Below are 55,319 nucleotides of genomic sequence, written 5' to 3'. Positions count from 1 at the left end.
GGGAGGGCCTGAACTACGAGGACGCGATCATCCTGTCCCAGCGCATGGTCTCGGAGGACGTCCTCACCTCGATCCACATCGAGGAGCACGAGGTCGACGCCCGCGACACCAAGCTGGGCGCCGAGGAGATCACGCGCGACATCCCCAACGTGTCCGAGGAGGTGCTCTCGCAGCTCGACGAGCGCGGCATCATCCACATCGGCGCCGAGGTGGAGGCCGGCGACATCCTGGTCGGCCGCGTGACCCCGAAGGGCGAGACCGAGCTGACCCCGGAGGAGCGCCTGCTGCGCGCGATCTTCGGCGAGAAGTCCCGCGAGGTCCGCGACACGTCCCTGAAGGTGCCGCACGGCGAGTCCGGCACCGTCATCGGCGTGCGCATCTTCGACCGCGACGAGGACGACGACCTGCCCCCGGGCGTGAACCAGCTGGTGCGCGTCTACGTGGCGCAGAAGCGCAAGATCACCGACGGCGACAAGATGGCCGGCCGCCACGGCAACAAGGGCGTCATCTCGAAGATCCTGCCGCTCGAGGACATGCCGTTCCTGGCGGACGGCACCCCGGTGGACATCGTGCTGAACCCGCTCGGCGTCCCCGGCCGCATGAACCTCGGCCAGGTCATGGAGCTGCACCTGGGCTGGGCCGCCTCGCGCGGCTGGGACATCCAGGGCGAGCCGGAGTGGATCAAGGACCTGCCGAACTTCCCGCGGCAGTCCGGTCCGGTCAACGTGGCCACCCCGGTGTTCGACGGCGCCGAGGCGTACGAGATCACGGGCCTGCTCGGCCACGTGAACGTGACCCGCGACGGCGACCGTCTCATGAGCGACAGCGGCAAGGCGCAGCTGTTCGACGGCCGCACCGGCGAGCCGTTCCCGGACCCGGTGTCCGTGGGCTACATGTACATGCTCAAGCTGCACCACCTGGTGGACGACAAGATCCACGCCCGTTCCACGGGCCCGTACTCGATGATCACGCAGCAGCCGCTGGGCGGTAAGGCCCAGTTCGGCGGCCAGCGCTTCGGCGAGATGGAGGTGTGGGCGCTCGAGGCGTACGGCGCGGCGTTCACCCTCCAGGAGCTGCTGACCATCAAGTCCGACGACATCCACGGCCGCGTGAAGGTCTACGAGGCCATCGTCAAGGGCGAGAACATCCCGGAGCCGGGTGTTCCCGAGTCCTTCAAGGTGCTCATCAAGGAGATGCAGTCCCTCTGCCTGAACGTGGAGGTCCTCTCCGCCGACGGCCAGGCCATCGAGATGCGCGACGCGGAGGACGAGGTCTACCGCGCCGCCGAGGAGCTGGGCATCGACCTCTCCCACGCCGAGCCCAGCTCGGTGGAGGAAGTCTGAGCCGGGCCCGATCCCGCATCCACAAGACGTCACCTGAGAACCACTGAACCAAGGGAGTTCACCGGAGCATGAGCGTGAACAGCATGTCCACTGACAACTCTTTCGGCCTGATGCGCATCGGCCTGGCCACGGCGGAGGACATCCGCCGCTGGTCCTACGGCGAGGTCAAGAAGCCGGAGACCATCAACTACCGCACCCTGAAGCCGGAGAAGGACGGACTCTTCTGCGAGAAGATCTTCGGCCCCACCCGTGACTGGGAGTGCGCGTGCGGCAAGTACAAGCGCGTGCGCTTCAAGGGCATCATCTGCGAGCGCTGCGGCGTCGAGGTGACCCGCTCGAAGGTGCGCCGCGACCGCATGGGCCACATCGAGCTGGCTGCGCCGGTCACCCACATCTGGTACTTCAAGGGCGTGCCCTCGCGCCTGGGCTACCTGCTGGACCTGGCGCCGAAGGACCTCGAGAAGGTCATCTACTTCGCGGCGTACATGATCACCTCGGTGGACGAGGAGGCCCGGCACCGCGACCTGGCCAACCTCCAGGCCGAGTACGACCAGGAGACCCGTGTCCTGGCCGACCAGCGTGACTCCGACATCGCCGCGGTGGCCGCCGACCTCGAGAAGGACCTGGCCAAGCTGGAGTCCGAGGGCGCCAAGGCCGCCGAGAAGAAGAAGGCCCGCGACGCCGCGGACAAGACCATGGCGCAGATCCGCAAGCGCGCGGACGCGGACCTGGACCGCAAGGAGCAGGTCTGGGACCGCTTCAAGAACCTCAAGGTCGCCGACCTCGAGGGCGACGAGGGTCTGTACCGCGCCATGCGGGACAAGTACGGCCAGTACTTCGAGGGCTCGATGGGCGCGGAGGCGATCCAGCGTCGCCTGCAGACCTTCGACCTCGAGGCCGAGTCCGAGATGCTGCGTGAGACCATCAAGACGGGCAAGGGCCAGCGCAAGACCCGCGCCTTGAAGCGCCTGAAGGTCGTCAACGCGTTCCTGACCACGGACAACTCGCCCGAGGGCATGGTCCTGGACGCCGTCCCGGTGATCCCGCCGGAGCTGCGTCCGATGGTGCAGCTGGACGGCGGCCGCTTCGCGACCTCCGACCTCAACGACCTGTACCGTCGCGTGATCAACCGCAACAACCGCCTGAAGCGGCTGCTCGACCTCGGCGCGCCCGAGATCATCGTCAACAACGAGAAGCGCATGCTGCAGGAGGCCGTGGACTCGCTGTTCGACAACGGCCGCCGCGGCCGGCCGGTGACCGGCCCGGGCAACCGCCCGCTCAAGTCACTCTCCGACATGCTCAAGGGCAAGCAGGGCCGGTTCCGTCAGAACCTGCTCGGCAAGCGCGTGGACTACTCGGGCCGCTCGGTCATCGTGGTGGGTCCCCAGCTCAAGCTGCACCAGTGCGGCCTGCCGAAGCAGATGGCGCTGGAGCTGTTCAAGCCGTTCGTGATGAAGCGTCTCGTGGACCTGAACCACGCGCAGAACATCAAGTCCGCCAAGCGCATGGTGGAGCGCTTCCGTCCGCAGGTCTGGGACGTGCTCGAGGAGGTCATCACCGAGCACCCGGTCCTGCTGAACCGCGCCCCCACCCTGCACCGTCTGGGCATCCAGGCCTTCGAGCCGCAGCTCGTGGAAGGCAAGGCCCTGCAGCTGCACCCGCTGGTCTGCTCCGCGTTCAACGCGGACTTCGACGGCGACCAGATGGCGGTCCACCTGCCCCTGTCGCCGGAGGCCCAGGCCGAGGCGCGCCTGCTCATGCTCTCGAGCCACAACATCCTGAAGCCCTCGGACGGCCGTGCGGTCGCCGTGCCGGCCCAGGACATGATCATCGGACTGAACCACCTCACCACGGTGCGTCCGGACGAGGTCGGCGCGGGCAACCTGTACGCGACCGTCGGCGAGGCCATCATGGCGTTCGACGGCGGCGACCTGCACCTGAACGCGCCCGCGCGGATCGGCGTCGAGGGCTTCGTGCCGTCGGCGGACGTGCCGGCCCCCGAGGGCTGGTCCGAGGGCGAGATCGCCCTCATCGAGACCACCCTGGGCAAGGTGCTGTTCAACGAGCTGCTGCCGGACGACTACCCGTGGCTGGACAAGCAGGCGACCAAGGGCACCCTCGGTCAGCTGGTCAACGACCTGGCCGAGCGCTACCCGATGGTCGTCACCGCGCAGACGCTGGACAACCTCAAGGACGCCGGCTTCCACTGGGGCACCTGGTCGGGTGTGACCGTGGCGATCTCGGACATCACCTCCGACTTCGACAAGGCCGCCATCATGGAGGGCTACGAGGAGCAGGCCCAGCGCGTGCAGCAGCAGTACGACAAGGGCCTGATCGCGGACGACGAGCGTCGCTCCGAGCTGATCGACATCTGGAACAAGGCCACCGACGAGGTCGCCGCGGCCATGAAGGACGGCCTGCCGGAGCTCAACACCATCAACCGCATGGTGTCCTCCGGTGCGCGAGGCAACTGGCTCCAGGTGCGCCAGATCGCGGGCATCCGCGGCCTCGTGGCCAACCCGAAGGGTGAGATCATCCCGCGTCCGATCAAGTCCTCGTACCGCGAGGGCCTGTCCGTGCTCGAGTACTTCTCCGCCACCCACGGCGCCCGCAAGGGCCTCGCGGACACCGCGCTGAAGACCGCGAACTCGGGCTACCTGACCCGTCGTCTCGTCGATGTGTCCCAGGACGTCATCGTCCGCGAGGACGACTGCGGCACCGAGCGCGGCCTGTCCGTCACGATCGCCGCCCCGAACGCCGACGGCGAGCTGGTGGCCCACGAGCAGGTCGAGAACTCGGCCTTCGCCCGCACGCTGGCCCAGGACGTCACGGGCGAGGACGGCACGGTGCTGGCCTCGGCCGGTGCGGACGTGGGCGACGTGCTGATCGGCGAGCTGGTGGCCGCCGGCGTCACGGAGATCAAGGTCCGCTCGGTCCTGACCTGCGAGTCCGCCGTGGGCACCTGCGCGAAGTGCTACGGCCGCTCCATGGCCACCGGCCAGCTGGTGGACATCGGCGAGGCCGTCGGCATCATCGCGGCCCAGTCGATCGGTGAGCCGGGCACCCAGCTCACCATGCGCACGTTCCACACCGGCGGTGTGGCCTCGGCCGACGACATCACGCAGGGTCTGCCCCGCATCCAGGAGCTCTTCGAGGCCCGCACCCCGAAGGGCGTGGCCCCGATCTCCGAGGTCGCCGGCCGCGTGACCATCGAGGACACCGAGGCGTCCGTGCGCCTGCTGCTCACGCCGGACGACGGCTCCGAGGAGATCGCCTACCCGGTGCTGCGCCGTGCGCGCATCCTCGTGGCCGACGGCGAGCACGTGCCGGTGGGCACGCAGCTCGTGGCCGGCGCCGTGGACCCGAAGCAGGTCCTGCGCGTGCTCGGCCCGCGGGCCGCGCAGCGGTTCCTCGTGGACGAGGTGCAGAACGTGTACCAGTCCCAGGGCGTGGGCATCCACGACAAGCACGTGGAGGTCATCGTCCGGCAGATGCTGCGTCGCATCACCGTCATCGAGTCCGGTGACACCGACCTGCTGCCGGGCGAGCTCACGGACCGGGCGCGCTTCGTGGCCGCCAACCGCGCCGCCGTCGCTGAGGGCCGCCAGCCGGCCTCCGGCCGCGACGAGCTGATGGGCATCACGAAGGCCTCGCTGGCCACGGACTCGTGGCTGTCGGCCGCGTCCTTCCAGGAGACGACCCGCGTCCTGACGCAGGCGGCCATGGAGGGCAAGTCCGACCCGCTGCTGGGCCTGAAGGAGAACGTGATCATCGGCAAGCTGATCCCGGCCGGCACGGGCCTGGACCGCTACACGAAGACCGTCGTGGAGCCGACGGAGGAGGCGAAGGCCAACCTGTTCGCCTCGCCGGCCGGCTTCGCGGACTTCGACTACCCGGGTCTGGACCAGTCGCTCGGCGAGAACGACTTCCACGCCGTCTCGTTGGACGACTACGACCGCGGGGGCGACTTCCGCGCCTGATCCCCGTCCCCCAGGGGGCCCGCCGTTCCGCCGCTCACGCGGGGGAGCGGCGGGCCCCTTGGCGTGCGGGGCCGGCTCGTCGACGGCGCCGGGGCGTGCTATGCTGTCAAGGATTGTTTTTCGTGTGGCAAATTGGACGCTGTCCGGGTCGCGGGGTCATTGCGCGGCAGATGCCACACTTTTGCACGCCTGCGGACGTCTGCTCGTTGCGAGCCCCCACAGGGAGAGGCAGAGCAGAGGAACGAGCAGCCGGCGCCCCGGGCGCCGGTCGATCACGTCAGCGATCACCGAAACACAGGAAGGCTGAAGAGTGCCTACGATTCAGCAGCTGGTCCGCAAGGGCCGCTCACCCAAGGTCGTCAATACGAAGGCCCCTGCCCTGCAGGGGAACCCCATGCGTCGTGGCGTGTGCACCCGTGTGTACACCACCACGCCCAAGAAGCCGAACTCGGCGCTGCGCAAGGTCGCCCGTGTGCGCCTGAACGGCGGCATCGAGGTCACGGCCTACATCCCCGGCGAGGGCCACAACCTGCAGGAGCATTCGATCGTGCTCGTCCGCGGCGGTCGTGTGAAGGACCTGCCCGGCGTGCGCTACAAGATCGTGCGCGGCGCCCTCGACACCCAGGGCGTGAAGAACCGCGGCCAGGCCCGCTCCCGCTACGGCGCCAAGAAGGAGAAGAAGTAATGCCTCGTAAGGGTCCTGCGCCGAAGCGCCCCCTCGTCGTCGATCCCGTCTACGGCTCCCCGCTGGTCACGCAGCTGATCAACAAGGTGCTCGTCGACGGCAAGAAGTCCACCGCCGAGCGCATCGTGTACGGCGCGCTCGAGGGCGCCCGTGCCAAGAACGGCGCCGATCCCGTGGCCACCCTCAAGAAGGCCATGGACAACATCAAGCCGGCCCTCGAGGTGCGCTCCCGCCGCGTCGGCGGCGCCACCTACCAGGTGCCCGTCGAGGTCAAGCCGGGCCGCTCCACGGCCCTGGCCCTGCGCTGGCTGGTCGGCTTCTCCAAGGCCCGCCGTGAGAAGACCATGACCGAGCGTCTGATGAACGAGATCCTGGACGCCTCGAACGGCCTGGGCGGCGCCGTGAAGCGTCGCGAGGACACCCACAAGATGGCCGAGGCCAACAAGGCCTTCGCCCACTACCGCTGGTGATCCGTGTGGCCCGGGGCGCGCGATCCGCGCCTCGGGCCGCAGGTGCGTCCTCTCGGACGGGCCACCCACCGCATCCACCTCACGAGCCCCCCCATTCCACCCGACCAAGGGAGACACCGTGGCACAGGACGTGCTGACCGACCTGCACAAGGTCCGCAACATCGGCATCATGGCCCACATCGATGCCGGCAAGACCACCACCACCGAGCGCATCCTGTTCTACACGGGTGTCAACCACAAGCTGGGCGAGACCCACGACGGCGGCGCGACGACGGACTGGATGGAGCAGGAGAAGGAGCGCGGCATCACCATCACCTCCGCCGCGGTGACCTGCTTCTGGAACGACCACCAGATCAACATCATCGACACCCCCGGCCACGTGGACTTCACGGTCGAGGTGGAGCGCTCGCTGCGCGTGCTCGACGGCGCCGTCGCCGTGTTCGACGGCAAGGAGGGCGTGGAGCCCCAGTCGGAGACCGTGTGGCGCCAGGCGGACAAGTACAACGTCCCGCGCATCTGCTTCGTCAACAAGATGGACAAGCTGGGCGCGGACTTCTACTTCACCGTCGACACCATCGTGAAGCGCCTCGGCGCGCGTCCGCTCGTGATGCAGCTGCCGATCGGCGCCGAGAACGACTTCGTGGGCGTCGTCGACCTGCTCTCCATGAAGGCCTTCGTGTGGCCGGGTGACGCCAAGGGCGACGTCACCATGGGCGCCTCCTATGAGACCCGCGAGATCCCCGCCGAGCTCCAGGAGAAGGCCGAGGAGTACCGCAACGAGCTCGTCGAGGCCGTCGCCGAGACCTCCGAGGAGCTCATGGAGAAGTACCTCGAGGGCGAGGAGCTCACCGTCGAGGAGATCCAGGCCGGCGTGCGCCAGCTGACCGTGAACGCCGAGGCCTACCCGGTGTTCTGCGGCTCCGCGTTCAAGAACCGTGGCGTGCAGCCGATGCTGGACGCCGTGGTCGCCTACCTGCCGAACCCGCTGGACGCCGGCTCCGTCAAGGGCCACGCCGTGAACGACGAGGAGGAGGTGCTGGAGCGCGAGGCGTCGAAGGAGGCCCCGTTCTCGGCGCTCGCCTTCAAGATCGCCACGCACCCCTTCTTCGGCACGCTGACCTTCATCCGCGTGTACTCCGGCCGCCTGGAGTCCGGTGCGCAGATCCTCAACGCCACCAAGGGCAAGAAGGAGCGCATCGGCAAGCTGTTCCAGATGCACGCCAACAAGGAGAACCCGGTGGACGAGGTGGTCGCCGGCCACATCTACGCCGTGATCGGCCTCAAGGACACCACCACGGGCGACACCCTGTGCGATCCCGCGAACCCGATCATCCTCGAGTCGATGACCTTCCCGGAGCCCGTGATCTCCGTGGCCATCGAGCCGAAGACCAAGGGTGACCAGGAGAAGCTCTCCACCGCCATCCAGAAGCTCGTCGCCGAGGACCCCACGTTCCGCGTGAACCTCAACGAGGAGACCGGCCAGACCGAGATCGGCGGCATGGGCGAGCTCCACCTGGACGTGTTCGTGGACCGTATGAAGCGCGAGTTCAAGGTCGAGGCCAACGTGGGCAAGCCCCAGGTCGCGTACCGCGAGACCATCAAGCGCAAGGTCGACAAGGTCGACTACACGCACAAGAAGCAGACCGGCGGCTCCGGCCAGTTCGCCAAGGTGCAGCTGTCCTTCGAGCCCCTGGACACCGCCGAGGGCGAGGTCTACGAGTTCGAGAACGCCGTCACCGGCGGTCGCGTGCCCCGCGAGTACATCCCCTCGGTGGACGCGGGCATCCAGGACGCCATGCAGTTCGGCGTGCTGGCCGGCTACCCGATGGTCGGCGTGAAGGCCACCCTGCTCGACGGCGCGTACCACGACGTCGACTCCTCGGAGATGGCGTTCAAGATCGCCGGCTCCCAGGCCTTCAAGGAGGGTGTCCGCAAGGCCAACCCGATCATCCTCGAGCCGCTGATGGCCGTGGAGGTCCGCACCCCCGAGGAGTTCATGGGCGACGTCATCGGCGACCTGAACTCCCGCCGCGGCCAGATCCAGTCCATGGAGGACGCCACCGGCGTGAAGGTGGTCAACGCCCTCGTGCCGCTGTCGGAGATGTTCGGCTACATCGGCGACCTGCGCTCCAAGACGCAGGGCCGCGCGGTGTACTCGATGACCTTCCACTCCTACGCCGAGGTCCCCAAGGCCGTGGCGGACGAGATCATCCAGAAGTCCCAGGGCGAGTGACCGCAGGTCACCTGCTCTGAACGACCTGCCCCGGGTCGGCCGCCGCAGCCGCGGCCGGCCCGGGGCGACCGGACCGCCCTCCCCGGCGCGGCGGTCCGCGATCAGGACGGGTCAGGTCCGGTCCGCTTCCGGCGGTCCCGACGGCCTGGAACCGGACTGGCCCTCGTGAGGCCGGGATTTCCCCAACCCCGCACCATCCGAGTAGACTCAGTCAAGTTGTCAGCACGTCGCAGGCGGCTGAGCAGTCTTCTTGACGATGAACCAGTTCTTAGGAGGAACTAGTGGCAAAGGCAAAGTTCGAGCGGACGAAGCCGCACGTCAACATCGGCACCATCGGCCACGTTGACCACGGCAAGACCACGCTGACCGCCGCCATCTCGAAGGTCCTGTACGACAAGTACCCGGACCTGAACGAGGCCCGTGACTTCGCGACGATCGACTCCGCCCCCGAGGAGCGTCAGCGCGGCATCACCATCAACATCTCCCACGTGGAGTACCAGACCGAGAAGCGTCACTACGCCCACGTGGACGCCCCCGGTCACGCCGACTACATCAAGAACATGATCACCGGCGCCGCTCAGATGGACGGCGCGATCCTCGTGGTCGCCGCCACCGACGGCCCGATGGCCCAGACCCGTGAGCACGTGCTCCTGGCCCGCCAGGTCGGCGTGCCGGCCCTGCTCGTGGCCCTGAACAAGTCGGACATGGTCGAGGACGAGGAGCTCCTCGAGCTCGTCGAGATGGAGGTCCGCGAGCTGCTGTCCTCCCAGGACTTCGACGGCGACGAGGCCCCGGTCATCCGCACCTCCGGTCTGAAGGCCCTCGAGGGCGACCCCCAGTGGGTCAAGTCCGTCGAGGACCTCATGGAGGCCGTGGACGAGTTCATCCCGGACCCGGTCCGCGACAAGGACAAGCCGTTCCTGATGCCGATCGAGGACGTCTTCACCATCACCGGTCGTGGCACCGTGGTGACCGGTCGCGCCGAGCGCGGCACCCTGAAGATCAACTCCGAGGTCGAGATCGTCGGCATCCGCGACGTGCAGAAGACCACCGTCACCGGCATCGAGATGTTCCACAAGCAGCTCGACGAGGCCTGGGCCGGCGAGAACTGCGGTCTGCTGCTGCGCGGCCTGAAGCGCGACGACGTCGAGCGCGGCCAGGTCGTGGTGGAGCCGGGCTCCATCACCCCGCACACCAACTTCGAGGCGAACGTCTACATCCTGTCCAAGGACGAGGGTGGGCGTCACAACCCGTTCTACTCGAACTACCGCCCGCAGTTCTACTTCCGCACCACCGACGTCACCGGCGTCATCACGCTGCCCGAGGGCACCGAGATGGTCATGCCCGGCGACACCACCGAGATGTCGGTCGAGCTCATCCAGCCGATCGCCATGGAGGAGGGCCTCGGCTTCGCCATCCGCGAGGGTGGCCGCACCGTGGGCTCCGGCCGCGTCACCAAGATCACCAAGTGATCTGACGCATCCCGTCTCGTGGCTCCGTTGAGCCGCTGACGCGCGACGCCCCCGTCTCCGGGTCTGCCGGAGGCGGGGGCGTCGCCGTGTCTGACGACGGCGCGGCGGCGGCGGCTAGGCTGGGGAGCATGCCTGAACTGCTCATCCTCATCGTGGTGCTCGCCGTGGCCGTCGTGGCCGTGCGCTGGGCGCTGCGGACCTTCCGTCCCGAGATCGACCGTGCCCGACGCATCCGGCGCGCGAACCGCGGCGGGGAGCTGGAGCGGTGAGCCTGCCCGGCCCGCGCCGCCTCTTCGCCGTCACGGCGATGGCCGAGATGTTCACCTGGGCCGGTCTGCTGATCGCCATGGGCCTCAAGTACGGCGGAGTCACGGAGCGGGTGGTGCCGATCGCCGGCGGCGTCCACGGCTTCGTGTTCCTCTGCTACCTCGTGGTGACGGTCGCCGTGTGGATCGACGGGCGGTGGCCCGTGGCCCGCGGACTCCTCGGCCTCGGTTCGACGATCGTCCCGTTCATGACGGTCCCGTTCGAGCGGGCCCAGCGGCGGCGCGGCGAGCCGGCGTCGCGGTGGCAGGTCGTGGACCGCGCGCCGGGGGAGCGGGGGCCCCTCGAACGGCTTCTCGTCGTGGTGCTGCGCCATCCGGTGGTCAGCGCGCTCCTGGCGGTCGCCGTGGTCGCCGTCGTCTTCACCCTGCTGCTCAACGCCGGCCCGCCCACCGAGTGGGGCCGCTGAGCCCTGGGGCCGTCGGGCCCGGCCCGCCGATTGGCGGACCGGGCCCGGTTCTGTCTATACTGATTCGGTTGCTCAAGCGCCATTGCGCTGTCGTCGTGTGTCTCGCGGCGGCAGCTCGGCCCAGATGTGACGTCACCACTCCGACCCACCGCAGGCGTGTGCCCTCCCAGGAATGCGACACGCCCGACCGCGTGGACCGGAGTCCGGCGGCGGCGAGGAACCCGGTCCGACCGGATTCGCCCCGCGCGGGTGGAGGACAAGAAGGCGGGCATGATCCGCCGCACAGGGACAGGAACAGCACACCCGACGAGAGAGGCGTGACGCCATGGCGGGACAGAAGATCCGCATCCGGCTGAAGTCGTACGACCACGAGGTCATCGACGTCTCGGCCCGCAAGATCGTTGACACGGTCACGCGCGCAGGCGCGACGGTGGTGGGCCCCGTGCCGCTGCCGACGGAGAAGAACGTGTACTGCGTTATCCGTTCTCCCCACAAGTACAAGGACAGCCGCGAGCATTTCGAGATGCGCACCCACAAGCGGCTCATCGACATCATCGACCCGACCCCGAAGGCCGTCGACTCGCTCATGCGACTGGACCTGCCCGCGGACGTCAACATCGAGATCAAGCTCTGAGAGGGAGGTGCTGAGAGACTATGACCAACACCCAGAACATCAAGGGCCTGCTGGGCACGAAGCTCGGCATGACCCAGGTCTGGGATGAGGACAACAAGCTCATCCCTGTGACCGTGGTCAAGGCAGACCCGAACGTCGTCACCCAACTGCGCTCCGAGGAGACCGACGGCTACACCGCCGTGCAGATCGCCTACGGCCAGATCGATCCCCGCCGCGTGACCAAGCCCCTGGCCGGTCACTTCGAGAAGGCCGGCGTGACCCCGCGTCGCCACCTCGTCGAGCTGCGCACCGCCGACGCCGCCGAGTACTCGCTCGGCCAGGACGTGACCGTGGAGGTCTTCGAGGCCGGCCAGAAGGTCGACGTCGTGGGCACCACCAAGGGCAAGGGCTTCGCCGGCGCCATGAAGCGCCACGGCTTCGCCGGTGTGGGCGCCTCGCACGGCCAGCACAAGAACCACCGCAAGCCCGGCTCCGTGGGCGGCGCGTCCACCCCCGGCCGCGTGTTCAAGGGCCAGCGCATGCCCGGTCGCATGGGCGCCGTGCGCCAGACCACCATGAACCTGACCCTCCACGGCATCGACGTGGAGAACAACCTCCTGCTGATCAAGGGCGCGGTGCCCGGCTCCAAGGGCCAGGTCGTGCTCGTCCGCAGCGCCGTGAAGGGAGCCTGAGACCATGGCTGAGAACTCCGTGAAGACCGTCCAGGTCGATCTGCCCGCCGAGCTCTTCGACGTGCAGTCCAACGTGCCGCTCATGCACCAGGTCGTCGTCGCCCAGCTCGCCGCCGCCCGTCAGGGCACGCACAAGACGAAGCGCCGCGGCGAGGTGTCCGGTGCCGGTCGCAAGCCGTTCAAGCAGAAGGGCACCGGCCGCGCCCGTCAGGGCTCCATCCGCGCCCCGCACATGACCGGTGGTGGCGTCGTCCACGGCCCGACCCCGCGTGACTACTCGCAGCGCACCCCCAAGAAGATGAAGGCCGCCGCCCTGCGCGGTGCCCTGTCGGACCGCGCCCGCAACGGCCGCGTCCACGTCATCGAGGCCCTCGTGTCCGGGACCACCCCGTCCACCAAGGCCGCCAAGGCGGGCCTCGCGTCCCTGAACACCGGCCGCAAGAACGTGCTGCTGGTGATCGACCGGGCCGACGACGTCGCCGCCCTGTCCGCCCGCAACCTGCCCGCGGTCCACACCCTGTACGCCGACCAGCTGAACACCTACGACGTGCTCGTCTCCGACGACGTCGTGTTCACCCAGGCGGCCTACGAGGCGTACGTGGCCCAGGCTTCCGGCGCCAAGAAGGAGGATGCCCAGTGAGCGGCTCCATCAACAAGGATCCCCGCGACGTGATCATCGCTCCCGTCGTGTCGGAGAAGAGCTACGGTCTGATCGATGAGGGCAAGTACACCTTCCTGGTCGACCCGCGCTCCAACAAGTCCGAGATCAAGCAGGCGGTGGAGCGCATCTTCAACGTCGACGTGGCCTCGGTCAACACCCTGAACCGTTCCGGCAAGCGCCGTCGCACCCGCTTCGGGTGGGGCCAGCGCAAGTCCACCAAGCGTGCCATCGTCACGCTCAAGGACGGGACCATCGACATCTTCGGAGGTCCGCTCGCCTGATCGGCGTGCGGAGACCACTTAATCGAGGAACTGACACATGGCTATCCGTAAGTACAAGCCGACCACCCCGGGCCTGCGTGGCTCGTCCGTGGCCGACTTCGCAGAGATCACCCGGTCCACGCCGGAGAAGTCCCTTCTCCGTCCGCTGCACAAGACCGGCGGCCGCAACAACACCGGTCGCATCACCACCCGTCACAAGGGCGGCGGCCACAAGCGCCAGTACCGCCTGGTCGACTTCCGTCGCCACGACAAGGACGGCGTGCCCGCCACCGTCGCGCACATCGAGTACGACCCGAACCGCACCGCCCGCATCGCGCTGCTGCACTACGCGGACGGCGCCAAGCGCTACATCCTGGCCCCGGCCAAGCTGAAGCAGGGCGACGTGGTCGAGGCCGGCCCGAACGCCGACATCAAGCCCGGCAACAACCTGCCGATGCGCAACATCCCCGTGGGCACCACCATCCACGCGGTGGAGCTGCGCCCCGGCGGCGGCGCCAAGATGGCCCGCTCCGCCGGCGCGTCCGTGCAGCTGGTCGCCCGCGAGGGCAAGTACGCCCAGCTGCGCCTGCCCTCCGGGGAGATCCGCAACGTCGACGTGCGCTGCCGCGCCACGATCGGCGAGGTCGGCAACGCCGAGCAGTCGAACATCAACTGGGGCAAGGCCGGCCGCATGCGCTGGAAGGGCGTCCGCCCGACCGTCCGCGGTGTCGTCATGAACCCGGTCGACCACCCGCACGGCGGTGGCGAGGGCAAGACCTCCGGCGGTCGTCACCCCGTCAACCGGAACGGCAAGCCCGAGGGCCGCACGCGTCGTCCGAACAAGGAAAGCGACAAGCTCATCGTGCGTCGCCGTCGTACCGGCAAGAACAAGCGATAAGGGAGCAGGGAAGACATGCCTCGCAGCCTGAAGAAGGGCCCCTTCGTCGATCAGCACCTCTACCTGAAGGTTCTGGCCGAGAACGAGAAGGGCAGCAAGAACGTCATCAAGACCTGGTCCCGCCGGTCGATGATCATCCCGGACATGCTGGGTCACACCATCGCGGTCCACGACGGACGCAAGCACGTCCCGGTGTTCGTCACCGAGTCCATGGTGGGTCACAAGCTGGGCGAGTTCGCCCCGACCCGGACCTACCGCGGCCACGTGAAGGACGACAAGAAGGGCAAGCGTCGCTGAGCCTGAGGGCACAGCATGCTTGACCTTCTCGAGAATCGAAAGAGAGAAGCAATGGAAGCCAAGGCAATTGCGCGCCACCTGCGCGTGACGCCGATGAAGGCCCGGCGCGTCGTCGACCTGGTCCGTGGCAAGCAGGCCACCGAAGCACTGGCCATCCTGAAGTTCGCCCAGCAGGGTGCTTCGGAGCCGGTGTACAAGCTGGTGACCTCCGCGGTGGCGAACGCCCGTGTCAAGGCGGACCGCGAGGGCCAGGCCTTCGACGAGGACGCCCTCTACATCACCGAGGCCTTCGTGGACGAGGGCCCGACCATGAAGCGGTTCCAGCCCCGTGCTCAGGGCCGCGCGTACCGCATCAACAAGCGCACGAGCCACGTGACCGTGGTCGTGGCGTCCAAGGACGAGAAGGGTGGGAACTGACAATGGGACAGAAGATCAACCCCAACGGGTTCCGCCTCGGCATCACCACCGACCACGTCTCGCACTGGTTCGCGGACTCCCACAAGGAGGGCCAGCGCTACGCTGACTTCCTCAAGGAGGACGTCAAGATCCGCGAGCTGATGACCACCGGCATGGAGCGCGCCGGCATCTCCAAGGTGGAGATCGAGCGCACCCGTGACCGCGTGCGCGTGGACATCCACACCGCGCGTCCGGGCATCGTGATCGGCCGCCGCGGCGCCGAGGCCGACCGCATCCGCGGTGAGCTCGAGAAGCTCACCGGCAAGCAGATCCAGCTGAACATCCTCGAGGTCAAGAACCCCGAGACCGATGCCCAGCTGGTGGCGCAGGGTGTGGCCGAGCAGCTCGCCTCCCGCGTGGCGTTCCGCCGTGCGATGAAGAAGGCGATCCAGTCCGCCATGCGCGCCGGCGCGCAGGGCATCCGCATCCAGTGCTCCGGCCGCCTCGGCGGCGCCGAGATGAGCCGCTCGGAGTTCTACCGCGAGGGTCGCGTGCCGCTGCACACCCTCCGCGCGAACATCGACTTCGGCAAGTTCGAGGCCAAGACCACCTTCGGCCGCATCGGCGTGAAGGTCTGGATCTACAAGGGCGACCTGACCGCCAAGGAGCTCGCGGCCAAGGAGGCCGCGCAGCCCTCCGGCCGTGGCCGTGGCGGCGAGCGCCGTGGCGGCGGCGAGCGTCGTCGTCGCAACGATCGCGCCGAGCGTGCTCCCCGCCAGGAGAACGCCGGCGCCGGCGCCGAGACCCCGGCCGCCGCTCCCGCTGAAGGAGGCAACGCCTGATGCTGATCCCCCGTCGCGTCAAGCACCGCAAGCAGCACCACCCCAAGCGTTCCGGCGCCGCCAAGGGCGGCACCACCGTGACGTTCGGCGAGTGGGGCATCCAGGCGCTCACGCCGGCCTATGTGACCAACCGTCAGATCGAGGCCGCCCGTATCGCCATGACCCGCTACATCAAGCGTGGCGGCAAGGTCTGGATCAACATCTACCCGGACCGTCCGATCACCAAGAAGCCCGCCGAGACCCGCATGGGCTCCGGCAAGGGCTCGCCGGAGTGGTGGGTCGCCAACGTCAAGCCCGGACGCGTGCTCTTCGAGCTGTCGGGTGTCACGGAGGACGTCGCCCGTGAGGCGCTCCGCCTGGCCATCCACAAGCTGCCGCTGAAGGCCCGTATCATCCGTCGAGAGGGTGGTGAGTGATCCCATGGCGATCGGCACCAAGGATCTGAACGTCGAGTCCCTGGACGGGATGGACAACGCCCGCCTGCTGGAGGCCCTGAAGTCCTCCAAGGAGGAGCTGTTCAACCTGCGCTTCCAGGCCGCCACCGGCCAGCTGGACAACGCCAGTCGGCTGAAGTCCGTCAAGCGTGACATCGCGCGCATCTACACGATCCTGCGCGAGCGCGAGCTGGGCATCCGCGGCGATGTCGCCGCCGAGGCGCAGGCCGAGAAGAACGAGGAGGCTGCCAAGTGACCGAGCAGACCCCGGCCGTCTCCGAGGAGCGCGGCTACCGCAAGGCCCTCCGTGGCATCGTCGTGTCCGACAAGATGGACAAGACCATCGTCGTCGAGGTCCAGGACCGCAAGAAGCACTCGCTCTACGGCAAGGTGATGAAGACCTCGAAGCGCGTGAAGGCGCACGACGAGGACAACACCGCCGGCGTGGGCGACCGCGTCCGCATCGCCGAGACCCGCCCGCTGTCCGCCTCCAAGCGGTGGCGCCTGGTGGAGGTCGTCGAGCGCGCCAAGTGATCGACCCGGCCCCCTGAGGGCCGGCGACGCAGAGGGCCGCCCCGTGCACTGGCACGGGGCGGCCTTGTGCGTTAGACTTTGATATTCGTGCGCCCTCTCGTTGGCAGGACCATCCATCCTGTGTGCCGAGGGCCGCGCACACCGATCCCGGATCCGCCTCGGCCCTGCCCTGCGCGCCCCTCCGCTCTCGACCTCCCCGACGCTGTCTGAACACGCGTCGTCGGGGGACGACGGCGGGCGGCCCGCCTCGGGGGAGGGGTAAGCGTCCCGGGATGCCCGTTCAACCGTTCCGCAAGGCTCGCCCATCGTGGGGGAGAACCGGCGCGACGCTAGGAGAGACAAGTGATCCAGCAGGAGTCGCGGCTCAAGGTCGCCGACAACACCGGTGCGAAGGAAATCCTGACCATCCGTGTTCTCGGCGGTTCCGGACGCCGCTACGCAGGCATCGGCGACACCATCGTCGCCACCGTGAAGGACGCCATCCCCGGCGGCAACGTCAAGAAGGGCGACGTCGTCAAGGCCGTGGTGGTCCGCACCCGCAAGCAGTCCCGCCGTCCCGACGGCTCGTACATCAAGTTCGACGAGAACGCGGCGGTCATCCTGAAGACCGACGGCGAGCCCCGTGGCACGCGCATCTTCGGCCCCGTGGGTCGCGAGCTGCGTGACAAGAAGTTCATGAAGATCGTGTCGCTCGCCCCGGAGGTGATCTGACCTCATGGCCAAGATCAAGAAGGACGACCTCGTCCAGGTCATCAGTGGCAAGGACAAGGGCAAGCAGGGCAAGGTCCTGCGCGTGTTCCCGACGGATGAGCGCGTGCTCGTCGAGGGCGTGAACCGCGTGACCAAGCACCTGCGCGCCGGCCAGGACAACAACGGTTCCACCGAGGGCGGCCTGCAGGTCGTCGAGGCCCCGATCCACATCTCGAACGTGGCCGTGGTGGACCCGGAGACCAAGAAGCCGACCCGTGTGGGCTACCGCTTCGAGACCGTCGAGAAGGACGGCGTGAGCAAGACCGTGAAGGTCCGCTTCGCCAAGGCCTCGGGGAAGGAGCTGTGATGACCGAGGTGCAGCAGACCGAGAAGGTCACCCCGCGTCTGAAGACCAAGTACCGCGAGGAGATCCGCGACGCCCTGCAGGAGCAGTTCCAGTACGGGAACGTCATGCAGGTGCCGGGCCTTGTGAAGGTCGTCGTCAACATGGGCGTCGGCGAGGCCGCCAAGGACTCCAAGATCATCGACGGCGCGGTCACCGACCTCACCGCCATCACCGGCCAGAAGCCGATGATCACCAAGGCCCGCAAGTCCATCGCGCAGTTCAAGCTGCGTGAGGGCATGCCCATCGGCACCCACGCCACCCTCCGTGGCGATCGCATGTGGGAGTTCCTGGACCGCCTGGTCACGCTCGCGCTGCCGCGCATCCGTGACTTCCGCGGCCTGTCCGACCGCCAGTTCGACGGCAACGGCAACTACACCTTCGGCCTGTCCGAGCAGACCGTGTTCCACGAGATCGATCAGGACAAGATCGACCGCGTGCGCGGCATGGACATCACCGTGGTGACGACCGCCAAGAACGACGACGAGGGCCGCGCGCTGCTGAAGGCGCTGGGCTTCCCGTTCAAGACCGACCAGTAAGACCTCCACGCCACAGGTCCTCCACCGGTGAACCGATGGCGGAAACCACGGCGAGAAAGGGCGTGAAGCCCACATGACCATGACCGATCCCGTCGCAGACATGCTGACCCGTCTGCGCAACGCAAACTCGGCCTACCACGACACCGTGTCCATGCCGTCCTCGAAGCTGAAGACTCGCGTCGCCGAGATCCTCAAGGCCGAGGGCTACATCCAGGACTGGCGCGAGGAGGAGGCCGAGGTCGGCAAGAAGCTGACCATCGACCTGAAGTTCGGCCCGCAGCGTGAGCGTGCGATCGCCGGCCTGCGCCGCATCTCCAAGCCGGGCCTGCGCGTGTACGCGAAGTCCACGAACCTGCCCCACGTGCTGGGCGGCCTCGGCATCGCCATCCTGTCCACCTCCTCTGGTCTCCTCACGAACCAGCAGGCCGCCAAGAAGGGCGTGGGCGGAGAAGTCCTCGCCTACGTCTGGTGACGGGCAAGACGGAAGAAAGGCTGAACTGACATGTCTCGAATCGGACGTCTCCCGATCACCATCCCCGCCGGCGTCGATGTGACCATCGACGGCGACCGCGTCTCCGTGAAGGGCCCCAAGGGCCAGCTCGAGCACTCGCTGCCCACGCCCATCACGGCCACCCTCGAGGAGGGGCAGGTCACCGTGGCCCGCCCCGACGACGAGCGTGAGTCCCGCTCCCTGCACGGTCTGACCCGCACCCTCATCAGCAACATGGTCGAGGGCGTGACCAACGGCTTCTCCAAGCAGCTCGAGGTCGTCGGCACCGGCTACCGCGTGCAGGCCAAGGGCCAGGACCTCGAGTTCGCCCTGGGCTACTCCCACCCTGTCCCGGTGAAGGCGCCCCAGGGCATCACCTTCACGGTGGAGGGCAACAGGGTCACCGTCGCCGGTATCGACAAGCAGCAGGTCGGCGAGACCGCCGCCAACATCCGCAAGCTGCGCCGCCCCGACCCGTACAAGGGCAAGGGCGTGCGCTACGCGGGCGAGCAGATCCGCCGCAAGGCCGGAAAGGCAGGTAAGTGATGTCTACTCTGAAGGTGAAGGGCAAGGGCAAGTTCAACGCCCGCACCCGCCGCCACCTCCGGGTGCGCAAGCGGATCTCCGGCACCACCGTCCGTCCCCGCCTCGTCGTCAACCGCTCTGCACGGCACATGTTCGTGCAGGTCGTGGACGACACGCAGAGCCGCACGCTCGCGTACGCCTCCACCATGGAGGCCGACGTGCGTGCGCTCGAGGGTGACAAGACGGCCAAGGCCAAGCGCGTGGGCGAGCTCGTCGCCGAGCGTGCCAAGGCGGCCGGCATCGAGGCCGTGGTCTTCGACCGCGGCGGCAACAAGTACCACGGGCGCGTCGCGGCCGTGGCCGACGGTGCGCGAGAGGGTGGGCTGCAGCTGTGACCGAGAACATCAACCAGAAGGACACTCAGGTGACCGAGAGCACCGAGACCACCGTCTCCGAGACCGGGTCGGGCTCGGCGAGCCAGACCACCGAGCGCGCCGCCGGTGGCCGCGGCGGTCGCGACGGCGGCCGCGGTGGCCGTGACGGCGATCGTCGTGGCGGCCGTCGCGACGACCGCAACCGTCGTGGCGCCCAGGACGACGAGAAGGACCAGTTCCTCGAGCGAGTCGTGGGCATCAACCGCGTCTCCAAGGTCGTCAAGGGCGGCCGCCGATTCTCCTTCACCGCCCTCGTGGTGGTGGGTGACGGCGACGGCACCGTCGGCGTCGGCTACGGCAAGGCGAAGGAGGTCCCCGCTGCGATCCAGAAGGCCGTGGAGGAGGCCAAGAAGTCCTTCTTCCGCGTCCCCCGCGTCGGCTCCACCATCCCGCACCTGGTGCAGGGTGAGGACGCCGCCGGCGTCGTGCTGCTCCGCCCGGCCTCCCCGGGTACCGGCGTGATCGCCGGCGGTCCGGTGCGCGCCGTGCTCGAGTGCGCCGGCATCCACGACGTGCTCTCCAAGTCCATGGGCTCCGTGAACGCGATCAACATCGTGCGCGGCACCGTGGACGCCCTCAAGAAGCTGGAAGAGCCCCAGGCCGTCGCCGCCCGCCGCGGCAAGGCCCTGGACGAGATCGCCCCCCATGCGATGCTGCGCACCATGGAGAACGATCGCGCCCAGAAGAGCGCGAAGGCAGGTGCGTGAGCCGTGTTTGAGCCCACCCGCAAGAACATCCAGCCCTCGGACGCCACCCTGGTCATCACCCAGACCCGCGGCGTCACGGGCTCCAAGCAGAACCATCGGGACACCCTGCGCTCGCTGGGCCTGAAGCGGATCGGCCACCAGGTCACCCGCAAGGCCGATGCGGTGACGGTCGGCATGGTCAACACCGTGCCGCACCTGGTGTCCGTGGAGGAGGTCAACAATGGCTGACAACGACGCCATCAAGGTCCACGACCTGCGTCCGGCCCCCGGTGCCAAGACCGCCAAGACCCGCGTGGGTCGCGGTGAGGCGTCGAAGGGCAAGACCGCCGGTCGCGGCACCAAGGGCACCAAGGCCCGTTACCAGGTCCGTGCGGGCTTCGAGGGCGGCCAGCTGCCCCTGCAGATGCGTCTGCCGAAGCTCCGCGGCTTCAAGAACCCGTTCCGCACGGAGTACCAGGTCGTGAACCTGGACAAGCTCTCCGCGCACTTCCCCGAGGGCGGTGAGGTCACCGTGGACGCGCTCGTGTCCAAGGGCCTCGTCCGTCGCGGTCAGCCCGTGAAGGTGCTGGGCACGGGGGAGATCACCGCGGCCGTGCAGGTGAAGGCGAACGCCTTCTCCTCGTCCGCCGTGGAGAAGATCCAGGCCGCCGGCGGGTCCACCGAGACCCTCTGACACGCCGACCCATCGACCGAGGGCCCTGGCCCGGAGCAGGAGCTCCGGACCAGGGCCCTCGGTCCGTCCGTGTAGACTCGCACAGCGGCCGCCCCGGTGTTGCCGCCGTCTCGTGCCCCGCCCCGCGGCCGGCGCGCGCCCCACAGGACCACCGCAGGAGGACTCGTGCTCAAGGCCATCGCCCGGATCGTCCGGACGCCTGACCTGTTGCGGAAGATCGCCTTCACGCTCGGGCTCATCGCCGTCTACCGGATGGGCGCCTTCGTGCCGGCCCCCGGGGTGGACTACCCGGCGGTGCAGCAGTGTCTGGCAGCGGGCAACGCCCAGGGCGGCCTGTACTCCTTCGTGAACATGTTCTCGGGCGGGGCGCTCCTGCAGGTGTCCGTCTTCGCGCTCGGCATCATGCCCTACATCACGGCGTCGATCATCGTGCAGCTGCTGCGGGTGGTGATCCCGCGCTTCGAGCAGCTCCACCAGGAGGGCCCGCAGGGCCAGGCGACGCTGACGCAGTACACCCGCTACCTGACCCTCGCCCTCGCCCTGCTGCAGGCGACCACGATGGCCTCGCTGGCCCGCACCGGGGCCCTGCTCGGATGCAGCCTGCCGCTGCTGCGCGACGGCTCCATCCTCACGGTGCTGCTCGTGGTCATCGCCCTGACCACCGGATGTCTCATCGTCATGTGGTTCGGCGAGCGGATCACCGAGAACGGCGTGGGCAACGGCATGTCCCTGCTGATCTTCACCTCCATCGCGGCGGGCTTCCCGGCCGGCCTCGGCCAGGTGGTCCAGACGCAGGGCTGGCGCGTTTTCGCGATCGTCATGGGGATCGGCCTGCTCACCATGCTGGCCATCGTCTTCGTGGAGGAGTCGCAGCGCCGGATCCCGGTCCAGTACGCCAAGCGGCAGATCGGCTCGCGGACCGTGGGCGGGTCGAGCACCTACATCCCGGTCAAGGTGAACATGGCCAACGTCATCCCGGTCATCTTCGCCTCCTCCGTGTTGATGCTCCCGGGCATCCTCATCCAGTTCAACACGCCGCAGGACGGCAGTGCGCCGGCCCCGTGGATCACGTGGCTGAGCCGGTACTTCGGCTCCGGCGACCACCCGGTGTACATGGCACTGTACTTCCTGCTCATCATCGGCTTCACGTACTTCTACGTGTCCATCACGTTCAACCCGGTGGAGATCTCGGACAACATGAAGCGCTATGGCGGCTTCATCCCCGGCGTCCGCGCCGGACGGCCCACCGAGCGTTACCTGCAGTACGTCATCAGCCGCATCACGTTCGTGGGCGCCCTCTACCTCGGTATCGTGGCCATGATCCCGCTGATCGCCTTCGCGGTGATCGGCACCAGCCAGAACTTCCCGCTCGGCGGCACGTCCATCCTCATCATGGTGGGCGTCGGCCTCCAGACCGTGAAGCAGGTCAGCGCACAGATGGAGCAGCGCCACTACGAGGGCCTGCTGCGCTGAGCCCCGACCCGATCCCGCAACGCCGTCCGTATCGACAGTGAGGAACACACGATGACCCGCATGCTGCTCATGGGCCCTCCCGGTTCCGGCAAGGGCACCCAGGCCACCCGGATCGCCGACAAGATGGGGATCGTCCCGATCTCCACCGGTGACATCTTCCGCCACAACGTGAAGTCGATGACGCCGCTCGGCGTCGAGGCCAAGAAGTACATCGACAACGGCGACTTCGTCCCCGATGAGGTCACGAACCGCATGGTCGCGGACCGCATCGCCCAGGCCGACGCGGAGCACGGCTTCCTGCTGGACGGCTACCCGCGCACGAAGGGCCAGGTCGAGGCGCTGGACGCCATGCTCGCCGAGTCCGGCCAGTCGCTGTCCGCCGTCGTCGAGCTGGAGGTGCCCGACGAGGAGCTCGTGGAGCGTCTGCTCAAGCGTGCCGAGATCGAGGGCCGCGCGGACGACACCCAGGAGGTCATCGAGCACCGCCTGGACCTGTACCACCGCGAGACCGAGTCCGTCATCCAGGAGTACGTGGAGCGCGGCATCGTCGCCCGCGTGGACGGCACCGGGCAGATCGACGACGTCACCGAGCGCCTGCTGCAGGCCGTGTACTCCGTGCGTGCCGCCACGGGCTCCCTGCCCGTGATCCAGCCGGGCGCGGAGTCCTGACCCCGTGATCGGCCGCCGCTCGCTCGAGCTCAAGACCGCCCCCCAGCTGCAGGCCATGCAGCGCGCGGGGGTGGTCCTGTCCGAGGCGTTGGACGCCACGCTGGCCGCGGCCGCGCCGGGCGTCACCACCGCGGAGCTGGACGCCGTGTTCGCGGGCGTGCTGGCCGAGCGCGGTGCCACGTCCAACTTCCTGGGCTACTACGACTTCCCGGCCTCGATCTGCACCTCGGTCAACGACGAGGTCGTGCACGGCATCCCCGGGGACCGGGTCCTGCAGACCGGCGACGTGCTGAAGGTCGACGGGGGCGCGATCGTGGACGGCTGGCACGCCGACTCGGCCCGCACGGTGATCCTGGGCTCCTCCGCGGCCGGCACCGCGGACCCGGCCGACGAGCGCCTCTCGGCGATCACGCGGGAGGCACTCTGGGTCGGCATCGCGGCCTTCGCCTCCGCCACCCACGTCGGGGACATCGGGGACGCCATCGACGACTTCGTCTCCGCGCAGCCGGGCGAGGAGCTCGGCATCCTCGAGGAGTACGTGGGGCACGGCATCGGCTCGGCCATGCACCTGCCGCCGGACGTGTTCAACTACCGCACCGGCCACCGGGGGCCCAAGATCCGCCCCGGTCTGGCACTCGCCATCGAGCCGATGCTGGTGCGTGGCTCCATCGACACGAAGGTGCTCGCGGACGACTGGACCGTGGTGACCCTCGACGGCGCCCGCGCCAGCCAGTGGGAGCACTCGGTCTGCCGGCACGACGGCGGTGTGTGGGTGCTCACCGCGCCCGACGGCGGCGCCTCCGAGCTCGCCCGGTTCGGCGTGGTCCCGGTCCCGCCGGGGGAGTGAGCGGCCCGAGCTGTCGGCCGTCCGTCCCGCCCGTCCGGCGGACCGGGCGGCCGTCGTCGTCTGTGCTGGTTCTCAGACCGAGAATGCGGTATCATCGAACGTTGTTCGTGTGCGCGCACTCGTGTGCGCCGGCGAGCAGACCCGTTCCCGCCCCGTCACCCGGCCCTCCGCGGCCGTGCCCGGGGCATGACGATTGTGGAGGACATGGCTAAGAAGGAAGGTGTCATCGAGGTCGAGGGCACGGTGTCGGAGGCATTGCCGAACGCGATGTTCCGGGTCCGTCTGCAGAACGAGCACGTCGTGCTCGCCACGATCTCCGGAAAGATGCGTCAGCACTACATCCGCATCCTCCCCGAGGATCGCGTCGTGGTGGAGCTTAGCCCGTACGACCTCAACCGGGGTCGGATCGTGTACCGATACAAGTAAGAACCCCCGTCCAAGCGAGCGCAGGAGGAAGAGCCGTGAAGGTTCAGCCGAGCGTGAAGCGGATTTGTGACAAGTGCCAGGTCGTGCGCCGTAAGGGCCGCGTGCTGGTGATCTGCTCGAACCCGCGCCACAAGCAGCGCCAGGGCTGATCGCCTCCCCGGGAGCCCGGGGAGCGACGCCGTCGCGTTGACCACACCACCCACCGGCCATCGGGCCGAACAGCAGGGACAGCGGTCCACCCCGTGAGGGGAGGGCCCCCACCTCCGGCCGCAGGGGCCGGAGACCGACGACGGCGGACGCCCGCCGCGGAGCACGCCGGATCTTCCCCGGCGCCGCGACGACGGGTCCGCGAGGCCCAGTGCCGCGTCGTGCGGGACGTCCCTGGTGCAGACCCCTGCTGCAGAAGAACAGGAGGACGGCCACATGGCTCGTCTTGCAGGCGTTGACATTCCGCGCGAGAAGCGCGTGATCATCGCACTCACGTACATCTACGGTGTGGGCAAGACCCGCGCTGAGGAGACCCTCGCCGCCACGGGCATCGACCCGAACATCCGCGTGAAGGACCTCTCCGACGAGCAGCTGGTGCAGCTGCGCGACCACATCGAGGGCAGCTACAAGGTGGAGGGCGACCTCCGCCGCGAGGTGGCCGCCGACATCCGTCGCAAGGTGGAGATCGGCTCCTACGAGGGCCTGCGCCACCGCCGCGGCCTGCCGGTGCGCGGCCAGCGCACGAAGACCAACGCCCGTACCCGCAAGGGCCCCAAGAAGACGGTCGCCGGCAAGAAGAAGTGATCCTGCACCGGCGGTGACCGCGTCCACGTCCGGACGCCCCGCCCGCAGCATCAGCACCAGCAGCTTTCCCGGAGGAGAATCACATGCCCCCCAAGACTCGCGCATCGGCTGCCCGCAAGCCGCGTCGCAAGGCCAACAAGAACATCACCGTGGGCCAGGCCCACATCAAGAGCACGTTCAACAACACCATCGTGTCCATCACGGACACCACGGGTGCCGTCATCTCCTGGGCCTCGTCCGGCGAGGTCGGCTTCAAGGGGTCGCGCAAGTCGACCCCGTACGCCGCGCAGATGGCCGCCGAGCAGGCCGCCAAGCGTGCGCAGGAGCACGGCATGAAGAAGGTGGACGTCTTCGTGAAGGGTCCGGGCTCGGGCCGCGAGACCGCCATCCGCTCCCTGCAGGCCGCCGGCCTCGAGGTGGGGTCCATCCAGGACGTCACCCCCATGGCCCACAACGGCGCTCGCCCGGCGAAGCGCCGCCGCGTCTGACCTGAGCGCTGTGTCCGCGTCCGCCCCCGCCCGGGGCGGACGCGGACAGGTCTGCGGACCTGCCCCCACCCCGTCCTCGTTTCCACCCACCGCGTGCGTCATATGGCGGACGCTCGCCGAAAGGAAATGTCCGTGCTCATTGCACAGCGCCCCACGCTGACCGAAGAGGTCGTCTCCGACCGTCGTTCCCGGTTCGTCATCGAGCCCCTGGAGCCCGGCTTCGGCTACACCCTCGGCAACTCCCTGCGCCGCACTCTGCTCTCGTCGATCCCCGGTGCTGCCGTGACCAGCATCCGCGTGGACGGCGTGCTGCACGAGTTCAGCACCGTCAACGGAGTCAAGGAGGATGTCACCGAGATCATCCTCAACATCAAGAAGCTCTCCGTCTCCTCGGAGAACGACGAGCCCGTGGTGGCCTACCTGCGCAAGCAGGGGGCCGGCGTCGTCACCGCCGCGGACATCACCGCGCCGGCCGGCGTCGAGATCCACAACCCGGACCTGCACATCGCGACCCTGAACGCGAAGGGCAAGTTCGACATGGAGCTGACCATCGAGCGCGGTCGCGGCTACGTGACCGCCGCCCAGAACAAGTCCGCGGACGCGGAGATCGGCCGTATCCCGGTCGACTCCATCTACTCCCCGGTCCTCAAGGTGACCTTCAAGGTCGAGGCCACCCGTGTGGAGCAGCGCACCGACTTCGACCGTCTGATCCTGGACGTGGAGACCAAGGAGAACATGCTGCCGCGTGACGCGGTGGCCTCTGCCGGCTCCACCCTGGTCGAGCTGTTCGGCCTGGCCCGCTCGCTCAACGTCGAGGCCGAGGGCATCGACCTGGGTGACGAGCCCGAGGTCGTCGAGGGCTCCGCCGACCTGGCCCAGCCGATCGAGGAGCTCGAGCTCACCGTGCGCTCGTACAACTGCCTCAAGCGCGAGGGCATCCACACCGTGGGCGAGCTCGTGGGCCGGTCCGAGGCCGACCTGATGGACATCCGCAACTTCGGCGCGAAGTCCATCGACGAGGTCAAGGAGAAGCTCCAGGAGCTGGGCCTGTCCCTCAAGGACTCGCCGGCCGGCTACGACCCGCAGGCGCACGCGCGCCAGATGGACGACGACCCGTTCTCGGACTACTGAGCCGATTCCGCACCACCTGACATCTTCGACCCGACGCCGCAGCCGGCTGAAGGGTCCCACCCGAGGAGAAACACCATGCCTACCCCCACCAAGGGTCCGCGTCTGGGCGGCAGCCCGGCCCACGAGCGCATCATGCTGGCGAACATGTCCGCCCAGCTGTTCGAGCACAAGTCGATCACCACGACGCTCACCCGCGCCAAGCGCCTGCGCCCGTACGCCGAGCGCCTGATCACCTTCGCCAAGAAGGGCGATCTGCCGGCCCGCCGCAAGGTGCAGGGTCTCATCGCCGCCAAGAACCGCACCAACAAGGCGGTCGTGCACGAGCTGTTCACCGTGATCGGCCCGGCGATGGCCGAGCGCAACGGCGGTTACACCCGCATCACCAAGATCGGCAACCGCCAGGGCGACAACGCGCCCATGGCCGTGATCGAGCTGATCATGGACCCGATCTCCGGCAAGCAGGCCGTGGTGCGTGAGGCCGAGCAGGCCGCCGCGTCCGCGCCGGCCGCGCCGGCCGAGTCCACCCCGGTGGAGGCCGTCGACCCGGCCGCCACCGAGGAGGTCACCGTGGCCGAGTCGCAGGAGGCCGCCGCCGAGATCGACGGCGCCGTGCCCACCAACGAGGACGGCTCGGCTCCGGCCGAGGCCACCATCAAGGGCAACGCCAGCTCGAAGAAGTACCACGTCCCCGGCTCGCGCTGGTACGACCAGACCACCGCCGAGGTCTGGTTCTCCACCGTCGAGGAGGCCAAGGCCGCGGGCTTCGAGCCCGCCGGTGGCGAGGCCGCCCAGAAGATGGCCTGACGCCATCGCGGGAGTCCGCGTCCGTCCCCGTGACGACGCCCCGGCGAGGGCCGTCCACCACCCGGTGGGCGGCCCTTCGCCGTCCCCGGCCCCGCCCCGCTGAGAGGAGCAGCATGAGCGAGCAGCACCGCCCGGACGTCCCGCCGGCACCCGGGGATCCCGCATCCGTGCGAGTCCGCCTGGACCTGGCCTACGACGGCGGCACCTTCCACGGCTGGGCCCGCCAGCCCGGTCTCGACTCGGTCCAGGGTGCGCTGGAGGACGGGCTCGAGCGGATCCTGCGCCGGCCCGTGCGCACGGTGGTCGCCGGCCGCACCGACGCGGGGGTGCACGCGCGCGGCCAGGTCGTCCACCTCGACCTGACCGAGACGGAGTGGGCGGGCCTGACCCGCGGCCGGCCCGGCCTGGAGCCGGCCACCTCCCTCACCCGCCGCCTCGGCGGGGTGCTCTCCGGGTGGGGCGGGGCCGTCGTCGTGCACGGGGCGCGGCGGGCCCCCGCGGGCTTCGACGCGCGGTTCAGCGCGCTGTGGCGCGAGTACGAGTACCGGATCGACGACGCACCCGCCGCGCGTGATCCGCGCACGCGGGGCTTCACCCACTGGCACGGCGCCGCCCTGGACGATCGCCTCATGGCGCTGGAGGCCGACGCCGTCCTCGGACTGCACGACTTCCTGTCCTTCTGCCGGCCCCGCGCGGGCGCCACGACCATCCGCGAGGTCCAGCACCTGGAGGTGCGACGCGATGAGGACGGCGTCGTGCGCGTCCGGATCCGGGCCGACGCGTTCTGCCACAACATGGTCCGGGCGATCGTCGGGGCGCTGCTGCAGGTGGGGGAGGGGGCCCGCGAGCCCGGCTGGCTCGCGCACCGGGTGGCGAGGCCGGCCCGCGACTCCGAGGTGCGCCTCGCCCCGCCCGGGGGGCTGACGCTGCTCGCCGTCGGCTATCCCGACGAGGCGGAGGAGCTGCGCCGGCGCGCCGAGGGCACCCGGGCGAAGCGGACCCTGTGAGCCGGGGTCGCCCGCGGCGGCGGCTTTTGGCTCCGGGGCCCGCGTTCGGTAGGATGGGTGGACGTTGCGCATGCCCGCACCCGGATGCGTCGTGCCGCGAGTGGCTCAGTTGCATGGCCTTCAGCTCGCGCCGCACCCCCGGGGCATCGGGCCCGGACGCCTTCCAGCCCTCACCTGGGGGACCGGCGCGCACGGAGAACTGACAGCGCGAGCGCGCCGGAATCACGACCCGGCGGGCAGGTGCTGTGGACCACCACCGACCCTGAAGGCAGACAACGTGCGTACGTACTCTCCCAAGCCTGGCGACGCCGACCGTCAGTGGCACATCATCGATGCCACCGACGTCGTCCTCGGCCGCCTGGCCTCCCACACCGCCACCCTCCTGCGCGGCAAGCACAAGCCGACGTTCGCCCCCCACATGGACATGGGCGACTACGTCATCATCGTGAACGCCGAGAAGGTCGCCCTCACCGGCGCCAAGCTCGAGAAGAAGCGCGCCTACCGCCACTCGGGCTACCCGGGCGGCCTGAAGTCGCAGTCCTACGCCGAGCTGCTCGAGACCAACCCGGTCCGCGCCGTGGAGAAGGCCGTCAAGGGCATGCTCCCGAAGAACTCGCTGGCCGCCCAGCAGCTCTCCAAGCTGAAGGTGTACAAGGGCGCCGAGCACCCGCACACCGCCCAGCAGCCCCAGACCTTCGAGATCGGCCAGGTCGCCCAGTGACCCCGGCGGGCCACTGACGCAGACCTTCCCTGAGGAGAACCATGAGCATCAACGAGAACGACGACGTGGAGCTGACGAGCTACACCTCTGAGTCCACCGCCGCCGCCGAGGCCCCCGTCGCCTCCGAGCGCCCGGCCCTGACCGTGCCCGGCTCCGCCGTCGGCCGCCGCAAGGAGGCCGTGGCCCGCGTGCGCCTCGTCCCCGGCTCCGGCCAGTGGACCATCAACGGTCGCGCCCTGGAGAACTACTTTCCGAACAAGCTGCACCAGCAGGAGGTCTCCGACCCCTTCACGCTGCTGGAGCTGACCGGCGCCTACGACGTGATCGCCCGCATCCACGGCGGCGGCCCCTCCGGCCAGGCCGGTGCGCTGCGCCTGGGCATCTCCCGCGCCCTCAACGAGATCAACCGCGAGCACAACCGCCCGGCGCTCAAGAAGGCCGGCTTCCTGACCCGCGACGCCCGCGTCATCGAGCGCAAGAAGGCCGGCCTCAAGAAGGCCCGCAAGGCCTCGCAGTTCTCGAAGCGCTGATCCTGCGCCGCACGGTGTCCCCACCGTGCCCCCGCCGACGCCCCGTCCCGCTCCTCACGAGCGGGGCGGGGCGTCCGCCGTCTCCGTGGGCCGGCGGCACCTGACCCAGGGGTAATATGAAGGCGCATGGCGACGACGCCATGACGGGCCGCTCGCCCGTCCGGTGCGCGGTCCGATCGGAGACACCCTCGGGAGCCGCCGTGGCCGAGAACACGAGTCCCACGCCCGACCCCCGCACCCGTGGCGAGCACGGCACGGAGCACGCCGCGCAGGCCCCCTTCGCCGTGACCCGTGACTACGCCGCCGAGGTGGACGAGATCCGGGAGCTGGGCCGCAAGCTCGGCGGGGAGAAGAAGACCCCCCACCCCGGACCCGCAGGCCTGGCGTGAGGGCTACCCGTACAAGACCAAGCTCAGCCGCAAGAGCTACGAACGACGCAAGCGCGAGCTGCAGATCGAGCTGCTGAAGATGCAGCTCTGGGTCAAGGAGACCGGCCAGAAGGTCCTGATCATCTTCGAGGGCCGCGACGCCGCCGACAAGGGCGGCGCCATCAAGCGCTTCAACGAGCACCTCAACCCCCGCGGCGCCCGGACCGTGGCCCTGGAGAAGCCCACGGAGGAGGAGGCCTCGCAGTGGTACTTCCAGTGCTACATCCAGCACCTCGAGTTCATGCGCGAGACCCCTGAGCTGGAGCGCATGCTCGTCAACTCCGGCGTGCACATCATCAAGTTCTGGTTCTCCGTGTCCCAGCGTGAGCAGCTCAATCGCTTCGCCGCGCGGGAGACCGACCCCGTGCGTCGCTGGAAGCTCTCGCCCACCGACCTGGCCTCCCTGGACAAGTGGGACGACTACACGAACGCGAAGGAGGCCATGTTCTTCTACACGCACACGGCCGACGCCCCGTGGACCGTCGTGAAGTCGAACGACAAGAAGCGCGCCCGCCTCGAGGCCATCCGCCACGTGCTGCACACGCTGCCCTACCCGGACAAGGACGAGCGCATCGTCCACCGCCCCGACCCGCAGATCTGCGGCCCGGCCAACGAGCTGGCCGAGTACGGCGAGGTCTCCGGCGGCTCGTTCCCGCGCGTGCGCTGACCGGGCCGCACACGACGGCGCCCCTCACCGTCCGGGGAGGGGCGCCGTCGTGTGCGGGGGCGGATTCAGCCGCGCTCCTCCTCCACGTACTCCGGGGTGACGTGGGCGTCGTCGAAGAGGTTGTCCGCCCCGAAGCCCTCCGAGACGTGGTACTCGCCCGAGGCCAGGGAGAGGCGGACGTCCTCGCGCAGGATCGGCAGCTTGGCGTAGAACGCGTCGCCGCAGCAGCTGGTGGCGGTGACGTCGCGGTGGCCGATGATGCGGGACGGCGGCAGCTCGTACTGCTGGCAGATGTAGGCGACGAGCGGCACCAGGCCGGCGTAGAGGCTCTGCGGCGGCGGGTTCAGCATGTACAGCCCCTCGCACTCGATGCCGAGCGCATACGCGTTGAACCCGAGCGCGTGGACGCCGAGCATGAACGTCTGTCCGCCCTCGAGCGCGTGCCGGGAGCCGTGGCGGCCCTCCATCGCAAAGCCGCCGCGGGAGACGGTGAAGTGCTGCCCGGTATCGCCCCAGTCGTTCGCGGGGCTCATGTGCGCGTTCTGGACCACCTGTGCGATGCTTTCCGCCGCCTCCCGGGAGCCGTCCGTGACGTTCGGCGTGGTGGTGTGGTGGATCACCAGGTAGGAGGGGCGCTCGTTCAGGGTCTGCAGGTAGTAGTTGGGCTGCATGGCGCCCCACTGCGCCGTGGTGATGATGTCCGGGGCGGGCAGGCGGGTGGCCTGCTCGTCGCCCTCCGAGCTCTGCTCGGCCTGCTCATCACGCCCGCAGCCGGCCACGCCGGCGGCGATCGCCAGGCCCGTGCCGCCCAGCACGCTGCGGCGCGTCCAGGAACGGGAGGGCGGGGGCGGGGTCACGTCGGGCATGGATCGAGGTCCTTCGGGTTCGGGGCGGGGCCTCCCGGGCGGATGTGAGCGGACGGGCGCGCGGCCGCGGGGGCTCGACCGGTCCGATGCTACCGCCCCCCGGCCCGTTTCGTGACCCTCCCGTGATGCAGGCCGCAGGGGCGGCCCCTACACTGACTGATCATGTCGAGATTGTTCGGAACCGATGGCGTCCGTGGCCTGGCCAACGAGACCCTCACCGTGGAGTTGTCCGTCCAGCTGGCCCAGGCCGCCTCGCCCGTCCTCGGCGCGGAGGCCTTCGACGCCGGCCGACGCCCGGTCGCCGTCGTGGCCCGGGACCCGCGCATCAGCGGTGAGTTCATCGCGGCCGCCGTGCAGGCGGGCCTGGCGTCCTCGGGCGTGGACGTGTGGGATGCGGGCGTGCTGCCGACCCCCGCCGCCGCCTATCTCGTGGGGGACCTGGACGCCGACTTCGGCGTGATGATCTCCGCCTCCCACAACCCGGCCCCGGACAACGGCATCAAGTTCCTCGCGCGCGGCGGCGAGAAGCTGACCGACGCGCAGGAGGACGAGATCATCCGTCACCTCGAGGGCGTGACGCCGCGGCGGCCCCAGGGCGCGGACGTGGGCCGCGTGCGCGTCTTCGCGGACGCCGAGGACCGCTACGTCCTCCACCTCCTGCAGACCCTCCCGCACCGGCTGGACGGGCTCAAGGTCGTCTTGGACTGCGCACACGGTGCGGCCGCCGGCTGCTCGCCCGAGGCGTTCCGCGCCGCCGGCGCGGAGGTCGTCGTGATCGGCGCGTCCCCGGACGGGCTCAACATCAACGACGGCTACGGCTCCACCCACCTCGAGAAGCTCCAGGCGGCCGTGCGCGAGCACGGCGCGGACCTCGGCATCGCGCACGACGGCGACGCCGACCGGTGCCTCGCCGTGGACGAGCGCGGCGAGGTCGTCGACGGCGACCAGATCATGGGCGTCATGGCCGTGGCCCTCAAGGACCGCGGCGTCCTGCGGGACGACACCCTGGTCGTGACCGTCATGTCCAACCTGGGCCTGAAGCTGGCCATGGGCCGGGAGGGCGTCCAGCTCGTCGAGACCCAGGTGGGCGACCGCTACGTCCTGGCCGGCATGAAGCTCGGCGACTACTCGCTCGGCGGCGAGCAGTCCGGCCACGTGATCTTCTCGGACCACGCCACCACCGGCGACGGGGTCCTCACCGGCCTGCAGCTCGCCTCGCGCGTCGCCGAGACCGGCACCCCGCTCTCCGAGCTGGCCGCGGTGATGGACCGGCTGCCCCAGGTCCTCGTGAACGTGCGCGGCGTGGACAAGTCCCGCGCCGCCGAGGACGAGGCCGTCCAGGCGGCGGTGGCCGAGGCGGAGGCCCGCCTCGGCGAGACCGGCCGCGTGCTGCTGCGCCCGTCGGGCACGGAGCCGGTCGTGCGCGTCATGGTCGAGGCCCCGGACGAGGAGACCGCCGGCCGGGAGGCCCAGGTGCTGGCCGACGTCGTGCAGCGCGAGCTGCGCCTGCACGACTGACCGGACCGATGACGTCGGACGCGGCCCCCCGGCCCCGCCGCTGGACCCTGTTCGCGGGGCTGCTCGCGGGGCTGGCGGTCCTGTGGTCGGCCGCGTTCCTCGCCGTGGACGCGCCCGTGTGTGCGCGGCAGAGCGCCCCCGTGGAGTGGTTGCCGTGCCTGGATCCGGACCGGCAGGACTCGGAGGTCGCCCCGGACGCCGGGTCCAGCGCGGACCGGACGACGTCGCGGCCCTGAGGGCACGGCCCCGGTGCCGCCGAGGGCATGAAGGAAGGGCGCGGGGCGACTCGCGTGAGTCGTCCCGGGCCCTTCGGCGTCGGACAGGGGGAGATCAGAGGGTGGTGGTCCCGGAGGTGGGGCCGCCGCGGCGCTCGGCGAGCAGGTCGCGGATCTCGGTGAGCACGGCGACGTCGGCGGGCACCTCCTCCTCGGCGGGGTCGATGCCGAGGCGGCGGTTGCGGGCCTCGATCATCTTGTTCATCGGCATCACGATGGCGAAGTACACGGCCGCGGCGATGAGCAGGAAGTTGACGAGGGCGGTGAGCAGCACGCCGAACTTCACGTCGTTGCCGTTGACCGTCAGCACGGCGAACGAGTCGAAGTTCGGCGAGCCCACGGCGGCGGCGATGAGCGGCATGAGGACCGCCTCGACGAGCGCGTTCACGATCTTGCCGAAGGCGGCGCCGATGATGACGGCGACGGCAAGGTCGAGGACGTTGCCCTTCATGATGAAGTCTTTGAATCCCTGGAGCATGGGGAGAATCCTACGTGTCACGAAGGCGGCGCGGTACGGGTTCGAGCGAGTCGTGCGTCTCAGTCCGCGTAGTCGGGTGCCGGAGGCAGACCCCACGCGGTCTCGAGGACGCCGCCGGCCGCCTCGACCCGGGCCGCCTCCGCGGACCCGACGTAGCGCAGGTGCCAGGGCTCGTGGGCGAAGCCCGTCACGTCCTCGGCCCCGACGGGATAGCGGATGACGAACCCGTACTCGGCGGCGTGCGCGGCCACCCAGCGGCCCGCGGCGGTGTCGCCGAAGCACGCTTCCAGGTCACACGCGGGGGTCGCGGCGTCGCCCACGTCCCAGGCCAGGCCGGTCTGGTGCTCGGAGTACCCCGGACGCGCCGAGACGCGGTCGGCCTCGGCGCGGCCCAGCTCGTCGACCCAGTGGCCGTACGTCCGGACCTGGTAGTCGTACGAGCGGTAGGCGCTCAGGGTGGTGAGGCGGTGGCCCGCCGCCGCGGCGGCATCCAGCAGGTCACCGGCCGCCGTCGCGGCCGCCGCCCGCAGGGACAGCTCGCTGCCGGGCACGGCCACCAGATCCGAGGGCGCCCAGTCGGGCGGGGCCACGGGGCGGGTCTTGTTCACGACGACGTCGAGGGTGGCCGGGTCGGCGTGCGTGCCCGACGACGGCGCCGTGCTCGAGGCGGCGCCGGACGACGCGGCCGCGCTCGCGGAGCCGGACGTCGGCGTCGTCGGCGTCGAGGACGGGCCCGCGGCGGGCGTGCCGCAACCGGCCACGAGCAGCGCGAGCGCGGCCAGCGCGGCGAGAGGGAGGGTGCGACGCATGGATCAGACCTTCCTCAGCAGCACGCGGGTCACCTCGTGTTGCGCGTTCTTCGTGAGCACCAGCCGGGCGCGCCCGCGGGTCGGGCGCACGTTCTGCTCGAGGTTCGGGCCGTTGATGGAGTCCCAGATGGACTCGGCCGTCGCCTGAGCCTCGGCGTCCGACAGGGAGGAGTACCGGTGGAAGTAGCTGCGCGGGTCGGCGAAGGCCCCCGAGCGCAGACCCATGAACCGGTCGATGTACCAGGACCGGATCCAGGACGCGCGCGCGTCCACGTACACCGAGAAGTCGAAGAAGTCGGAGACGGAGAGCCCGGCGGTGCCGTCGGCCCGGGTGCGCGGCGGGGCCAGCACGTTGAGTCCCTCCACGATCAGCACGTCGGGACGGTGCACCACCTGTTCCTCGCCCGGCACGATGTCGTAGGTGATGTGCGAGTACACGGGCGCGCGCACCTCCTGCGCCCCGGACTTGACGTCCGCCATGAAGCGCAGCAGCGCGCGGCGGTCGTAGGACTCGGGGAAGCCCTTGCGGGACATGATGCCGCGCTCGTGCAGCACCGCGTTGGGGTGCAGGAAGCCGTCCGTGGTGACCAGCTCGACGCGCGGCGTCGTCGGCCAGCGGCGCAGCATCTCCTGGAGCACACGCGCCGTCGTCGACTTGCCGACGGCGACCGACCCGGCCACCCCGATCACGTACGGGGTGCGCCCCGTCCGCTCGCCGAGGAACGCGTTGGTCGCGCTGCGCAGGGCCGCGGAGGCCTCCACGTTGATGCTCAGCAGGCGCGAGAGCGGAAGGTAGACCTCGGCAACCTCGCGCAGGGACAGATGCTCGCCGAGGCCGCGCAGACGCTCCACGTCCGCCTGGTCGAAGGGCTGCGCCATCTCCGAGGCGAGACGGGCCCAGGTCTGGCGGTCCAGCTCCACGAAGGGGGAGCGCTGGTGGCCGTCGGGCACGGCGTCCGCGGGCTCCTCGGGGCCCACGAGGGGCAGCTCGGAGGTCGGGGGGGTGTAGGTCACCCGATCCATTATGGCCGCGGCCCGCCCGGAGCGGGCCCCCGCGTGACGTCACAGGGCCCGGATAGGATCGGCCCATGCGCGTTCTCGTGACCGGCGGTGCCGGATACCTCGGATCCCACACCGTGCTCACGCTGCTCGAGGCGGGCCACGACGTCCTCGTCCTGGACAGCCTGGTCACGGCGACGACGACGGCGCTCGAGCGCGTCGCCGAGCTCGCCGGGACGCGTCTGGGCGGGTCGCGGCTGCGCCTGCACGTGGCCGACATCCGCCGCCCCGAGGACTACCGCGGGGCGCTCGCGGACTTCGGCCCGGCCGCACTCGTGCACTTCGCCGGGCTGAAGTCGCCCACCGAGTCGATGACCCGCCCCGCCGCCTACTACGACGTGAACGTGGGCGGCACGGCCGCCGTCGCCGAGGCCGCGCTCGCGGCCGGCGCCCGCACGGTCCTGTTCTCCTCCTCCGCGACCGTGTACGGCGACCGCGCGCCGGTGCCGGTCGCCGAGGACGCCGCCACGGACCCGGTCTCGCCCTACGGGCACTCCAAGCTCATGGCGGAGCAGGTGCTGCGCGACGTCTGCGCCACGGTCGACGGCGGCGGGCTGGCGATGCTGCGCTACTTCAACCCGGTCGGCGCGCATCCCTCCGGGCGGCTGGGCGAGGACCCGAGCGGGGTGCCGGCGAACCTCATGCCCTTCGTGGCGCGGGTGGCCTCCGGCGCGTACCCCGAGCTGCGGGTGTTCGGCGCGGACTTCGACACGCGCGACGGCAGCGCCGTGCGCGACTTCATCCACGTGATGGACCTCGCGGAGGCGCACGTGGCCGGGCTCGACTGGCTCGCGGCCCGGGTGGCGGCCGGGGGCGGTACGACGACCCGGGTCTGGAACATCGGCCGGGGCGAGGGCGTCACCGTGTTCGAGATGGTGCGCGCCTTCGAGGCGGTCACGGGCGGCCGCATCCCCTACCGCGTGGTCGAGCGCCGGCCCGGGGACATCGCCGAGTCGTGCGCCGCCGTGGACGCGATCGGCGCCGAGGTGGGCTGGCACGCCCGACGCGATGTGACCGCGATGGTGCGGGACCTCTGGGCCTGGCAGCAGGCCAACCCCGCGGGGTTCTCGTCCCGGACGGAGTGAGACGGCCCGCCGTGCGCCGAAGTCGGGTCCGGCCCGGTATTCTCGTGCGCATGTGCGGAATCGTCGGATACATCGGCCAGCCCCAGTCAGATCGTGAGCACGGCGCTCTCGACGTCCTGATGGAGGGCCTGCGTCGTCTTGAATACCGCGGATACGACTCCGCCGGTGTGGCCGTGGTGGACGGCGGTCAGCTGTACCACCGGAAGAAGGCGGGCAAGCTCGCCAACCTCGCCGAGGAGCTCGCCGAGCACCCCATCCCCACCGGTCTCGTCGGCATCGGCCACACCCGGTGGGCCACCCACGGCGGCCCCACCGACCGCAACGCCCACCCGCATGTGGCGGACGAGGGCCGCCTGGCGCTCATCCACAACGGCATCATCGAGAACTACGCCGAGCTGCGCGAGGAGCTGCTCGCCAAGGGCGTCGAGTTCCTCTCCGAGACGGACACCGAGGTGGCCGCCCGCCTCCTCGCCGACGTCTACCGGCACGCGGCCGGCCAGGACCTGACCCGCGCCATGCAGCTGGCCTCCCAGCGCCTCGAGGGTGCCTTCACCCTGCTGGCCGTGCACGTGGACCACCCGGACCGCGTGGTGGCCTCGCGCCGCAACTCGCCGCTCGTCGTCGGCCTGGGCGAGGGGGAGAACTTCCTCGGCTCGGACGTCTCCGGCTTCATCGACTTCACCCGCGAGGCCATCGAGCTCGAGCAGGACCAGGTCGTGACGATCACGGCCGACGCCGTCGAGATCTCGGACTTCCGGGGCGGCCCCGCCGACGGCAAGCGCTTCACCGTGGACTGGGACGCCTCGGCCGCGGAGAAGGGCGGCTTCGAGACCTTCATGGAGAAGGAGATCCACGACCAGCCCCAGGCCGTGCAGGACACCCTGCTGGGCCGCACGGACGCCGCCGGCGCCCTGATGCTGGACGAGCTGCGGATCGACCCCGAGGAGCTCAAGGCCGTCGACAAGATCATCGTCCTGGCGTGCGGCACGTCCGCCTACGCGGGCACGGTGGCCAAGTACGCCATCGAGCACTGGTGCCGGATCCCCGTGGAGGTGGAACTCTCCCACGAGTTCCGCTACCGCGACCCGATCATCGACCCGCACACCCTCGTGGTGTCCATCTCCCAGTCCGGCGAGACCATGGACACCCTCATGGCGGTCCGCTACGCCAAGGAGCAGGGCGCCCGCACCGTGTCCATCTGCAACACCAACGGCTCCACGATCCCGCGCGAGTCGGACGCCGTGCTCTACACGCACGCCGGCCCCGAGATCGCCGTCGCCTCCACCAAGGCGTTCCTGGCGCAGATCACCGCCGCCTACCTGCTGGGCCTGTACCTGGCCCAGCTGAACAAGAAGCTGTTCAGCGGCCAGATCAAGGACATCCTGGCGGACCTCGGGGCGATCCCCGGCAAGATCGAGGAGATCCTCGCCGCCAAGGACCAGGTCAAGGAGCTCGCCCGCTCCATGGCCGACGCCACCTCCGTCCTGTTCCTCGGCCGCAACGTCGGCTACCCGGTGGCCATGGAGGGCGCGCTCAAGCTCAAGGAGCTCGCCTACATCCACGCCGAGGGCTTCGCCGCGGGCGAGCTCAAGCACGGCCCGATCGCCCTGATCGACGACGGCCAGCCGGTCTTCGTGGTCATGCCCTCGCCCCTGGACCGTCACTCGCTGCACGCCAAGGTGGTCTCGAACATCCAGGAGGTCCGCGCCCGCGGCGCCCGCACCTTCGCCGTCGCCGAGCGCGGCGACGCGGCCGTGCGCGGCCAGGCCGAGGTCGTCTTCGAGGTCCCCGAGACCCAGCCGATGCTCATGCCGCTGCTGACCACGGTCCCGCTGCAGATCTTCGCCCTCGAGCTCGCCACGGCGAAGGGCTACGACGTGGACCAGCCGCGCAACCTCGCCAAGTCCGTCACGGTGGAGTGATCCGCCGCTGAGGCCACCGAGACCTCTCCTGCCGGGCCCGGCCGCCACACAGCAGCCGGGCCCGCGACGCGTCCGGGACGGTGTCCTCCCGCCCCAGTAGACTCCCCGAGGAGGCCCGCCGCACCCGGCGGGCCGCACGACGAGACCCCGGAGAGTCATGCACACAGTGGAGATCGGCCAGCCGTACCCCCTCGGGGCCACCGTGGACGAGACCGGCACCAACTTCGCCCTCGCGGTCTCCCGCGAGGTGGAGGCGGTCGAGCTGTGCCTCGTCGCCGACGACGGCACGGAGACGCGCATCCCTCTCGAGGAGCGGCACGGCACCACATGGCACGCCCACGTGGCGGGCATCGGCCACGGGCAGCGCTACGGCTACCGCGTGCACGGCCCCTGGGACCCCGCCCGCGGCCTGTGGCACAACCCGGCCAAGATCCTCGTGGACCCGTACGCGCGGGCGTTCACCGGCGACTACGAGTGGGGCCAGCAGCACCACTCGTACGACTTCGACGAGCCGGACCGCATCGACACCTCGGACAACCTGGGCACGAGCATGCTCGGCGTCGTCGTCGCCGAGGACTTCGACTGGGGCGATGACGCCCCACCCGCCGTCGAGCTCACGGACACGGTGATCTACGAGACCCACGTCAAGGGCATGACCAAGCTGCACCCCGCCGTCCCCGAGGAGCTGCGCGGCACCTACGCGGGCATGGCCCACCCGGAGGTGGTCCGCCACCTGACCGAGCTCGGGGTGACCGCCGTCGAGCTGATGCCCGTGCACCAGTTCGTCAACGACGCCACCCTGCAGGAGAAGGGGCTGAGCAACTACTGGGGCTACAACACGCTCGGCTTCTTCGCCCCGCACGCCGCCTACGCCTCCTCCTCGGAGGTGGGCGGCCAGGTCCGCGAGTTCAAGCAGATGGTGAAGGACCTGCACGCCGCTGGTCTCGAGGTGATCCTCGACGTGGTCTACAACCACACGGCCGAGGGCAACGACAAGGGCCCCATGCTCAGCCTGCGCGGGCTGGACAACGCCGGCTACTACCACCTCGTCGAGGGCGACGAGCGGCACTACATGGACTACACGGGCACCGGGAACTCGGTGGACCTCTCCAGCCCCAAGGCCCTCCAGCTGGTCATGGACTCCCTGCGCTACTGGGTCACCGAGATGCACGTGGACGGCTTCCGGTTCGACCTGGCCACCACCCTCACCCGGGTGGAGGGGGAGCAGGGCCCGGACATGTTCTCCGGGTTCTTCGACGTGGTCCGCCAGGACCCGGTGCTGCGCACCGTCAAGCTCATCGCCGAGCCGTGGGACGTGGGCTGGGGCGGCTACCAGGTGGGCAACTTCCCCGGCCTCTGGTCCGAGTGGAACGGCATGTACCGGGACGCGGTACGCGACTTCTGGCGCGGCGAGCCCGGCACCCTCGGCGAGTTCGCCACCCGCCTGACCGGCTCGGCCGACCTCTATGAGGGGGACGGGCGCGGCCCCGGTGCGTCCGTGAACTTCGTCACGGCCCACGACGGCTTCACGCTGCGCGACCTCGTCTCCTACAACGAGAAGCACAACGAGGCCAACGGCGAGGACAACAACGACGGCGAGGCGCACAACCGCTCGTGGAACTGCGGCGTGGAGGGGGAGACCGACGACCCCGAGGTCGTGACGCTCCGCGCCCGCCAGCGCCGCAACTTCCTGGCCACCCTGCTGATCAGCCAGGGCGTGCCCATGATCAGCCACGGCGACGAGCTGGGCCGCACCCAGGGCGGCAACAACAACGTCTACTGCCAGGACAACGAGATCTCGTGGATCGACTGGTCCGCCATGGACGACTCGCTCGTGGCGTTCACCCGCGACCTGATCGCGCTGCGCCGTGACCACGCGGTGTTCCGCCGTCGCCACCACTTCGACGGTCGCCCCGCGGCCCGCGACGTCGAGGCGCCCCTGCCGGACATCGTGTGGCTCGAGCCGGACGCGACCGCCAAGACGGAGGACGACTGGGGCGCCGAGGCCCGGTCGATCGGCTTCTACCTCAACGGGCACATGCTCACCCGCGGGGACGAGGAAGGGGAGGAGCCCTACCGGGACTTCTACGTCCTCATGAACGCGTGGTGGGAGCCCGTGCCGTACACCCTGCCCGGGCCCACGTTCCCGGCGGAGTGGGAGGTCGTCGTGGACACCTCGTCCCACGTCGCCCCGGACGGCACCCGCCCCCGCGTGCGTGCCGGGGACGTGCTTGAGCTCCCGGCCCGCTCCACCGTCGTGCTGCGGCAGGTGCCCGAGGGCGCATGAACGAGCGGGTCGACCGGGGGCGCGTCCGCCGTGGCCTGCCGCGGTGGGCGCGGGCCCTCTGCGCCACCGTGGCCACCCTGGCGGCGCTGGCACTGGCCTTCGGCGCGGGGTGGGCCACGCACGCCGTGACGGACCCGCACCCGGACGACGCACCGCGTGTGGACGCCCTCCTCGTCCTCTACAGCCAGCCCCGCGTCTACGACGCCGCGATCGAGCTCGCCGCGTCCGGCCTCACCGACCGGCTCTTCGTCTCCGCGTACCTGGGGCCGGACGGGCACGAGAAGCTGTGCGGCGGCCCGGAGGAGCGCGACCCGCGGCTGGCCGGCGTCACCGTCGAGTGCTTCGCGCCCGATCCGGTGACCACCCAGGGCGAGGTCATCCACGCGGGCGAACGCATGCGCGAGCTCGGCCTGCACCACCTGGGCGTGCTCACCTTCCACCAGCACGTGGAGCGCGCGCGGCTGCTGGCGGAGCGGTGCTTCACCCCCGAGGAGGGCCGTGTGTCCCTGTACGCGTTCGACGCCGGCTTCGACCGGCTCGGCCGCCTGCAGCACGGCGTCTACGGCGTGCTGGCCTACGGGAAGGCGATGCTCACGCCGGGCTGCGACCAGCAGCTGCCCGGCGTGCTGCAGTGGCCGCTCGACCTGGCCAAGCGACTGCGCGGGCAGCCCGTCGGGGACGAGGCCGGCGCCGTCGTCGTGGGCGCCCGGCGGGCGGGGGCGGCGTGATCGTCGGCGTGGGGGTGGACGTGGTGGACGTCCCGCGGTTCCGGGCGCAGCTCGAGCGCACCCCGGCGCTGCGCGCACGCCTGTTCACCGAGGATGAGCGGGACCTGCCGCTGCGCTCGCTGGCCGCGCGCTTCGCCGCCAAGGAGGCGATCGCCAAGGCCATGGGCGCCCCGCCCGGGATGATGTGGCACCACTGCTGGATCCCGCGCCCGGACCACGGCGACGGCCGCCCCACCGTGCACCTGACCGGCACCGTGCAGGCCCAGGCCGAGGCCCTGGGCATCACCCACTGGCACCTCTCCCTCAGCCATGACGGGGACGTCGCCACCGCCTACGTGGTCGCCGAACGCCGCGCGGCCGAGGAGGAGTCCGCATGACCGCCGATGACCTGACCCGCATCGCCGTGACCGGCTCGGCCGTGCGCACGGCCGAGGAGCCCCTGCTCGCGGCCGGCCGCGGCCCGGAGCTGATGCGCGCCGCCGCCTGGGCCCTGGCCGAGCACGCCGCGGCCCTGCTGCGTGAGCGCGGCCCGGTGGCCGGCACGACGGTGGCCGCCCTCGTCGGCCCCGGCAACAACGGCGGGGACGCGCTGTTCGCCCTCGCGTTCCTGCGCCGTCGGGGCGTGGCCGCGGTCGCCGTGCCCGTCCGCCGGGACGACGACGGCGCCCCGCGCTGGCACGCCGAGGGCTGGGCTGCGCTGCGAGCGGCCGGGGGACGCCGCGCCGACGCGGTGCCGCCCGAGGCCGCGCTCGTGGTGGACGGCGTGCTCGGCACAGGCTTCACCGGCGAGTATGAGCTGCCCGCCGCGGCGCGCGCGCTGCCGGCGGATGCGCTCGTGCTGGCGTGCGACGTGCCCTCCGGTGTGGACGCGGACACCGGCGAGGTGCGGGGGGAGGCCCTCCGCGCGGCCGCGACCGTGACGTTCGGCGCCCTCAAGTCCGGCCTCGTCCTCGGGGAGGGGGCAGGCCGCGCGGGCACCGTGCACGTGGCGGACATCGGGCTGGGACCGCACCTGCCGACGTCGCCGGCCGCGCGGCTGGGCGTGATGGACGAGGCCGCAGCACGGACCGCCCACCTGGCCCCCGCGGCCGAGGCCCACAAGTACACGCGCGGCGTGGTGGCCGTCGTCGCCGGATCGGAGCGCTACCCGGGGGCCGCCGTGCTCGCGAGCGCGGGCGCGCTGCACACGGGCGCGGGCATGGTGCACCACGCCGGCCCGCAGACCACCCGGGACCTGGTGCTCGCCGCCCACCCCGAGGCGCTGGTCTCGGCGGAGGGGCCCGAGCCGTCGCGCGCGGACGCCTGGGTGGCCGGCCCCGGCCTGGACACCGAGCACGACGCGCGGCGGCGCTGGGCCGGCGTCCTCGCCGCGCTCGAGGAGCGGCCGGAGGCGGCCCTGGTCGCCGACGCTTCCGCCCTGGACCTGGTCACCGCCGCCGAGCTGCGGTCGCTGCGCGCGGCCGGCACGCCCGTGGTCCTGACGCCGCACGCCGGGGAGTGGTCCCGCCTGCGCGAGCGCGTCCCCGCGGACGGTGCCGACGCCGCCGACCCGCTCGCCGCGCTGCGGGCGTGGACGTCCGAACACGGCGCCACGGTCCTGTTCAAGGGCCCGCGCACCCTCGTGGTCGCCCCGGACGGCGAGGCGTGGGTCGTGACCGGCGGCGGGCCCGACCTCGCGATGGGCGGCACCGGCGACGTGCTCTCCGGGGCGATCGGCGCCGTCCTGGCCGCGGACGTGGCGCGGCGCTCGCGGGCGCGCCGGGCCGGGGAGGATCCGGGCCCGGCGCCCACGGCCCGGCTCGCGGCCGCCGCCGCCTGGCTGCATGCCCGGGCCGGGGCCGACCAGGCCCGCGCCGGGCGGATCACCACGGCCACGCTGCCGGCCGCGCTGGGCGCGCGCGTCGCGCGCCTGTGGTGGCCGGACGACGCCGAGCCGGAGGCCGTCCGATGAGCCGCGCCGACGTGGCCCCGGCGGACACCGAGCGCGCCGTACGCATCGACCTGGCGGCCGTCCGGCACAACGTGGGCGTGCTGCAGGAGCGGATCCGCCGCCCCGACGGCAGCCGGCCGCTGCTGACCGCCGTCGTCAAGGCCGACGCCTACGGCCACGGCGCGGTGGCCGTCGCCCGCGCCGCCGCGGCCGCCGGCGCGGACCGGCTCGGCGTGGCCCACGTGCGCGAGGCCCTGGCCCTGCGCGCGGCGGGGGTGCGCCTGCCCGTGCTCGCGTGGCTGCACACCGGGGCCACGGACTTCGCCGCCGCGGTGGAGGCGGAGGTGACCCTCGGCGTCTCGGGCTGGGACCTCGACGCCGTCGCCGACGCCGTCCGCGGGCTGCGGGCCCGCGGCGGGGCCGGACCCGAGGCCCGTGCGGTCCTGCACCTGAAGGCGGACACCGGCCTGGGCCGCCACGGCTGCACGCCCGAGCGGTGGCCCGCCTTCGTCGCGCGTGCCGCCGAGCTCGAGGCCGCGGGCCTCGCGCGGGTGGAGGGCGTGTTCTCCCACCTCGGCGTGGCGGACGAGCCGGACCGGGCCGCCGAGACCACGGCGCAGCTGCTGCGGTTCGAACGGATGGCCGCCGAGGCCGCCGAGACGCTCGGCCACCCACTGCTGCGGCACCTGGCCAACACGCCGGCCACCCTCGCCCGGCCGGACACGCACCTGGACATGGTGCGCGTCGGCCTGGGCCTGTACGGGCTCTCCCCGTTCGCGGACGTCACCGCCGCCGAGCTCGGGCTGCGCCCGGCCATGTCCCTCGTCACCGTCCTGGCCAACGTCAAGGCCGTCCCCGCCGGGCAGGGCGTGTCCTACGGGTTCCGCCACGTCACGGCGGAGCCCACCACGCTCGGGCTCGTGCCCGTCGGCTACGCCGACGGCGTCCCGCGCGTCGTCGAGGGCACGCGCGTCCACGTCGGCGGCCGGGCCGTCCCCGTGGTGGGCCGCATCGCGATGGACCAGTTCGTGGTGGACCTCGGCCCGGACGCCGCGGACGCGCCCGGCGACGCCGTCGAGCTGTTCGGACCGGCCTCCGGCATTCCGGTGGAGGAGTGGGCCGCGGCCGCCGGGACGATCAACTACGAGCTGGTGACCCGCATCGGGGGCCGCGTGGACCGGCAGCACGTGGACCCCACGCCGACCCAGGAGGCCCGCCCATGAGCGACCACGCGATCCCCGCCCCGGGCGCGACCCTGCCCGAGCCCGTGCTGACGGCGACGGTCCCGCTCGAGGGCGCCGACGGCACCCGGGCGTTCGGCCGCGCCCTCGCCGGGGTGCTCCGCGCCGGCGACGTGCTGATCCTCACGGGCGACCTCGGCGCGGGCAAGACGACCTTCACCCAGGGGCTGGCCAGCGGATTCGGCGTGGCCTCCGGCGTGGTCTCGCCGACGTTCGTCCTCTCCCGCGTCCACCCCGCCCCGGCCGACGCCCCGGCGGGCACCCCGGACCTCGTGCACGTGGACGCGTACCGGCTGCGCTCGGCGGGGGAGCTCACGGACCTCGACCTCGACGCGAGCGTGGACCGCTCCGTGACCGTCGTCGAGTGGGGCCGGGGCATGGCCGAGTCCCTCGCCGGGTTCCCCGAGGACCCGGACGCCTCGTGGCTGGACATCGAGATCGTCCGGGCCCGCGGGGGTGAGGACGCCCCCGCGGCCCCGGCGGGGGAGGGCGAGGACGGCATCGTCACCGACTTCTCCGACGAGGACGGGGGCCAGGCCGAGGAGCTGCGTTCGGCCGTCGTGACCGGCCGCGGCCCGCGCTGGGTCGGCGTCGTGCTTCCGTAGACTGGCGGCCATGGCCCTGCTCCTCGCGATCGACTCCTCCGCCGCCGCCTCCGTCGCCGTCGTGCGGGACGGTGAGGAGCTCGCGCACTGGGCCACGGACGACACCCACGCCCACGCCGAGGTGCTCGCCCCCGCGGTGCAGACCGTGCTCGGCGAGGCCGGCGTCACCGGCACCGCGCTGGACGCGCTCGCGGTCGGCGTCGGCCCCGGACCCTTCACGGGGCTGCGCGCGGGTCTGGCGACCGCGGCCGCCCTCGGCCTGGCGTGGGACGTGCCCGTGCACGGGGTCCGCAGCCTCGACGCGCTCGCCCACGCGGCCGGCGTCGACGCCTTCCGCCACGGGATCGAGGAGTTCGTGGTCGCCACGGACGCCCGCCGCCGCGAGGTCTACTGGGCCCACTACGCGCAGGTCGGCGGGCAGCCGACGCTGCTGCACGGCCCCTTCGTCTCGCCGGCGGACGAGGTCACCCCGCTGCCCGTCTACGGCGCGGGGGCCGGGCTCTACCCCGAGGCGCTGCGCGCGGTGCCGGACTGGGAGTCGGCCACGCCGTCCGCCGTCGGGGTGGGGCAGGTGGCCGAGCTCGCCCTGCGGCGCGGCCGCGGCCTCGTGCCCGCCGAGCCGCTCTACCTGCGCGAGTCCGACGCCAAGGTCCCCGGCCCCCGCAAGCGGGCGGGCGCGTGAGCCCGGCCGAGCCGGCCCCGTCCGGTGACGGGAGCCCCGCCGAGGACGCGCACGGGCTGCCGCCCGGATACCTGCTGCGCCCCATGACCCTGTGGGACATCCCCGAGGTGCTCGCCCACGAGGCCACCCTCTTCCCGCTCGACGCCTGGCCCGCGCACTTCTACGAGGAGGAGCTCGCCCAGACCGGCCCCGCCGGCGGACGGGACGTGCACGGCCGTCCGCCCACCCGGGACTACCGCGTGGTCGTCCGCGACGTGCCCGCGCCCGGCTCCGCGGACGACGACGGCCCCGCCCCCGGCGCGATCGTCGGCTACGGCGGGATCATGGTGGTCGGCGACGTCGCCGACGTGCAGACCGTGGGCACGGTCGCGGCGGCGCAGGGGCGGGGGATCGGGGCGGCCCAGCTGCGCTGGATGGCCGCGGAGGCCACGGCGCGCGGTGCGAGCGCCCTCATGCTCGAGGTCCGGGCCTCCAACGCCGTCGCCCGGCGACTCTACGCGCGCCACGGATTCGAGGAGCTGCACGTGCGTCGCCGCTACTACCCGGGCGGCGAGGACGCCGTGATCATGCGCAAGACCCTGTGACCGGGCCGCTCACTAGACTGGAGCCCATGCCCACCGCCACCGCAGCCCCCCTCGTGCTCGGCATCGAGTCCTCCTGCGACGAGACCGGCGTCGGCGTCGTCCGCGGCACCGCCCTGCTGGCCCACGAGGTCGCTTCCTCCGTCGAGGAGCACGTGCGCTTCGGCGGCGTGATCCCGGAGATCGCCGCCCGCGCCCACCTCGAGGCCCTCGTGCCCACGATCCGCCGCGCCCTGGACACCGCCGACGTCACCCTCGCGGACCTCGACGCGATCGCCGTCACCTCCGGCCCGGGTCTGGCGGGCGCGCTCATGGTGGGGGTCGCGGGGGCGAAGGCGCTGGCCACGGCCCTCGGCACGCCCCTCTACGGCATCAACCACCTCGTGGCGCACGTGGGCGTCGGCATGCTGGACGGCGTGCGGCCCGCGCAGTGGGACGACCTGCCCGCGGACCTGGGCGCGCTGCTCGTCTCCGGCGGGCACACCGAGATCCTGCGCGTGGGCCGGATCAGCTCCGAGGTCGAGCTGCTGGGCTCGACCATCGACGACGCGGCCGGCGAGGCGTACGACAAGGTCGCCCGGCTCATCGGGGCGGGCTACCCCGGGGGCCCCGTGATCGACCGGCTCGCCGCCCAGGGCGACCCGACGGCCTTCCGCTTCCCTCGCGGGCTCACCGCGGGCAAGTTCGTCGGCAGCGCCGAGGAGCCCGGCCCTCACCGACACGACTGGTCCTTCTCCGGGCTGAAGACCGCCGTCTCCCGCGCCGTGGAGCAGTTCGAGGCCCGCGGCCTCGAGGTGCCGCGCGCGGACATCGCCGCCTCCTTCCAGGAGGCCGTCGCGGACGTGATCACCGCCAAGGCCGTCCGCGCCTGCCGCGAGCACGGGCTCACCCACCTGATGCTCGGCGGCGGCGTCGCGGCGAACTCGCGCCTGCGCGCCCTGCTCGCCGACCGGTGCCGCTCCGCCGGCATCGAGCTGACCGTCCCGCCCGTGAACCTGTGCACCGACAACGGGGCGATGGTCGCCGCGCTCGGCGCACGCCTGGTGCGCGACGGCGTCGCCCCCTCCGACGCGTGGTTCGGCGCGGACCCGGGGCAGCCGGTCGAGGTCGTCAGCGTCTGAGCGCGCCCGGCCTCTTGCCGTCGAATCAGGGGCTCCGTAGACAGGGCCCATGACCGGTCACGAACACCTCCGCCCCGAGTCCACCTCCGCCGCCGTGGACGAGCAGATGCTGGAGGACTTCCTCAATCAGCACCTGCTCGGCTCCCGCTCCGGTGTGAAGGCGTTCCGCGCCGCCGAGCAGACCTGGGCCGGCACCTCGCAGGAGGCCGCGCTGCGCCGCCTCGGCGACGCCGTCCAGGACGACCAGGACCGCCTGGAGGCGCTCATCGGCGAACTGGGTCTCCGCACCCCGCTGGTGGACCGGGCCGCCGGCGCGGCGGCCGAGGTCGGCGGACGCCTCAACCCCGTGAACGCGCTGCGCACGCGCGGCTCCGGCTGGACGCAGATCGAACTGGACCTGCTGCAGGGCATGCTCCAGGCCAAGTCCGCGATGTGGCACGTCCTCGAACAGCTCGCGCCGCAGCTGCCGGCGGTCGACGCCGCCGAGATGCACGCCCTGCGCCAGAGGGCCGCCGACCAGCAGCGCGAGATCCAGCGCATCACCTCCGCCACCCTCGAGGGACGGTTCCTCAACGGCTGAGGCCCGGGCTACTCCTCGCCCGTCTGATGCTCCCCGGACCGGCCACCGTGCACCTCGGCAGGCAGCTCGTCCACCGGGGCGACGACGACGTCCTGCAGCTTCCAGTCCAGGGCGGCGATCGCGTCCCGCAGCGCGCAGCAGCGGCCCACCGTCACGTCCGCCCCCTCGTGCGGCACCACGAACATCTCCACGTGGAACACGTGGCCCTCATCCCGGACGCGGGCGCCCGCATGGCGCACCCACGGCTCCGCCCAGGCGACCCGCTCAGCACGGTCGATGAGCGGGTGCGGCCGGGCGCCGTCGATCGTGGCGGCGCGGCGATCCGCCAGGTTCGTGACGGCCTCCTTGAGGTTCTTCCAGCCGTCCAGCACGATGCTCACGCCCACGAAGATCGCCGCAGCGGAGTCCGCCCACCACCAGCCCAGGCCGATGCCGGCCACGCCGACGATGGTGGCCACGCCCGTCTGCCAGTCCGCCTTGTTCATGTCCGCGTCCGCGTACAGCACGCGGTCGTGGAGCTGCTCGGCCAGTTTGAGCTTCTTGTGGCCGAGGATCATGGGCCCGGGCACGGACAGGGCCATCACGGCCATCATGAACCAGCCCTGCCACACGGTGTGCCCGAACAGGTCGAACGTGCCGATGGGTGGGTGCTCCGCCGTCACCAGGCCCAGGATGGAGTCGCCGACGAGGACCACGCCCATCACGGACAGGGCGACGGCGGCCACGAGGTGTCCCACCCCGACGGACCGGTGAGAGCCGTAGGGCCGGGCCCGCGTCGGGGCCATGCGGGCCACGCGCAGGGCGATGAGGAACGCGATCGGCGGGATCAGGGACAGCAGGTCCTCGATCCACGCGGCCCGCATGGCCTGCGAGGAGCCCATCACGATCGCCACGAGGACGATCGTGACCACGATCACCCCCAGCGTCACCCATTCGAGCCGCTTGGCCTGCTGGACCACGCGCTCGATCTCCGGGGGCAGCTCCGTGGCGCCGAACCGGCGCCCGCTCGGCCCCGTCTCCCGGGTGTCCTGCCGCGTCATCGGGCCTCCTCCGCTGCGCGCTGGTCGAAGTACGCCTCGAGTGCCGTGAGCATCTGATTCTCACCCAGGGGCACGGCCATCACGAGCTTCACCGGCTCGCCGTCCGGGCCCTCCGCCTCGGCGTAGTCGCGGGTGATGCTCGCGTGCGACGTCCACGGGGACGCCGAGGTCAGGCCACCGGCCACCAGGTCCATGTCACCCTTCTCCAGCGCGGTCATGAGCGCCTCCTCCCCGGCCACGGTCCACTCGACGCGTGCGTCGTGCGCCGCCGCGAAGCCGCGGATCAGGTCGGGCTCGGGGCCGACGGGCTCGGCGCCCGAGGCGTCCACGTGGGGCGGGTGGTGCACGACGCCGGCGCGCAGCACCCCGCCCGTGACGCGGTCCAGGGTGCCGTCCGGGTCGGCGGGGTAGCCGGAGGAGGTGCAGGCGGTGAACCCGAGGGCGGCGCCCCCGAGCAGGCCCGCCAGGGCGGCCCGGCGGGTGATGGTCATCGTCCTCATTCCGTGGGCGAGTGCGAGCGGTGCCCGGCGTTGCCGAGGCCTTCGGCGCCGTCGAGATGGTCGAGCACGAGGCGGACCGCCTCCCGGGCGTCGGTGGTCTCGGACCAACCGGTCGCGGCGCGCAGGGCCGTGGTGTCCATGATGGGCACCGCTGCGGCCATGTCCACCCACCCCGGGTCGGTGGGCTGCAGCCGTGCCCGGTAGCTCAGCGCCGCGGCCGCGCGGAACAGGCCCACGGGCAGCTCCAGGATGCGGCGCGCCCCGAGGACGGTGCCCATGGTGTGCGCGTCCAGCACGGGGTCGGCGGCCACATTGAAGGCGCCGCCTGCCCGGTGGACGATCACGCGCCAGTACGCGTCCGCCACGTCCTGGGCCGTGAGCGCCTGGAATCGCAGGCCCCGCGGGAACGGAAGCACCGGAGTGCGCAGGCGGGCGACCAGCCGGGCGGGGACGAGGTCGCCCAGGAAGTAGTCCTTGATCTCGGGCCCGGCGGCGGACTGGAAGATCAGCCCGGGGCGCAGCCGGGTCACGAGCAGCTCAGGGTGCTCGGCCTGCACGCGGTCGAGGATCGACTCGACCTCGGCCTTCTGCGCGGCGTAGTGCGAGGTGGGGACCCCGGTGGTGGGATGGGACTCGGGCACGGCGCGGCCCTTCGGCCCGGGCCCGTACGCGCCCACCGAGGACGCGTAGACCAGGTGGGGCACGCCCGCCTCGACCACGGCCCGGAACACCCGCTCGTTGCCGGCCACGTTGACGGCGCGCAGGTGGTCGCGGTCGCGGTTGGGGCGGATCACCCACACCAGGTCGACAACGGCGTCGGCGCCGGCCACGATCTCGCGCAGCCGCCCCGCCGCCGTGGGCTCCGCCACGTCCAGGCGGTGCCACTCGACGCCGTCGTAGGGCGCTCCGGCCCGGTCCGGGCCGCGCCGGCTCACGCCCACGATCGAGCTCACCTCGGCCGCGGCCTGGAGGCGGTGCAGGACAGCGGTGCCGACGTTGCCCGTCGCGCCCAGGACGACGATCCTCACGGCTTCAGGACCACCTTGATGCAGCCGTCCTCCTTCTTCTGGAACGTCTCATAGAGGGCGGGCGCGTCCTCGAGCGGGGCGGTGTGCGTGGCCAGGTCGAGCACGCCGAGGGGATCGGACGGGTCGTCGAGCAGGGGCAGCAGGTCGTCCACCCAGCGACGGACGTTGCACTGGCCCATCGTCAGGGTGACCTGCTTGTCGAACAGAGTGAGCATCGGCATCGGGTCCTTCATGCCGCCGTAGACCCCGGAGAGCGACACCGTGCCGCCGCGCCGGACCGCGTCGATCGCGGTGTGGAGGGCGCTCAGGCGGTCGACGCCGGCGGTCTTCATGGCCGCCCGGCCGAGCGCGTCGGGCAGCAGGCCCACGGCGGTGTGGGCCGCATGCCCCGCCGGGGAGGCGTGCGCCTCCATGCCGACCGCGTCCAGGACCGCGTCGGGGCCGCGGCCGCCGGTGCGCTCGCGGAGCACCTCGGCCTCGCCGCCGTCGGCGTCCAGGACCTCGATGCCGTGTCGGGCCGCCATCGCGCGGCGCTCGGGGACCGGGTCGACACCGATCACCCGGTACCCCAGGTGCACGCCGATGCGCGCCGCCAGCTGACCGATGGGGCCGAGGCCGAGCACCGCGAGCGTGCCGCCGTCGGGGACGTTCGCGTACTGGACCCCCTGCCAGGCGGTGGGGACGACGTCCGAGAGGAACAGCCACTGCTCATCCGGGCCGGTGTGCGGCACCTTCACGGGGCCGTAGTCCGCATGGGGCACGCGCAGCAGCTCGGCCTGCCCGCCCGGGACGGAGCCGTAGAGCCGAGAGTAGCCGAAGAGCGCGGCGCCGGAGCCCTGCTCCCGCACCTGGGTGGTCTCGCACTGGGACTGCAGCCCGCGCTCACACATCCAGCACCGACCGCAGGAGATGGTGAAGGGCACGACCACCCGGTCACCGGGCCGGATGTGGGTGACCTCGGACCCGACCTCGCGGACGATGCCCATCGGCTCGTGACCGATCACGTCCCCCGCGTCCATGAACGGCCCCAGGACCTCGTACAGATGCAGGTCCGACCCGCAGATGCCGGTCGAAGTGACCTCGATGATCGCGTCCGTCGGCTCCTGGATCCGCGGATCCGGGACGTCCTCGACGGCGACGTTGCGCTTTCCCTGCCATGTGAGTGCTCGCATGGTGCGACCGTAGACGCGCCGGACGGGCCGGGGGAAGCATGGAGACGCGGCAGGGCCGCCACCTCGCCGGGGGAGCGGCCGCTCAGCCGGTGCGGCCGTCCAGCGACGCGCGGGTGCGGGCGGCGGCGTCCAGCACGACCGCGCGCAACGGGGCCACCGCGTCATCCGTGTCCTCACCCGCGGCCGGCGGGCCGGCCAGGGCCTGTGCCTCCACGCGACGCTGACGCGCGGCGCCACCGTCGTCGATCATCGCCTGGACGCCGGCGAGCTCCGCCGCGCAGCCCAGCCGCTCGGCGACCGGGGTCAGTCGCTCGATCTCCGCCGGCAGGTGCTCCGCCAGCGGGACCTGGGTGCCCCGGGCGTCCACGATCACGGTGGCGTCCATGCCGTACCGGGCGGCGCGCCACTTGTTCTCCTGCACGTGCCACGGCGGCAGGACCTCGACCGTCTCACCGCGCTCCAGGCTCGCGGACAGGTCATCCACGAGGCACTGCGTGTAGGCGGTCACGGCGGCGATCTCCTCGAGCGTGGCCAGGCCGTCGCACGCGCGCATCTCCACCGTGCCCAGGCGGGGCACGGCCCGCACGTCCCAGCGGCACTCGGTGACGTCCGCGATCATGCCCACCTGCTCCATCTGGGCCACGCAGCGCTCGAAGCCCTCCCACTCCTGGAACTGGAACGGCAGGCCGGCCGTGGGCAGCTGCTGGAACAGGAGGGTGCGCTGGGACTGGTAGCCCGTGTCCGTGCCCGCCCAGAAGGGGGACGAGGCCGAGAGTGCGAGCAGGTGCGGCACGCGGTTGACCAGGCCGTTCACCACCGGCATGGCCTTGGAGACGTCGTCCAGGCCCACGTGCACGTGCACGCCGAAGATCAGCAGCTGCCGACCCCAGTACTGGGTGAGATCCAGCATGCGGTCGTAGCGCTCACTGGGCGTCGAGGGCTGCGCGATCGCGTCCGCGAACGGGTGCGTGCCCTGGCAGAACAGGGAGATGCCCCGCGCAGCCGCGGCGTCCGCCACACGCGCGGCGATCCGGCCGAGGTCCGCCGTCGCGGCGTCCACGCGCTCGTGCACGCCCGTGACGAGCTCCACCGTGTTCTGCAGCAGCTCGCTGGTCATGTGCGGGTTCACGTCGTCCTCGGCGAGGCCCTCGGTCGCATGCAGGGTGCGCAGCAGGTCCGGGGCCTCGGAGCGCAGCTCGCCGGACACGGCATCCACGAGCGCGAGCTCCCACTCGATTCCGAGAGTGGACTGCGCGGAGTCGGCGAAGGGCAGAGTCATGCCGCCCATCCTAGAAGCCCCGGCCCGGTCTGTGCCCGGTGTCCACGCTCCGGACCTAGGGTGTGGGGCATGGCCCGTCCCCGCCCCGCCTCCCGCTCGCCGCGCCCCACGGCCGCCGCCTCGGAGGCGGACGACACCGCCCTGGCCCCCGTCCTCGAGCCGGAGGGCCGCGCACTGCTCGACTCCCTCGCCGGGTACCGCGAGGCCGACGCGCTCGCGGTCTCCTCCCGCCTGCGCGCCGCGGGGCACCCGCCCGAGCGCGTGGCCGCCGCGCTGACCCAGGCCGCGCTGCGGTCCCGGGCGGAGGCCCGCCTCGGGCCGGAGGCGCGCCGGATGCTGTTCACGCGCGACGGCCTGGAGCAGGCCACCCGCCCGCTGGTCGCGGGCCTGCATGCGGACCGGCTGGCGGCCGCGGGGGCCCGGCGCGTCGCCGACCTCGGCTGCGGTCTCGGCCTGGACGCGCGCGCCTTCGCCGACCGGGGCCTGGACGTCGTGGCGGTGGAGCGGGACGCCGTCGTCGCCGCGGCCGCCGAGGTGAACCTCGCCGGCCACCGCGGTGCGCGTGTGGTGCACGGCGACGCCGTGGCCTGGGCCCGCGCCCACGTGCCCGCCGAGGCGGACGCGGTGTGGCTGGACCCCGCCCGCCGTCAGGTCGGCGGGGGCGGGTCCGCGCGCGTGTTCGACCCCGAGGCGTTCTCCCCGCCCCTGAGCGTCGTGACGGACATCGCCGCGACGGGCGTGCCGGTCGGGGTCAAGCTCGGCCCGGGGCTTCCGCACGAGGCCGTGCCGGAGGGCGCCGAGGCCGAGTGGGTGAGCGTCGACGGCGACGTCGTGGAGGCCGCCCTGTGGTTCAACGCGGCGGCCCGCCCCGGGGTGCGGCGGGCGGCGCGCGTCATGACCGTCCATGGCGGGAAGACGACGACGGCGCAGCTCGTCTCCGGCGCGGACTTCGGCGACTCGCCCGAGGTCGAGGCCGTGGGGGAGGAGGGCATGGCGGGGCTCGTCGGCGCGGTCCTGCACGAGCCGGACGGCGCGGTCATCCGGGCCGGACTCGTGACGGACCTGGCCGCGTCCTGGCCCGTGCCGACGCGGCAGCTGGACCCCCACCTGGCCTACCTCGTCGCGCCCGAGCCGGTGCGGGACGGCCTGGCCCGCGCCCATCGGATCGAGGCGGTGCACGGCTTCCACCTGGCCTCCCTGCGGCGCTGGGCGAAGGAGACCGGGGTGGGCCGGCTGGACGTGAAGAAGCGGGGCATCCGCGAGACGCCCGAGGAGGTGCGTCGCGCCGTCCTCGGCGGGGCGAAGCCGGGCCGGCGTGGCGGGGCCGGACGGCACGCCACCCTCGTGCTGGCGCGCGTGGGTCGGTCGCGCTTCGCCCTCGAGGTGACGCCGTTGGACTGACGGGGCTCGAGGCCGCGGGCCCCGGGCGGCGGGAGCCGTCGAATCCCCGTTGGGGGATTACGGCACCCTCGTGTACGGTATTCGACTGAGGCAAGGCTCACCTCCACGGGAGCGCGCCCACCACCCCGACAGCTCATCCCGGGGC

General features: G+C 71.4%; 64 protein-coding genes and 1 pseudogene (1 of these 65 running past the window's edge). 56 read left to right on the top strand and 9 right to left on the bottom strand.

The window, feature by feature from the left end:
- The 41 genes and pseudogenes from rpoB to J1M37_RS00410 form a co-directional block, all read left to right on the top strand.
- Positions 1-1,343, top strand: the 3' end of a protein-coding gene (rpoB, locus tag J1M37_RS00610) for a DNA-directed RNA polymerase subunit beta (RefSeq protein WP_036317750.1). The gene continues 2,164 nt to the left of window position 1, outside the view; the window shows 1,343 of its 3,507 coding nt (coding positions 2,165-3,507); the start codon falls outside the window, past its left edge; its stop codon occupies positions 1,341-1,343.
- Positions 1,344-1,426: 83 nt separating this feature from the next.
- Positions 1,427-5,323 (top strand): DNA-directed RNA polymerase subunit beta', encoded by a 3,897-nt coding sequence (locus tag J1M37_RS00605; protein WP_036317751.1) that lies wholly within the window; start codon positions 1,427-1,429, stop codon positions 5,321-5,323.
- Positions 5,324-5,633: 310 nt separating this feature from the next.
- Entirely contained in the window at positions 5,634-6,008 is a 375-nt protein-coding gene (gene rpsL / locus J1M37_RS00600; RefSeq protein ID WP_002854787.1) for a 30S ribosomal protein S12, read from the top strand.
- Complete coding sequence (rpsG, locus tag J1M37_RS00595) at positions 6,008-6,478, top strand: 30S ribosomal protein S7 (RefSeq protein ID WP_010080379.1); 471 nt, start codon at positions 6,008-6,010, stop codon at positions 6,476-6,478. The genes rpsL and rpsG overlap by 1 nt, the downstream gene beginning before the upstream one ends.
- Positions 6,479-6,596: 118 nt before the next feature.
- Entirely contained in the window at positions 6,597-8,711 is a 2,115-nt protein-coding gene (gene fusA / locus J1M37_RS00590; protein ID WP_036381535.1) for an elongation factor G, read from the top strand.
- Between the two features lie 281 nt (positions 8,712-8,992).
- Positions 8,993-10,183, top strand: coding sequence for an elongation factor Tu (tuf, locus tag J1M37_RS00585; protein ID WP_036317754.1), 1,191 nt, complete (start codon positions 8,993-8,995; stop codon positions 10,181-10,183).
- A 128-nt stretch (positions 10,184-10,311) separates the two neighbouring features.
- A complete protein-coding gene (locus tag J1M37_RS00580) occupies positions 10,312-10,452 on the top strand; it encodes a hypothetical protein (protein ID WP_162833779.1) in 141 nt (46 codons plus the stop codon).
- Complete coding sequence (locus tag J1M37_RS00575; RefSeq protein ID WP_036317755.1) at positions 10,449-10,916, top strand: DUF3817 domain-containing protein; 468 nt, start codon at positions 10,449-10,451, stop codon at positions 10,914-10,916. The genes J1M37_RS00580 and J1M37_RS00575 overlap by 4 nt, the downstream gene beginning before the upstream one ends.
- A gap of 325 nt (positions 10,917-11,241) precedes the next feature.
- Entirely contained in the window at positions 11,242-11,550 is a 309-nt protein-coding gene (rpsJ, locus tag J1M37_RS00570) for a 30S ribosomal protein S10 (RefSeq protein ID WP_002857463.1), read from the top strand.
- Positions 11,551-11,570: 20 nt separating this feature from the next.
- A complete protein-coding gene (rplC, locus tag J1M37_RS00565; protein WP_036317759.1) occupies positions 11,571-12,221 on the top strand; it encodes a 50S ribosomal protein L3 in 651 nt (216 codons plus the stop codon).
- Positions 12,222-12,225: 4 nt separating this feature from the next.
- Positions 12,226-12,861: a 50S ribosomal protein L4 gene (rplD, locus tag J1M37_RS00560; RefSeq protein ID WP_041103272.1), complete on the top strand. Its 636-nt coding sequence runs from the start codon at positions 12,226-12,228 to the stop codon at positions 12,859-12,861.
- On the top strand, positions 12,858-13,163 hold the full coding sequence (rplW, locus tag J1M37_RS00555; RefSeq protein WP_002857471.1) for a 50S ribosomal protein L23: 306 nt from the start codon (positions 12,858-12,860) through the stop codon (positions 13,161-13,163). The genes rplD and rplW overlap by 4 nt, the downstream gene beginning before the upstream one ends.
- Before the next feature lie 37 nt (positions 13,164-13,200).
- On the top strand, positions 13,201-14,040 hold the full coding sequence (rplB, locus tag J1M37_RS00550) for a 50S ribosomal protein L2 (RefSeq protein ID WP_010080386.1): 840 nt from the start codon (positions 13,201-13,203) through the stop codon (positions 14,038-14,040).
- Between the two features lie 15 nt (positions 14,041-14,055).
- Entirely contained in the window at positions 14,056-14,337 is a 282-nt protein-coding gene (rpsS, locus tag J1M37_RS00545) for a 30S ribosomal protein S19 (RefSeq protein WP_002857475.1), read from the top strand.
- A 51-nt stretch (positions 14,338-14,388) separates the two neighbouring features.
- Complete coding sequence (rplV, locus tag J1M37_RS00540; RefSeq protein ID WP_002857477.1) at positions 14,389-14,754, top strand: 50S ribosomal protein L22; 366 nt, start codon at positions 14,389-14,391, stop codon at positions 14,752-14,754.
- 2 nt (positions 14,755-14,756) lie between these two features.
- Complete coding sequence (rpsC, locus tag J1M37_RS00535) at positions 14,757-15,575, top strand: 30S ribosomal protein S3 (RefSeq protein ID WP_002857479.1); 819 nt, start codon at positions 14,757-14,759, stop codon at positions 15,573-15,575.
- On the top strand, positions 15,575-15,991 hold the full coding sequence (gene rplP, locus J1M37_RS00530; RefSeq protein ID WP_002857481.1) for a 50S ribosomal protein L16: 417 nt from the start codon (positions 15,575-15,577) through the stop codon (positions 15,989-15,991). The genes rpsC and rplP overlap by 1 nt, the downstream gene beginning before the upstream one ends.
- Before the next feature lie 4 nt (positions 15,992-15,995).
- A complete protein-coding gene (gene rpmC / locus J1M37_RS00525) occupies positions 15,996-16,265 on the top strand; it encodes a 50S ribosomal protein L29 (protein WP_002857484.1) in 270 nt (89 codons plus the stop codon).
- On the top strand, positions 16,262-16,543 hold the full coding sequence (gene rpsQ, locus J1M37_RS00520) for a 30S ribosomal protein S17 (protein WP_002857485.1): 282 nt from the start codon (positions 16,262-16,264) through the stop codon (positions 16,541-16,543). Before rpmC ends, rpsQ begins: the two co-directional genes overlap by 4 nt.
- A gap of 342 nt (positions 16,544-16,885) precedes the next feature.
- Positions 16,886-17,254 (top strand): 50S ribosomal protein L14, encoded by a 369-nt coding sequence (gene rplN / locus J1M37_RS00515; RefSeq protein ID WP_002857487.1) that lies wholly within the window; start codon positions 16,886-16,888, stop codon positions 17,252-17,254.
- Between the two features lie 4 nt (positions 17,255-17,258).
- Positions 17,259-17,600, top strand: a complete 342-nt coding sequence (rplX, locus tag J1M37_RS00510; protein ID WP_002857489.1) for a 50S ribosomal protein L24 — start codon at positions 17,259-17,261, stop codon at positions 17,598-17,600.
- Positions 17,600-18,175, top strand: coding sequence for a 50S ribosomal protein L5 (gene rplE / locus J1M37_RS00505; RefSeq protein ID WP_036337950.1), 576 nt, complete (start codon positions 17,600-17,602; stop codon positions 18,173-18,175). Before rplX ends, rplE begins: the two co-directional genes overlap by 1 nt.
- A 73-nt stretch (positions 18,176-18,248) precedes the next feature.
- Positions 18,249-18,647, top strand: coding sequence for a 30S ribosomal protein S8 (gene rpsH / locus J1M37_RS00500; protein ID WP_002857494.1), 399 nt, complete (start codon positions 18,249-18,251; stop codon positions 18,645-18,647).
- Positions 18,648-18,677: 30 nt separating this feature from the next.
- On the top strand, positions 18,678-19,211 hold the full coding sequence (rplF, locus tag J1M37_RS00495; protein ID WP_002857496.1) for a 50S ribosomal protein L6: 534 nt from the start codon (positions 18,678-18,680) through the stop codon (positions 19,209-19,211).
- Entirely contained in the window at positions 19,211-19,585 is a 375-nt protein-coding gene (gene rplR / locus J1M37_RS00490; protein ID WP_002857498.1) for a 50S ribosomal protein L18, read from the top strand. The genes rplF and rplR overlap by 1 nt, the downstream gene beginning before the upstream one ends.
- The gene (gene rpsE / locus J1M37_RS00485; protein WP_036337953.1) at positions 19,582-20,331 is read left to right on the top strand and encodes a 30S ribosomal protein S5; all 750 of its coding nucleotides are present in this window, start codon (positions 19,582-19,584) and stop codon (positions 20,329-20,331) included. Before rplR ends, rpsE begins: the two co-directional genes overlap by 4 nt.
- 3 nt (positions 20,332-20,334) lie before the next feature.
- Positions 20,335-20,559, top strand: coding sequence for a 50S ribosomal protein L30 (rpmD, locus tag J1M37_RS00480; RefSeq protein WP_002857502.1), 225 nt, complete (start codon positions 20,335-20,337; stop codon positions 20,557-20,559).
- Complete coding sequence (gene rplO, locus J1M37_RS00475) at positions 20,552-21,004, top strand: 50S ribosomal protein L15 (protein ID WP_002857504.1); 453 nt, start codon at positions 20,552-20,554, stop codon at positions 21,002-21,004. The genes rpmD and rplO overlap by 8 nt, the downstream gene beginning before the upstream one ends.
- Positions 21,005-21,169: 165 nt before the next feature.
- On the top strand, positions 21,170-22,477 hold the full coding sequence (gene secY, locus J1M37_RS00470) for a preprotein translocase subunit SecY (protein ID WP_012751035.1): 1,308 nt from the start codon (positions 21,170-21,172) through the stop codon (positions 22,475-22,477).
- Positions 22,478-22,528: 51 nt separating this feature from the next.
- Positions 22,529-23,146, top strand: coding sequence for an adenylate kinase (locus tag J1M37_RS00465; protein ID WP_036381548.1), 618 nt, complete (start codon positions 22,529-22,531; stop codon positions 23,144-23,146).
- A 4-nt stretch (positions 23,147-23,150) separates the two neighbouring features.
- Positions 23,151-23,993 carry a type I methionyl aminopeptidase gene (gene map / locus J1M37_RS00460; RefSeq protein ID WP_036381552.1) on the top strand — a complete coding sequence of 281 codons (843 nt, stop codon included), beginning with the start codon at positions 23,151-23,153 and terminating at the stop codon, positions 23,991-23,993.
- 204 nt (positions 23,994-24,197) lie between these two features.
- Positions 24,198-24,419, top strand: a complete 222-nt coding sequence (infA, locus tag J1M37_RS00455; RefSeq protein WP_010080397.1) for a translation initiation factor IF-1 — start codon at positions 24,198-24,200, stop codon at positions 24,417-24,419.
- 35 nt (positions 24,420-24,454) lie between these two features.
- On the top strand, positions 24,455-24,568 hold the full coding sequence (gene rpmJ / locus J1M37_RS00450) for a 50S ribosomal protein L36 (RefSeq protein WP_002857509.1): 114 nt from the start codon (positions 24,455-24,457) through the stop codon (positions 24,566-24,568).
- Positions 24,569-24,842: 274 nt separating this feature from the next.
- Entirely contained in the window at positions 24,843-25,211 is a 369-nt protein-coding gene (rpsM, locus tag J1M37_RS00445) for a 30S ribosomal protein S13 (protein WP_017487821.1), read from the top strand.
- 83 nt (positions 25,212-25,294) lie between these two features.
- On the top strand, positions 25,295-25,699 hold the full coding sequence (gene rpsK, locus J1M37_RS00440; protein WP_002857513.1) for a 30S ribosomal protein S11: 405 nt from the start codon (positions 25,295-25,297) through the stop codon (positions 25,697-25,699).
- 132 nt (positions 25,700-25,831) lie between these two features.
- The gene (locus J1M37_RS00435; RefSeq protein ID WP_044659560.1) at positions 25,832-26,830 is read left to right on the top strand and encodes a DNA-directed RNA polymerase subunit alpha; all 999 of its coding nucleotides are present in this window, start codon (positions 25,832-25,834) and stop codon (positions 26,828-26,830) included.
- A gap of 75 nt (positions 26,831-26,905) precedes the next feature.
- Positions 26,906-27,634, top strand: coding sequence for a 50S ribosomal protein L17, sunset domain variant (gene rplQ / locus J1M37_RS00430; RefSeq protein ID WP_041103274.1), 729 nt, complete (start codon positions 26,906-26,908; stop codon positions 27,632-27,634).
- 113 nt (positions 27,635-27,747) lie between these two features.
- Positions 27,748-28,641, top strand: a complete 894-nt coding sequence (gene truA / locus J1M37_RS00425) for a tRNA pseudouridine(38-40) synthase TruA (protein WP_095353619.1) — start codon at positions 27,748-27,750, stop codon at positions 28,639-28,641.
- Positions 28,642-28,918: 277 nt separating this feature from the next.
- A complete protein-coding gene (rplM, locus tag J1M37_RS00420; RefSeq protein WP_002857519.1) occupies positions 28,919-29,362 on the top strand; it encodes a 50S ribosomal protein L13 in 444 nt (147 codons plus the stop codon).
- Positions 29,363-29,403: 41 nt separating this feature from the next.
- Complete coding sequence (rpsI, locus tag J1M37_RS00415) at positions 29,404-29,892, top strand: 30S ribosomal protein S9 (RefSeq protein WP_095353618.1); 489 nt, start codon at positions 29,404-29,406, stop codon at positions 29,890-29,892.
- Between the two features lie 200 nt (positions 29,893-30,092).
- Positions 30,093-30,987, top strand: a pseudogene (locus J1M37_RS00410) (polyphosphate kinase 2).
- Positions 30,988-31,052: 65 nt separating this feature from the next.
- On the opposite strand, the gene J1M37_RS00405 reads toward J1M37_RS00410, so the two are convergent.
- A complete protein-coding gene (locus J1M37_RS00405) occupies positions 31,053-31,853 on the bottom strand; it encodes a peptidoglycan recognition protein family protein (protein WP_041103278.1) in 801 nt (266 codons plus the stop codon).
- 162 nt (positions 31,854-32,015) lie between these two features.
- Here J1M37_RS00405 and glmM point away from each other — a divergent pair, with 162 nt between their 5' ends.
- Together glmM and J1M37_RS00395 are read left to right on the top strand one after the other, a co-directional pair.
- Positions 32,016-33,371: a phosphoglucosamine mutase gene (glmM, locus tag J1M37_RS00400; RefSeq protein ID WP_029248315.1), complete on the top strand. Its 1,356-nt coding sequence runs from the start codon at positions 32,016-32,018 to the stop codon at positions 33,369-33,371.
- 8 nt (positions 33,372-33,379) lie between these two features.
- Entirely contained in the window at positions 33,380-33,607 is a 228-nt protein-coding gene (locus tag J1M37_RS00395; RefSeq protein ID WP_010080407.1) for a hypothetical protein, read from the top strand.
- 94 nt (positions 33,608-33,701) lie between these two features.
- On the opposite strand, the gene mscL is transcribed toward J1M37_RS00395, so the two are convergent.
- The 3 genes from mscL to coaA are packed head-to-tail and all read right to left on the bottom strand — an operon-like array spanning position 33,702 to position 35,947.
- Positions 33,702-34,124, bottom strand: coding sequence for a large conductance mechanosensitive channel protein MscL (mscL, locus tag J1M37_RS00390; protein WP_073116799.1), 423 nt, complete (start codon positions 34,122-34,124; stop codon positions 33,702-33,704).
- 59 nt (positions 34,125-34,183) lie between these two features.
- Positions 34,184-34,933: a M15 family metallopeptidase gene (locus J1M37_RS00385; RefSeq protein WP_178329100.1), complete on the bottom strand. Its 750-nt coding sequence runs from the start codon at positions 34,931-34,933 to the stop codon at positions 34,184-34,186.
- A gap of 3 nt (positions 34,934-34,936) precedes the next feature.
- Positions 34,937-35,947 (bottom strand): type I pantothenate kinase, encoded by a 1,011-nt coding sequence (gene coaA / locus J1M37_RS00380; RefSeq protein WP_044659424.1) that lies wholly within the window; start codon positions 35,945-35,947, stop codon positions 34,937-34,939.
- Positions 35,948-36,021: 74 nt separating this feature from the next.
- Here coaA and galE point away from each other — a divergent pair, with 74 nt between their 5' ends.
- From galE to J1M37_RS00320, 12 genes are all read left to right on the top strand, one after another.
- A complete protein-coding gene (gene galE, locus J1M37_RS00375; RefSeq protein ID WP_073116798.1) occupies positions 36,022-37,077 on the top strand; it encodes a UDP-glucose 4-epimerase GalE in 1,056 nt (351 codons plus the stop codon).
- A gap of 50 nt (positions 37,078-37,127) precedes the next feature.
- A complete protein-coding gene (gene glmS, locus J1M37_RS00370; RefSeq protein ID WP_206451950.1) occupies positions 37,128-38,999 on the top strand; it encodes a glutamine--fructose-6-phosphate transaminase (isomerizing) in 1,872 nt (623 codons plus the stop codon).
- Between the two features lie 157 nt (positions 39,000-39,156).
- The gene (gene glgX / locus J1M37_RS00365; RefSeq protein ID WP_036315853.1) at positions 39,157-41,286 is read left to right on the top strand and encodes a glycogen debranching protein GlgX; all 2,130 of its coding nucleotides are present in this window, start codon (positions 39,157-39,159) and stop codon (positions 41,284-41,286) included.
- Positions 41,283-42,014, top strand: a complete 732-nt coding sequence (locus tag J1M37_RS00360; RefSeq protein WP_041103288.1) for a hypothetical protein — start codon at positions 41,283-41,285, stop codon at positions 42,012-42,014. The genes glgX and J1M37_RS00360 overlap by 4 nt, the downstream gene beginning before the upstream one ends.
- Complete coding sequence (locus tag J1M37_RS00355; protein ID WP_010080417.1) at positions 42,011-42,391, top strand: holo-ACP synthase; 381 nt, start codon at positions 42,011-42,013, stop codon at positions 42,389-42,391. Before J1M37_RS00360 ends, J1M37_RS00355 begins: the two co-directional genes overlap by 4 nt.
- Positions 42,388-43,965, top strand: a complete 1,578-nt coding sequence (locus J1M37_RS00350; protein ID WP_144825907.1) for an NAD(P)H-hydrate dehydratase — start codon at positions 42,388-42,390, stop codon at positions 43,963-43,965. Before J1M37_RS00355 ends, J1M37_RS00350 begins: the two co-directional genes overlap by 4 nt.
- Positions 43,962-45,167 (top strand): alanine racemase, encoded by a 1,206-nt coding sequence (gene alr, locus J1M37_RS00345; RefSeq protein WP_206451949.1) that lies wholly within the window; start codon positions 43,962-43,964, stop codon positions 45,165-45,167. The genes J1M37_RS00350 and alr overlap by 4 nt, the downstream gene beginning before the upstream one ends.
- Positions 45,164-45,790: a tRNA (adenosine(37)-N6)-threonylcarbamoyltransferase complex ATPase subunit type 1 TsaE gene (tsaE, locus tag J1M37_RS00340; protein ID WP_122054536.1), complete on the top strand. Its 627-nt coding sequence runs from the start codon at positions 45,164-45,166 to the stop codon at positions 45,788-45,790. The genes alr and tsaE overlap by 4 nt, the downstream gene beginning before the upstream one ends.
- A 10-nt stretch (positions 45,791-45,800) precedes the next feature.
- A complete protein-coding gene (tsaB, locus tag J1M37_RS00335; RefSeq protein WP_159833405.1) occupies positions 45,801-46,472 on the top strand; it encodes a tRNA (adenosine(37)-N6)-threonylcarbamoyltransferase complex dimerization subunit type 1 TsaB in 672 nt (223 codons plus the stop codon).
- The gene (locus J1M37_RS00330; protein ID WP_206451948.1) at positions 46,469-47,056 is read left to right on the top strand and encodes a GNAT family N-acetyltransferase; all 588 of its coding nucleotides are present in this window, start codon (positions 46,469-46,471) and stop codon (positions 47,054-47,056) included. Before tsaB ends, J1M37_RS00330 begins: the two co-directional genes overlap by 4 nt.
- A gap of 26 nt (positions 47,057-47,082) precedes the next feature.
- On the top strand, positions 47,083-48,174 hold the full coding sequence (gene tsaD, locus J1M37_RS00325) for a tRNA (adenosine(37)-N6)-threonylcarbamoyltransferase complex transferase subunit TsaD (RefSeq protein ID WP_049160281.1): 1,092 nt from the start codon (positions 47,083-47,085) through the stop codon (positions 48,172-48,174).
- Between the two features lie 49 nt (positions 48,175-48,223).
- Positions 48,224-48,754: a hypothetical protein gene (locus tag J1M37_RS00320; RefSeq protein WP_206451947.1), complete on the top strand. Its 531-nt coding sequence runs from the start codon at positions 48,224-48,226 to the stop codon at positions 48,752-48,754.
- Between the two features lie 8 nt (positions 48,755-48,762).
- On the opposite strand, the gene J1M37_RS00315 is transcribed toward J1M37_RS00320, so the two are convergent.
- The 5 genes from J1M37_RS00315 to J1M37_RS00295 all read right to left on the bottom strand — a co-directional run bounded on the left by J1M37_RS00315 (position 48,763) and on the right by J1M37_RS00295 (position 53,773).
- Positions 48,763-49,794 (bottom strand): cation diffusion facilitator family transporter, encoded by a 1,032-nt coding sequence (locus tag J1M37_RS00315; RefSeq protein ID WP_206451946.1) that lies wholly within the window; start codon positions 49,792-49,794, stop codon positions 48,763-48,765.
- A complete protein-coding gene (locus J1M37_RS00310) occupies positions 49,791-50,285 on the bottom strand; it encodes a hypothetical protein (protein WP_061867101.1) in 495 nt (164 codons plus the stop codon). The genes J1M37_RS00315 and J1M37_RS00310 overlap by 4 nt, the downstream gene beginning before the upstream one ends.
- A 5-nt stretch (positions 50,286-50,290) precedes the next feature.
- On the bottom strand, positions 50,291-51,322 hold the full coding sequence (locus J1M37_RS00305; RefSeq protein ID WP_206451945.1) for an NAD-dependent epimerase/dehydratase family protein: 1,032 nt from the start codon (positions 51,320-51,322) through the stop codon (positions 50,291-50,293).
- Positions 51,319-52,494 (bottom strand): zinc-dependent alcohol dehydrogenase, encoded by a 1,176-nt coding sequence (locus tag J1M37_RS00300; protein WP_206451387.1) that lies wholly within the window; start codon positions 52,492-52,494, stop codon positions 51,319-51,321. Before J1M37_RS00300 ends, J1M37_RS00305 begins: the two co-directional genes overlap by 4 nt.
- 82 nt (positions 52,495-52,576) lie before the next feature.
- The gene (locus J1M37_RS00295; protein WP_044659442.1) at positions 52,577-53,773 is read right to left on the bottom strand and encodes a glutamate--cysteine ligase; all 1,197 of its coding nucleotides are present in this window, start codon (positions 53,771-53,773) and stop codon (positions 52,577-52,579) included.
- A 69-nt stretch (positions 53,774-53,842) separates the two neighbouring features.
- Here J1M37_RS00295 and J1M37_RS00290 point away from each other — a divergent pair, with 69 nt between their 5' ends.
- Positions 53,843-55,174: a class I SAM-dependent methyltransferase gene (locus J1M37_RS00290; protein ID WP_206451944.1), complete on the top strand. Its 1,332-nt coding sequence runs from the start codon at positions 53,843-53,845 to the stop codon at positions 55,172-55,174.
- The last annotated feature ends 145 nt before the right edge of the window (positions 55,175-55,319 follow it).

This window comes from Micrococcus sp. KRD012 (assembly GCF_017168555.1).
GTDB classification, from domain to species: Bacteria; Actinomycetota; Actinomycetes; order Actinomycetales; family Micrococcaceae; genus Micrococcus; species Micrococcus luteus.
Note: the sequence above shows the minus strand (reverse complement) of the source record. Positions and strands in the feature narration are given on the sequence as shown.

Excerpts from the sequence above, each read along its gene's own strand:
- J1M37_RS00605 (WP_036317751.1), top strand. The coding sequence starts at position 1,427 with ATGTCCACTGACAACTCTTTCGGCCTGATGCGCATCGGCCTGGCCACG.
- rpsG (WP_010080379.1), top strand. The coding sequence starts at position 6,008 with ATGCCTCGTAAGGGTCCTGCGCCGAAGCGCCCCCTCGTCGTCGATCCC.
- J1M37_RS00580 (WP_162833779.1), top strand. The coding sequence starts at position 10,312 with ATGCCTGAACTGCTCATCCTCATCGTGGTGCTCGCCGTGGCCGTCGTG.
- rpsJ (WP_002857463.1), top strand. The coding sequence starts at position 11,242 with ATGGCGGGACAGAAGATCCGCATCCGGCTGAAGTCGTACGACCACGAG.
- rplC (WP_036317759.1), top strand. The coding sequence starts at position 11,571 with ATGACCAACACCCAGAACATCAAGGGCCTGCTGGGCACGAAGCTCGGC.
- rplD (WP_041103272.1), top strand. The coding sequence starts at position 12,226 with ATGGCTGAGAACTCCGTGAAGACCGTCCAGGTCGATCTGCCCGCCGAG.
- rplB (WP_010080386.1), top strand. The coding sequence starts at position 13,201 with ATGGCTATCCGTAAGTACAAGCCGACCACCCCGGGCCTGCGTGGCTCG.
- rpsS (WP_002857475.1), top strand. The coding sequence starts at position 14,056 with ATGCCTCGCAGCCTGAAGAAGGGCCCCTTCGTCGATCAGCACCTCTAC.
- rplV (WP_002857477.1), top strand. The coding sequence starts at position 14,389 with ATGGAAGCCAAGGCAATTGCGCGCCACCTGCGCGTGACGCCGATGAAG.
- rpsC (WP_002857479.1), top strand. The coding sequence starts at position 14,757 with ATGGGACAGAAGATCAACCCCAACGGGTTCCGCCTCGGCATCACCACC.
- rplP (WP_002857481.1), top strand. The coding sequence starts at position 15,575 with ATGCTGATCCCCCGTCGCGTCAAGCACCGCAAGCAGCACCACCCCAAG.
- rpmC (WP_002857484.1), top strand. The coding sequence starts at position 15,996 with ATGGCGATCGGCACCAAGGATCTGAACGTCGAGTCCCTGGACGGGATG.
- rplX (WP_002857489.1), top strand. The coding sequence starts at position 17,259 with ATGGCCAAGATCAAGAAGGACGACCTCGTCCAGGTCATCAGTGGCAAG.
- rplE (WP_036337950.1), top strand. The coding sequence starts at position 17,600 with ATGACCGAGGTGCAGCAGACCGAGAAGGTCACCCCGCGTCTGAAGACC.
- rpsH (WP_002857494.1), top strand. The coding sequence starts at position 18,249 with ATGACCATGACCGATCCCGTCGCAGACATGCTGACCCGTCTGCGCAAC.
- rplF (WP_002857496.1), top strand. The coding sequence starts at position 18,678 with ATGTCTCGAATCGGACGTCTCCCGATCACCATCCCCGCCGGCGTCGAT.
- rplR (WP_002857498.1), top strand. The coding sequence starts at position 19,211 with ATGTCTACTCTGAAGGTGAAGGGCAAGGGCAAGTTCAACGCCCGCACC.
- rplO (WP_002857504.1), top strand. The coding sequence starts at position 20,552 with ATGGCTGACAACGACGCCATCAAGGTCCACGACCTGCGTCCGGCCCCC.
- J1M37_RS00465 (WP_036381548.1), top strand. The coding sequence starts at position 22,529 with ATGACCCGCATGCTGCTCATGGGCCCTCCCGGTTCCGGCAAGGGCACC.
- infA (WP_010080397.1), top strand. The coding sequence starts at position 24,198 with ATGGCTAAGAAGGAAGGTGTCATCGAGGTCGAGGGCACGGTGTCGGAG.
- rpsM (WP_017487821.1), top strand. The coding sequence starts at position 24,843 with ATGGCTCGTCTTGCAGGCGTTGACATTCCGCGCGAGAAGCGCGTGATC.
- rpsK (WP_002857513.1), top strand. The coding sequence starts at position 25,295 with ATGCCCCCCAAGACTCGCGCATCGGCTGCCCGCAAGCCGCGTCGCAAG.
- rplQ (WP_041103274.1), top strand. The coding sequence starts at position 26,906 with ATGCCTACCCCCACCAAGGGTCCGCGTCTGGGCGGCAGCCCGGCCCAC.
- truA (WP_095353619.1), top strand. The coding sequence starts at position 27,748 with ATGAGCGAGCAGCACCGCCCGGACGTCCCGCCGGCACCCGGGGATCCC.
- rpsI (WP_095353618.1), top strand. The coding sequence starts at position 29,404 with ATGAGCATCAACGAGAACGACGACGTGGAGCTGACGAGCTACACCTCT.
- J1M37_RS00405 (WP_041103278.1), bottom strand. The coding sequence starts at position 31,853 with ATGCCCGACGTGACCCCGCCCCCGCCCTCCCGTTCCTGGACGCGCCGC.
- glmM (WP_029248315.1), top strand. The coding sequence starts at position 32,016 with ATGTCGAGATTGTTCGGAACCGATGGCGTCCGTGGCCTGGCCAACGAG.
- J1M37_RS00395 (WP_010080407.1), top strand. The coding sequence starts at position 33,380 with ATGACGTCGGACGCGGCCCCCCGGCCCCGCCGCTGGACCCTGTTCGCG.
- mscL (WP_073116799.1), bottom strand. The coding sequence starts at position 34,124 with ATGCTCCAGGGATTCAAAGACTTCATCATGAAGGGCAACGTCCTCGAC.
- J1M37_RS00385 (WP_178329100.1), bottom strand. The coding sequence starts at position 34,933 with ATGCGTCGCACCCTCCCTCTCGCCGCGCTGGCCGCGCTCGCGCTGCTC.
- galE (WP_073116798.1), top strand. The coding sequence starts at position 36,022 with ATGCGCGTTCTCGTGACCGGCGGTGCCGGATACCTCGGATCCCACACC.
- glmS (WP_206451950.1), top strand. The coding sequence starts at position 37,128 with ATGTGCGGAATCGTCGGATACATCGGCCAGCCCCAGTCAGATCGTGAG.
- glgX (WP_036315853.1), top strand. The coding sequence starts at position 39,157 with ATGCACACAGTGGAGATCGGCCAGCCGTACCCCCTCGGGGCCACCGTG.
- J1M37_RS00360 (WP_041103288.1), top strand. The coding sequence starts at position 41,283 with ATGAACGAGCGGGTCGACCGGGGGCGCGTCCGCCGTGGCCTGCCGCGG.
- J1M37_RS00350 (WP_144825907.1), top strand. The coding sequence starts at position 42,388 with ATGACCGCCGATGACCTGACCCGCATCGCCGTGACCGGCTCGGCCGTG.
- alr (WP_206451949.1), top strand. The coding sequence starts at position 43,962 with ATGAGCCGCGCCGACGTGGCCCCGGCGGACACCGAGCGCGCCGTACGC.
- tsaE (WP_122054536.1), top strand. The coding sequence starts at position 45,164 with ATGAGCGACCACGCGATCCCCGCCCCGGGCGCGACCCTGCCCGAGCCC.
- tsaB (WP_159833405.1), top strand. The coding sequence starts at position 45,801 with ATGGCCCTGCTCCTCGCGATCGACTCCTCCGCCGCCGCCTCCGTCGCC.
- tsaD (WP_049160281.1), top strand. The coding sequence starts at position 47,083 with ATGCCCACCGCCACCGCAGCCCCCCTCGTGCTCGGCATCGAGTCCTCC.
- J1M37_RS00320 (WP_206451947.1), top strand. The coding sequence starts at position 48,224 with ATGACCGGTCACGAACACCTCCGCCCCGAGTCCACCTCCGCCGCCGTG.
- J1M37_RS00315 (WP_206451946.1), bottom strand. The coding sequence starts at position 49,794 with ATGACGCGGCAGGACACCCGGGAGACGGGGCCGAGCGGGCGCCGGTTC.
- J1M37_RS00310 (WP_061867101.1), bottom strand. The coding sequence starts at position 50,285 with ATGACCATCACCCGCCGGGCCGCCCTGGCGGGCCTGCTCGGGGGCGCC.
- J1M37_RS00300 (WP_206451387.1), bottom strand. The coding sequence starts at position 52,494 with ATGCGAGCACTCACATGGCAGGGAAAGCGCAACGTCGCCGTCGAGGAC.
- J1M37_RS00295 (WP_044659442.1), bottom strand. The coding sequence starts at position 53,773 with ATGACTCTGCCCTTCGCCGACTCCGCGCAGTCCACTCTCGGAATCGAG.
- J1M37_RS00290 (WP_206451944.1), top strand. The coding sequence starts at position 53,843 with ATGGCCCGTCCCCGCCCCGCCTCCCGCTCGCCGCGCCCCACGGCCGCC.